This is a genomic window from Cohnella cholangitidis, assembly GCF_014107495.1.
GTDB lineage: Bacteria > Bacillota > Bacilli > Paenibacillales > Paenibacillaceae > Cohnella > Cohnella cholangitidis.
The window spans coordinates 5,908,415-5,965,878 of record NZ_CP041969.1; the positions used below are offsets into that span (position 1 = coordinate 5,908,415).

Genomic DNA, 57,464 nt, shown 5'->3' on the forward strand with positions numbered 1-57,464 from the left:
GTCCCCGTTTTGACTTCGAGAAACAGAAGGTTAGATCAATGCCGGCAACCTTTATTAAATACATCCCATTCACCTTTGACGAGATGGACAAAAAACCGGATATGTGCCGAAGGACATTGTACGAGCTTTATGGTCGGTATGGCGCTAATGCGAAGGGGGCGACTTATCATTCGCTCTCGCTATACGAGCGGGAAGTGATAAGATATGCCATATACTTGTGCCGACCTATACGTATGGCGGATATTCGTGATTGTTTGCAGAAGAATCAAGATACTTGTCGCATCATTATTCGTCAGCTAATAGAAAAAAGGTTCATGAGACCACGATACGATGGATTGAAACGCAACCACGAATACGTTCTAGAGGAAGATGCATACAAGATTCTATATTAGAGATCACATAGCACTAGCCAATCGTGTTAAATCACCCAAAGTAGCGGAATGAACAGAAATAACACTAGCCAGTCGTGTTAAATCGCCGAAAGTAGCAGAATTTACAGATTAACACGAGTCAGTCGTGTTAAATCGCTAAAGAAGCTGATTGAACAGAAATAACACGAGCAATTCGTGTTAATCGGCTAGTTTCCAATGACTGGTAAGCAGAGTGGGGAATCCAGGTAGAGGAAGGACGGGATATGCTTTTTCCAATTTGTGTGTTGACGGAAGAAGAGGCGGAGTGCTATATTAGATGAATATTACGCATCGCGGAACGGTCGGCCACAGGGACGACAACTTACGCGGATGCGAGCCGAGTAGAGATGAGATGAGCGGAGTTGCCGTATCCTTCGTGCAGATGATCTGCATTGTGATAGAGGCCTAACTTAACTTATCGAATTACGCGCATCTCTGCGGAGCAGAGGTGCTTTTTTAATGGCATAATCCCGCATATGAGTTTGGAACCACGACGATAAAACGAGATCAACATCATACACGGACCGACATCGAAGCGCATTAGATCGTCTACAAAGGAGAGATGTACGATGGACCAGCAAGAGCTCCAGGGAATCAAGCAAATGGCAGAACAATATAACGTCATACCGGTGGTTCGGAGACTGCTCGCGGATACGGAAACTCCGATTCGGGTGTTCCAGCATCTGAGCCGCGATAAGCGCGCGTTCTTGCTTGAAAGCGTAGAGGGCGGCGTGAAATGGGCTAGATATTCTTTTATCGGGACGGATCCGTTTCTCGTATTGAAACTGAAAAAAAACGAGCTCACTCTCGAGCAGAACGGCAAGTCGGAGTCCCACGCGACGACCGAGCCGCTGCAGCTATTGCGAGACAAGCTTCGTTCCTACCGCAGCCCGGCGCTGCCTGAGCTTCCTCCTTTTACCGGGGGGGCGATCGGATTTTTCGGTTACGATCTGTTGCAATACTACGAGAAGAAGCTTCCTCCGCACAAGAAAGACGATTTGAATATGGATGACATGCAGTTCATGTTCTGCGACTTGGTCATCGTATTCGATCATTTCAAGCAGCAGGTGCTCGTCATTGGCAACGTGCATATTCCGGAAGACGCGAATGAGGCTAATATCGAAGCAGCTTATCGGGAGACGTTGAACGCCATCGACGATACGATCCGCAGAATCCAGCAGCCGATTCCGGTTCAACCGTCCAGAGGCGCGCCGCCGCAAGATCCGGAGCTCGGAGAAATATCCTCTAACTTGACCAAACAACAATTCATAGACAACGTCAACCAAGCGAAGGAGTACATTCGCGCGGGCGATATTTTCCAAGTCGTGCTGTCCCAGCGTTTCCATATCGAAACCGATGTAGATCCGCTTCATGTGTACCGAGTGCTGAGAACGATGAATCCGTCGCCGTATATGTACGTGCTTAAATTGGACGACGAGGTTGTCGTAGGCACGTCGCCTGAGCTTTTGGTCAAAGTCGATAACGGCAAAGTCGAGACTCGTCCGATCGCCGGGACCAGGCCAAGGGGGAAAACGCCGGAGGAAGATCTGGCGCTCGAGAAGGAATTGCTGGCCGACAAAAAGGAGCGCGCGGAGCACGTCATGCTAGTGGATCTTGGCCGGAACGATATAGGTCGGGTGTCCACTTACGGATCCGTTAAATGCGATAGCTACATGGAAATCGAACGTTACTCGCACGTCATGCACATCGTGTCGAACGTGACCGGCCAACTGCGTCCGGATAAAGACTTCTACGACGCGTTCCTAAGTTGCCTTCCGGCGGGAACGGTATCGGGAGCTCCGAAGCTACGGGCGATGGAGATTATTGCCGAATTGGAAAACGAGGCAAGGGGCGCCTACGCGGGCGCGATCGGTTACCTCGGTTTTTCGGGCAATCTGAATACGTGCATTACGATTAGGACGATTATTTTCAAGCATGGCAAAGCGTACGTGCAAGCCGGCGCGGGAATCGTCTGGGATTCCGTACCGGAGAACGAATACGAAGAAACGGTGAACAAGGCCAAAGGGATGCTTAAAGCGATTCGCGCCGCGGAAGCGGCTTTCCCTCCGGCAGGCTCCGTTAAGCGTAGCTCGTCCGACTTTTCGGCCGTTTTAGCAGGAGACCGCCGTACGAATTTGGATTATGATTAAGGGGAAGGGGAATCAAGCGATATGAGCGACACCCTCACGATAAGCTTGCCTCAAGCATTGGCCAAACTTACGAGCAGCATCGATCTTACGCGCGACGAAGCATACGGCGTTATGTCGACGATCATGAAAGGCGAGGCGACTCCCGCCCAGATCGGCGCAACAGCCATCGCCCTCCGAATGAAAGGGGAGACGGTTGACGAAATCACGGGTTTCGCGGAAGCGATGCGCGCGTTCTCCAACCACGTCGTCACGGAAAATCATGATCTGCTCGATACGTGCGGCACGGGCGGTTCCGGCATCCATAAGTTCAATATCTCGACGGCTTCGGCTATTATTTCCGCGGCCGCGGGCGTACGGGTAGCCAAACACGGCAATCGGGCGATGTCCGGCAAGGCCGGAAGCGCGGACGTGCTGGAAGCGCTTGGCGTTAACATTAATCTTACGGCCGAACAGGCCGCGGTTTGCCTCGAGCGTACGGACATTTGCTTTATGTTCGCCCAGCTCTACCATCCGGCATTGAAGCATGCCGCGGCTCCTAGGCGAGAACTGGGAATCCGGACGATTTTTAACATGCTCGGACCTTTGACGAATCCGGCGAACGCGGATCTTCAACTAATCGGCCTATACGACCGTACGCGCACGGATACCGTTGCGGAAGTGTTATCGCGGCTTGGCTTGAAGAGAGCGATGGTCGTAGGCAGCCACGACGGGTTGGACGAAATCAGTCTGTCCGCGCCAACGCGAGTATCCGAACTTAAGAACGGGGAAGTCGTTACTTACGACATCACTCCCGAGTCGCTCGGCTTGACGACCGTGTCCCTGGGAGCGGTGCAAGGCGGAAACGCGGAGGAGAACGCGCAGATCATACGCAGAGTTCTTGGCGGAGAGAAGAGCGCGTACCGAGACGTCGTGCTCGCGAACGCGGGAGCCTGCATTTACGTCGCGGGCCGCGCGGATTCCTTGCATGAAGGCGTCGCAATCGCCGCGCAAACGATAGATTCCGGCGCTGCCGCGGATAAACTGCAGCATTGGATTACAACGACGGGAGAAGTGAGCCATGTTTCTTGATCGCATCGTCGCCACCAAGAAGGAAGAGGTAACGGCGCTTAAACAAACTTTATCCATTAACGAAGCCGAGAAGACGATCGCGGACCTACAGCCGTGCCGCGGCTTCGAGCAAGCCTTGATCGGACGCAACCGTCCCGTCGGCCTGATCGCGGAAGTGAAGAAGGCGAGTCCGTCCAAAGGGCTCATCCGCCCGGACTTCCATCCGGTCAGCTTGGCGCAAGCGTACGAACAAGCGGGCACGGATTGTATTTCCGTGCTGACGGATACCGATTATTTTCAAGGCAGCAACGAATATTTGAAGCAAATACGCGAGCAAGTCAAAGTGCCTCTATTGCGCAAGGATTTCACGATCGATGAACGCCAAATTTACGAAGCTCGGTTGATCGGCGCGGACGCGATTCTCCTCATCGCCGCGATTTTGACGAAAAGCCAGATTTCATCGTTCTATACGCTCGCGCGCGACCTGGGGTTGGACGTGCTGGTCGAGGTCCACAACCGCCCGGAGCTGGAAACGGTGCTCGAGATCGGCAAGGCATCGCTAATCGGCGTAAACAATCGCGACCTGAAAACGTTCGTGACGGATCTGAATGTGACCGAGCAACTGATCGGCCTTATGCCGAAAGATGTCGTGGCGGTAAGCGAGAGCGCGATCTCGACGACGGATGACATCGCATTCGTTCGCCAAGCCGGGGCGCAAGCCGTGTTAGTCGGCGAGCATTTCATGCGTCAAGCTAACGTTCAAGACGCGGTTCATGATTTGCTTGGTCCCGTGACGAAAGAAGGCGCACGATAATGGCGAATTCCGTGTCCGGGTCCTCCATGGTGAAAATATGCGGAATTAAGCAAGAAGACACGTTAATCGGGATGAGCGGCCTCTCGGTTGAATACATTGGCTTCGTTTTCGCGAAGAGCCGGAGACAAGTATCTCCGGAGCGCGCCGCCGAGCTTCTCGCGGTCGCGCGGCAGACTCCGATGGCTAACGGAAAACCTCCCCGTGCCGTAGGCGTATTCGTAGATCCGACTATGGAACAGTTAGCGGAGACGTTGTCCATCGTACCGCTGGATGTCGTTCAGTTGCACGGGGACGAGACTCCGGAATTTTGTCGCCGGGCGGGAGAACGGTTCGAGGTCGAGGTATGGCGGGCGCTGCCCGTGACCGAAGAAGACGGGGATCCGATCGAAGGTCCCGCGAGGCTCGATGCTTACCGGGGTGCGGTGTCGACTATTCTGCTCGATACCGCCGGCGGCGGTACGGGGAAAGCTTTCCGTTGGGAAGTTATCCCTGCCTATCAGGAGGCGGCGCTCCGAAACGGGTTGCAGCTATTCATTGCCGGCGGATTAAGCCCCGATAACGCGGATCAATTAATTAAAACCTATCATCCGGTCGGCGTAGATATCTCCAGCGGCGTGGAGACGGACGGGGTGAAGGATCAGCATAAAATCGCCGCATTCGTAGAAAGGGTGAAAAGCTCATGAGTCAAGTAGTACCTGATCAACACGGACGCTTTGGTCCTTTCGGCGGGAAATACGTCCCGGAAACGTTGATGAACGCGTTAATCGAGCTCGAGGAAGCATACCTGAAATATAAGGACGACCCGGAATTCCTAGAGGAAGTCCGTTATTTGCTAAAGCAATATTCCGGACGTCCGACTCCGCTCTATTACGCGGAAAGACTGTCCCAGCATTTGGGCGGCGCCAAAATTTACCTCAAACGCGAGGATCTCAACCATACGGGCGCGCACAAAATCAACAATACGATCGGACAAGCCGTGCTTGCGAAGCGTATGGGCAAGAAAAAAGTGATCGCGGAAACCGGAGCGGGGCAGCACGGGGTTGCCTCGGCGACGGTAGCGGCGCTGATGGGGTTGGAATGCAAAGTGTTCATGGGGGAAGAGGATACGAAGCGCCAGCAGCTCAACGTATTCCGCATGAAGCTGCTCGGTTCCGAGGTCATCCCGGTCACGTCGGGAACCCGTACGTTGAAGGACGCCTGCAACGAAACGCTTCGTTACTGGGTTAGCCACGTCGACGATACGTACTACATTCTCGGTTCGGTTACGGGCCCGCATCCGTATCCGATGATGGTTCGCGATTTCCAACGAATTATCGGCTTGGAAGCGAGAGAGCAAATTCAAGAAGCCGAAGGGCGTCTGCCGGACGTCGTCGTGGCTGCCGTTGGCGGAGGCAGCAACGCGATCGGTATTTTCCATCCGTTCATCGGGGATACGGGCGTGCGCTTGGTCGGCGTCGAAGCCGCCGGAAGAGGGGTAGAGACGGAGGAGCATGCCGCGACCATGACGAAAGGGCGTCCGGGTGTCTTCCAAGGCTCCATGAGCTACGTGCTTCAGGACGAAGGCGGACAAGTGTTGCCTGCCCACTCGATATCCGCGGGGCTTGACTACCCGGGGATCGGCCCCGAGCATGCCTACTTAAAAGACATTAAACGCGCGGAGTACGTGCCGATTACGGATCAAGAAGCGTTGGATGCCCTCGGAATGCTGTCCCGAATGGAAGGGATTATTCCGGCGCTGGAATCCGCGCATGCCATCGCGCAAGTGCTGAAGATTGCTCCGACGATGAAGAAGGACGAAATCATCGTGGTTAGTCTGTCGGGACGCGGGGATAAAGACGTGGAATCCATTATGTCTTATCTGGCTGAAGAGGAGGGGCAGCAACGATGAGCACGACACTAGCACCTAACGCGATCGATACCGTGTTCGCGGAACTGAAAGCCAAAGGCGAAACGGCTCTCATCCCGTTCATGACGATGGGCGATCCCGACTTGGAAACGTCGGTCGATCTCGTGCAAGCCGCAGAAGCCGCGGGCGCGCATATGATCGAGCTCGGCGTTCCTTATTCCGATCCGCTGGCGGACGGGCCTGTCATTCAACGCGCCTCCGAGCGCGCGCTTAAGAACAAGATTAGCCTTACCGATTGCATGGCGGTCGCTTCCAAAGCGAGAGACAGAGGCGTTAAAATGCCTTTTATCTTGTTCAGCTATTTCAATCCGGCGCTTCAATTGGGCTTGGAACGATTTTTCGACTTGCTGAAGCAACACGGCTTTAGCGGGGTCATTATCCCCGATCTGCCTCTAGAGGAAGATTCGGAGACGCGGGCGCTCGCGGAAGCGAACGGCATTCATCTGATCCCGTTGGTCGCGCCGACATCCGAAGCTCGAGTGGAACGGATAGCCGCTAACGCCAAAGGCTTCGTCTATTGCGTTTCCTCGTTAGGGGTGACCGGCGTGCGATCCACTTTCCATGATGGGATCGACGCTTTCCTCGGCACCGTACGCAGAGCGGCTTCCGTACCGATCTGCGTAGGTTTCGGAATTTCTTCCCGCGAGCACGCGGAACGATTTGCCGGACAATGCGACGGGGTTATCGTCGGAAGCGCGATCGTGCGCCAAGTGGAAGAAGCTTTGCCACTGCTTAGCTCCTCCGTTTCTTCGGAACGCGAACAAGGCATTCAAGCCGTTCAGCGTTTTATAGCGGGATTAAAGCCTCGCAAGCCGTCTGCCTAAGAGACTTTCTTCCTAATTCATCTTAATGCTGTACAGTGACGCGTTGATGTGTCACAATAGAATACACATATCCATACGGAGCGAATAAGTTCCGCCTTCGGGCGGAGCGCTTAACGCTCCGTTTGTCGTATCACAGGAGGGAATTATATGCAACCGAAACCGAATATTGTTCATTTGCCCGTATACCAACCCGGCAAGCCCGTAGAAGACGTTAAACGGGAGCTTGGCTTAACCGAAGTCATTAAGCTGGCCTCCAACGAGAATCCGTTCGGCAGCTCTCCGAAAGCGAAGGAAGCCATCGCTCGCGAGATGGAGAATATTAGCATATATCCGGACGGCGCGGCAGTCGAGCTGACGAATGCCATTGCCAAACGCTTTGGCGTGAACACCGATCAAGTGATTTTCGGCGCTGGCTCCGACGAAATCATTCTTATGATCGCCCGCGCGTTCCTCGTTCCCGGGGACGAGACGATCATGGCAGACCAGACGTTCCCGCAGTACAAACATAACGTGCAAATCGAGAACGCTACGATCATCGAGGTTCCGCTTAAAGATGGAACGCATGATCTTAAGGCGATGGGCGAGCGCGTGACGGACAAAACGAAAGTCGTCTGGGTGTGCAACCCGAATAACCCGACCGGAACGATCAACACCGCGGACGAAGTTGAACAATTCCTGTCGGAAATACCAAGCCATGTTCTCGTCGTATTGGACGAAGCTTATTGCGAGTATATCGACGATCCGTCGTTTCCGGACGGTTTGAAGCTGCTGGCTAAATACCCGAATGTTATCCTGCTGAGGACGTTCTCGAAAATTTACGGCTTGGCATCTCTGCGCATCGGTTACGGAATCGGCCGTCCGGACGTGATCCGCAGCATCAATCAGGTCAGGGAGCCGTTCAATACGTCAAGATTCGGCCAAGCGGCCGCGTTGGCCGCTTTGCAGGACGACGAATTCATCGCTTTCTGCCGCGAAGAGAACAAGAAAGGCTTAGCTTACTTTAATCGCTCCTTCGCGGAGTTGGGGCTGCAAGCATTCCCGGCTTACGGCAATTTCATCATGGTGGACGTGAAGAGATCCGGGCAGGAAGTGTTCGACGCGCTGCTGCGCAAGGGCGTTATCGTAAGGGCGGGCCATAAGCTGTATCCGACTTATGTTCGCATCACGGTCGGAAGCCAAGAGCAGAACGAAAAAGTCATCGCCGCGCTGACGACCGTGCTGCAAGAACTCGCGGTAAAGGTGTGAAGGCATGAGCGGAGAGTTTAGCGACTTTAAACCATTCAACGAATCAAATCCGATTAAAATCGCCATATTCGGAGTCGGCCTTATCGGAGGCTCCTTGGCGTTATGTTTCAAAGGCAAACCCGGCGTCGAGGTGGTAGGACATTCCGTCAACCAGTCGTCAACGGAGAAGTACGTAGCCCGCGGGGTCGTGGACTGGGCAACGACTTCTATCGCGGAAGCGGCTAAGGACGCGGACTTCTTGTTCCTATGCGTGCCCGTAGGGCGCCTGGAGGAGTACGTAGACGAGCTTTCCCGATTGCCGCTCAAACCGGGATGCATTATTACGGACGTGGGCAGCACGAAAGCGTCCGTCGTCCATCATGCGGATAAGCTCGCGCTGCAAGGGGCCGTATTTATCGGCGGTCATCCGATGGCGGGCTCGGAGCGTTCGGGGGTGGAGGCGGCAAGCCTTCATTTGCTGGAAAATGCTTTCTACGTGCTCACGCCTATGGAAAGGACGCCTGTAGAGTACGTAGAGAAGCTGGAGCGATTGCTGAAATGGACGCGGGCCCACGTCGTGAAGACGGATGCCGTTCAGCATGACGTCATCGTGGGAGCGATTAGCCACCTGCCCCACCTGATTGCCGTAGCCCTCGTCAACCAAATAGCCGGATACAACGAGCAGAACGAATTGTACCGCAGATTGGCGGCGGGCGGATTCCGGGATATTACCCGAATCGCTTCGAGCGATCCTCTCATTTGGCGGGACATTCTGCTCAGCAATAGAGAAGTCGTGCTAAAGCTCGTGAAAGATTGGCAAGCGGAGATGGACCGGTTCGCGAAATTGTTGGAGGATGAGGACGGCGAAGGGATCGAGGAGCAGTTCCGCCTTTCCGGCCGGTTCCGCAGCCAGCTACCCGAGCGTCGCAAAGGGATGATTACTTCCCTGTACGAATGTTACGTCGACGTTCCCGACCATCCGGGCATCATCGGCAAGATCGCTACCGAGCTAGGCCAAGCCCAAATCAACTTAAGCAACCTGCAGATCATCGAGAGCAGGGAGGACGTTCCGGGAATATTGAGATTGTCTTTCCAGCAGTCCGAAGATTTGGACAAAGCGACGGCTTTATTGAAATCATTGCAATATGCTGTTCATATGTGAGAAAGATGGGGAGGCGCGCCAATGGCGTGCCTCTCTCTTGCATATTTAATGCCTAGTGAGGATAAGGATGGTTGTAAACGCTTTAAAATAAAATGTAAACGCTTATTGACAAAATGAAAACGGATACATATAATAAAAGTACAGTATGGTTTCTCTCCACTCCTATCCAATACTTGCACAATGTGCGACCACCCTTCGGGGTGGATTTTTTTTGTCTATGTGCCGATACGGACAAATATAACGATTAAAATGACAATACCCAATAAAAATTGAATAATATTTGAGAAATTTTTAAGCTCCAAAAGCCCATTCCTGTGATACAATAGCATATAGCATTTGTAAAATACTGGGCTTCCAAGCGAAGATGGAATCCAACACCGCAAGGGATTGTAGGAAAACGTTTTATTGCGTCCGGTTTTCAGCAATGTCCAATGGAGTTAATCTTCCTGAATTCGCTATAAAAAACAATGCGCCTTTGAGCGCAACTTTTTCGTTTTTGGCCGGTACAATTAAGTAGTCTGCCGGCTGCGAACGTTCACCCTGACATGGGGGGAGGGTCGCGGATATGATGACCGATTCCCAATTAATACGGGAAATCAAAGACGGAAACGTAGAATTGTATTCTACGCTTATGGGACGATATCAGAAGAAGATTCTGTCCTTCGTATACCATATGCTGAAAAGCGCCAAACTGGAAATATTGGCCGAGGATATGAGCTCCGAAACCTTTTATAAAGCTTACCGCAGTTTGCATTCCTTTAGGGAAGTAGACGCGTCCTTTTCTACTTGGTTATATACGATTGCACGTAATACGGTTCTCAGTGAATTGCGTAAACAGAAAGCGGCGCATCTTTCACTCGACGACTCCACATACATACCAGCCGCCCCTCCAGAAGAGGCACCCGAGCAGCGTCTGCTGCGCAACGAGAAGGTTTCCATGGTGAGAGACGCCATCAACAGCTTGCCCGAGAAACAGCGTTCCGCGCTTATTCTAAGGGAGTACGATGGAATGGACTACCAAGAGATCGCTAACATATTAGGACAGACGGTCAGTTCCGTCAAATCGTTGTTATTCCGGGCCAGGGCCAGTGTGAAAACACAATTGGAATCGTACTTTACCGAACCGGCCATGATGAAGGAGTACGAGGAGATGAAGCTGCGATGAAATGCGAAGAAGCAGTAGAATGGTTTGGAATCTATCGGGATTTGCCCGGCGATTCCGCGGACAGGATTGCCGTCGATCTGCACGTTCAGAGCTGCAGCGAATGCGCGGAAGAATTTCGCATGTGGGAAGAAAGCGCGGAGCTCATTCATGAACTGCCGTTCAATGAAGCGGATACGGACAACGAACGCGTCGCTTCGGCATGGCTGAACCAGAATGTAATGAATCGCATATATGCCGAACAGAAGTGGTATATGCCGACCGTGCGTCGGACGTATTCTTTTTCATTCGGCTTTAGAAGGAAAATAGCGCTAGTCCTTGCGGCTATGTTCACGCTATTCGTTTGCGGTTTTCTGTATACGGTATTTAGTCCCGACGGAGGCGTCAGCAACAAGAGATCGGGAGCCGATGCCTTTGCGGTTAGCCATCAATACGGTGACAGCATTCACCTCGACGTTCCCGTCGCCAGCCTAAGCGATCCGATTATGCTTAACGTCTCGCCCGCCATGCCTGAATATTGGGTTGCCCTCTCCATTGTCGGCATGGTTATGACGTTGCTTATCCTGAATTGGTTTTCCCGGGTTCGCTCATGACGTTGGCGACTCGTATAGGATGGGTGCGGCATGGGATTACGGAATGGAATCAACTGGGCAAAATCCAAGGCGTAACCGATATCCCATTAAGCGCGGAAGGTTTGCGACAGGCGCGTTTGCTTGCCGATAGGCTGATCAATGAAGAATTGAAGTGGACCGGCATTTACACCAGCGATCTGCAGCGCGCGAGGCAGACGGCTCAAATCTTGGCAGAACGATTAGAGCTTCCGTTAGTCGTGGACCCAAGAATAAGAGAGCGTTCTTTCGGCGCCGCCGAAGGAACGACGGAACCGGAGCGTTTGGCCCGTTGGGGAGCCGAATGGCGCCGTCTCGTTCCCGATCAGGAATCCGATGAACAGATTCGCGTCCGCGGACATGAATTCGTTAACGAGTTCGCTAGAAAGCATGAGGGAGAAGCTTGGCTTATCGTCACGCACGGCAGCTTTCTCGCTAGAATGCTACAATCTCTGTGCGGGGATTTGGATAACGCGCATTTACTTAATATGTCGTTAACGGTTCTAGAGCGGCAACAAGCAGGTTGGGAGCTGTTGCTTCATAATTGCACGAGGCATCTGTCCGATGCGGAGATCAAGACCACCCCTTAAAGATCCGGGATACGTTCCCGGATCTTTACTATTTTCGCGCAGCAATCGGAACAAAAAACGGCTAACGTTTAAGACCGGCTTCCCGCGCCCATACTGTACAATAAATCCTCCATAAAGCGGGGTGTGCCGATGAATTTAGCCGACATGCTCGTGTATGCGGACATTGCCGAATTGACGACCATTGCCGAAACGTACGAATGCACCTGCAGCAGCCACTCTAAGAACGAATTGATTCAGTCTATTCTTTCGACCTTGCAACGGCGGGAAGTCTTGGAATCCAGGGTGAGCGAAATGACGGGAAACGACTTGCGTTTCTTGAATTCTCTTCTGTTCGAGAACCGGTCGGCTTACAGCTTGGAAGAGTTGAAGGCGAGAGCCCTAAGCGGAGATTCCAAGGCTAACGAGACTTCGTCTTCGACCGGCGGCAATCTCGCCCCGATGAAAGCCGAAACCCGCGTCCGTAAAGGGAAGAACGCGGCACCTGTACCGCCTCCAAGTCCGGATGAGTCCGCTAGGCATTCCATCTCGAGATTCAAGAGATTCGGATGGTTGTTCAACGGTTTCTCGCAACAGACCCGCTTGTTGTATCAAGTGCCGGAAGACGTGAAGCTGCGATTGCGCGACGCGCTTGAAAAGCGATATCGCTCATCGCTGGTCGTGGTCGACGAGCCGGCGGCTTATCGGGACGAGAGGAGTTTGTTCGCGGAAGACATCGTTCATTTTCTTCGATTCGTACGGGATAACGAGCTGCCATTAACTTCGGAAGGGGTTATGTATAAGCGGCAGATTCAGCAAGCTTTAGAGCTTTTATCCGTGCATGAGGAGCTCCCTTCCAGAGGGGGGTGGAGGTTTGGCTACGGCCGTAGATTCCGCGACTATCCCGACAGGTTCTCTCTTCTGTATGACTTCGTATTCTACGAAGGTTATATCGCGGAACAATCGGACCGACTCATGCTGAGCGAAGAAGGCCGCAACATAGCAGATGGTTTTGCCAAGCCCGACCCGACTAAACTGTATCGATTCTGGCTTCGCCTGTATAAGGGAGCCATTCCCAACTTGAATACGCTGACGCAGTGGATTATGCGATTGTCGGCAGATTGGGTGACCGTGGATTCGATCTATGAGATTTTGCAGCCGATCGTTCGTTCCTATTATTACGACACCCAGAAAGATGTTCTCGAACGACGGGTATTGGTCATGCTTATGCATCTAGGCGTGATCCGATGGGGCGAGACGGCTGAAGGGAACAGCGTAGTGATCATGACCCCGCAAGGAAAACTGCTTGTCTCCGGAAATACGCTCGCTTTCGAAGATGCGATAAATCTAGGGAAACCGCCGGTTTAAGGCGTTTTATCGCCGATTGCCATAAACTCCAATAATCGATGCACGGTTGAACGATAGGCAAGGGCACATTGATCGGCAGGGGGGCTATCGTCTTGAACGGGGCTGAAAACGATGAATATGCTTTAGTGGGAGGCCGGTGCGCTCATTACAGTTAGATCAGTTTACGCTTAGGATCTCCAGCATAGGTTATCCGGCAATTAACGGAGGAAATCTCGCGGCGAATGCGGCGAACGGCAGACGGTTACGTAAGCAAAGGCGAGAAATAAAGGAATCCTTAAGAGGGGTCCTAACGCCGGATTTCGGAGGTGCAACGAATGGACAACATGAAAGTCGCCTATGAGACGATGCTGGGATTGGCGGCAGAAATGGTCCTGGACGAAGCGCTGCGCAATTACCGGACGGAGAAGCTCTATCATGCGATCGATGATGCGCTTGCGCAAGGAGATGTAGAATCGTTTCGGCGTTTGACGGATGAATTAAAAACGATGCAGCGCTAGAGGCCGCGGACGTTTCCCTCTTCGAAGGTTATGATCCGAAGTTCTATGGTGACCCGGTCGGAAGAGACCGGGTTTTTTGCATGTTAAGAAAGCGCCGCTGCGTTAGAAATGACGCTTTAATTGTTTATCGTTTTGGAGTACGATAATGAAGCGATGGAAGAGATTTATAGGAACCTAGCGAAAGGAAGTTAGACAAGCATGCCACAAATCGATTTACCTTTAGAGAAGCTATTCGCTTATGAAGGGATCAGTCCGAAGCCGGCGGATTTCGATGAGTACTGGGAGAGAGCTATCGCCGAGATGAGAAGCGTCGACCCTCAGATCGAGCTGGTGCCCGCGCAGTTTCAGGTTCCATTCGCGGAATGTTTCCATCTTTTTTTTACAGGAGTGCGGGGAGCGCGAATACACGCTAAGTACATACGGCCCAAAGAAGGGAAAAAACCTCATCCGGCTATTCTTCAATTTCACGGCTTATCGATGGATTCGGGGGATTGGCAAGACAAAGTCGCATATGCCGCTCTCGGAGTGAGCGTGATCTCCATGGATTGCCGCGGACAAGGCGGACTATCGGAAGATGTCGGAGCAGTTAAAGGCAATACGCTTCGCGGACATATTATTCGCGGCATCGACAATCATCCGGATGATTTGTTGTATCGCCATATGTTCCTGGACGCGGCCCAATTGGCGGGTATCGTCATGGAGATGCCGGAAGTCGATCCGGCTAGAGTAGCGGCCATCGGCATCTCCCAAGGCGGCGGACTGACGCTAGCTTGCGGTGCGCTAGAGCCCCGCATAGCGAAGCTTGCTCCCGTTTATCCGTTCCTAAGCGATTATTTACGGGTATGGGAGATGGATCTGGACGTTGGCGCGTATGAGGACCTTAGAACTTACTTCCGTAAATTCGATCCGCAGCACAAGCGGAAGAACGAAGTGTTCGAGAAGCTCGGCTATATCGACGTGCAGCACCTGGCTCCTAGGATTAAAGGCGAGGTCATGATGGCAACCGGTTTAATGGATACCGTAACTCCGCCTTCCACTCAATTCGCGGCATATAACAAAATCGCTTCGCCGAAGCGCGTCGAGATTTATCCCGATTTCGCTCACGAGTGGTTACCCGGTTTCGCGGATATGACGATGACGTTCATCGCCGAATGGTTGTAAAGAAGTACAAGGAGAGTGCGCGCATTATGAAATTCAGCGAAATCGATGAAAATAGCTGGCCGGAACTGCAGCCATACTTAGATACGTGCCTTATTCCGATATCCGGCCTGACGGGGGAGGAAACCCCGTGGGAAGCAACGGAGAAGGTCGCGCGCGCAGGACAATGGCTGGCGCCTTTGGAGCAAGCTTTTCGCGGGCGGACGGTGACGATGCCCGCTTATCATTATGAAGCGGGCGAAGCAGAGGACGCGGATAGAATCAATCGGTTGATCGGCCAATGGAGGGGAATCGGCTTTCGTTTCGTCGTCGTAGTTAGCGGACAGGCTACATTAGCGGGCGAACGGCTGAATGCGGATCTAGTCATTCAACCGGGTCCGGGGGAAGAAGAGCCGAACGCCGAGAGGATCAGCAAGTCCGTGGCGGCGCTCTGGCGTAAGCCCCAGGCTTAACGGAACCATCAATAATCCGTAAATCCGCCGGAACTACGCATAAGCTTAGATATAAAGAGTAAACAATAGGCAGACACGACCCACGGTGAAATGTGACAATTTGAGAACATTTTAGTTGTGCGATTCCCGTCGAGGAAGGAAAGTCTCGACCCTATTCTTGACGCTCCATAGCGCGTGGGCTATTATAGTTATGTCCTTGTGAACAAAATGTTAAGTCCGTATCGGACGCGAGATTGGTGTGGCAAAGGGGGTAGAACGAATGGACCACAATAAGCAGCAAGAAACCACGCACAAACCGGTTAAGCGCAAAGAAATGTCAAGACGTCAATTTTTGTCTTACACGCTTGGCGGAGCAGGAGCCTTCATGGCCGGCGGGGCCATTTTACCAATGATCCGCTTTGCCGTAGATCCTATATTGCAGAAGAAAGAAAAGGCCGGCTTCGTTAAAGTCATCGAAGAGAGCAAGGTGACGAACGAGCCAACCGAAGTGAAGTTCAAAATTCACCAGGTTGACGGCTGGTACGAAAGCGACCCGAAGCTTGCGGCATGGATCACGAAAGGCGACGACGGCAAAATTTTCGCGCTTTCGCCCGTATGTAAGCATCTCGGCTGCATGGTAAGCTGGGGCGGAGCGGAAACACCGAACGAGTATCACTGCCCATGCCATGGCGCACGTTATACGAAAGACGGCAAACACATCGTAGTAGCTCCTAAGTCGCTCGATGAGTATGAAGTCAAAATAGAAAACGGTTGGGTTTATCTTGGACCGATAGAGCCGAATAGTCGCGCATAGAAGGAGGGCGTTTCGTTCCATGTTCAAAAACATGTACAACTGGATCGATGAACGTCTTGATATTACGCCGATGTGGAGAGATATCGCCGATCACGAGGTGCCTGAGCACGTTAACCCGGCGCATCACTTCTCCGCTTTTGTTTATTGCTTCGGCGGATTGACGTTCTTCATCACCGTCATACAAATCCTCTCGGGGATGTTCTTGACGATGTATTACGTCCCAGACATAATCAACGCCTATTACAGCGTTGATTATCTGCAGCATCAAGTCGCTTTCGGAGCGATCGTGCGCGGAATGCATCACTGGGGAGCAAGCTTGGTTATCGTAATGATGTTCCTACATACTCTTCGCGTGTTTTTCACCGGGTCTTACAAAGCGCCTCGTGAGATGAACTGGGTAGTCGGAATGTTGATTTTCTTCGTCATGTTGGGTCTTGGATTCACGGGTTACCTGCTTCCTTGGGACAACAAAGCGTATTACGCGACGAAGGTCGGTTTGGAAATTGCGGGTGCCGTACCATTCCTCGGTGAGTACATCAAGGAACTAATGAACGGCGGAACGATCGTCGGCGCGCAAACGCTGACGCGGTTCTTCGCGATCCACGTGTTCTTCTTGCCTGGAGCGTTGTTGGCATTGCTTGCGGGACACTTCTTTATGATTCGAAAACAGGGCATTTCCGGGCCGCTGTAAGAGAGGGGAGTGACTAGCGATGGCACATAAACATGATCCGAACGAAAAAATTGTATTTATCGGCGATTCTCGCGTGCGCAAACGCGATTACTCGAATGTGACGCCTCCGGATTACACCTCTTTCCCCGGCAAGTCGGAAGCGTTTATTCCGAACTTCTTGCTGAAGGAATGGATGGTCGGAGTCGTCGTTTTGATCGGGTTCTTGACTCTGGTCATAGCCGAACCGGCACCGCTCGGATATCCGGCGGATCCGCTTAACAGCGCGTTCATTCCGATGCCGGACTGGTACTTCTTGTTCCTGTACCAGCTACTGAAATATCCGTACGCTTCGGGAGATTTTATCGTACTAGGGGTACTAGGGTTATCCGGTATTCCATTTATCGCATTGTTGCTCGCTCCGTTCCTGGATACGGGCAAAGAGCGTCGCTTTTATCGCCGTCCGATCGCTTCCTCGCTAATGATCGTATCATTAGTGGCCGTAGCCTACCTGACTTGGGTATCTTGGGACCACTACCAGCATGAGCTGGAAGCAAACGGCCAAACGCCTGAGCATATCGAACGGGAAATCAAAGCGGAAGAAGCCGTCGAGAAAGGCTTGCCGCGTCCGGTACCGGGCAAAGAAAAGATTCCTGCTATGGTAGCAGCGGATGATCCGGCATTCACCGAAACGATGACTCAAGCGCAATGTATCGCATGCCACGGCGCTGAGCTCGAAGGCGGCGGCGCTCCGGCGCTTCGCGGAATCGGCGACGTGCTTAGCAAGGAAGAGCTTGTCGAGATCGTTACGAACGGTAAGAACAATGGGGCAATGCCATCGTTCAAGGATAGCTTATCGGCGGAGCAAATCGACCAAATCGCGACATGGCTTTCCAGTCAAAAAGCAGGAGCGGCGGAGTAATCCGCGCCCTGCTGTAAACCTGACCGTAAATGGTCAGGTTTTTTTAATAAAGGTACGACTTGGAAAGGAGTAGTCGACATGAGTTGGCTGAAATGGCTGCTTTCGCGCAGCGTACTGCTTCATCCGACGACCTTGTGGTTGATGATGCTCATCTACATACCGGGAACGATCTACGGATATTATTGGTACAAAGGCCAATTGGAGAGCACTTGGGAGAACAATCCGCATTGGCAAATTCCGTTCGTTCCGGATAGTCCGACCGCATCTTTGTTCTTCGCGCTTGCCGTGCTCTGGTTGTGGATTTCGCCGGGACGTTCGCGGCGGGGCTGGGTCAACGGGGTTCGAGGAGTCGTGGAGACATTGGGCGTCGTAACGTCGGTCAAATACGGAATTTGGGCAACGGCGGTCATCTTCGCCGGACAAGCTCAGGGAGACGTCTTGCAATGGGATCATTGGATGCTAATTATCGGCCATACGGCGATGGCGATCGTAGCCTTGCTCTATGCGAGATTCTTCACTTTCGGCGGCTTGGCGCTGTTAGCGGCAGCCGCATGGACTTTCTTGAACGACACGGTGGATTATACGTTCGGCGTATACCCGTATTTGCCGACTCAATTGGATGACGATTTGTTCTATGTCGGCCTATTTACGTTTATATTAACGGCGCTTAGCGTCTTATCCGCGGCAATCGCGAAATTCGCCTTCGTTACCCGCGACAGTAACTGAATAGGTGATGTCGTTCTAAACGCGGACAACCTCTCATATCCATGGGGTAGGAGGGGATGTCCGTGTTTTCGTTCAAGACTAAAGTTCGCCGAGGCTATAGGCTTCGCTTGACATGGATCGTCGTAACGTGTCTGCTTGCGCCGTTAGCGTTCGCACCGGCGCCCGTTTGGGGCAGCACCAAGGTTGCGGGAAGCGGCTCGGGCTCGCCTGCCATAGATAAGTTCCTAGCGGCTTCGGAAGCGTTGTATCAAGCCGTGAATAAAGGCAACCTGGAAGCAGCTCTTGGCGGATTAGAGGAGATCGAACTCCGATTCCGCAATCTTCCGATGAAAGCAATCGGGACTGCCGAGGGCATACATGCCCTAGCAAACAGCATTACCGAGTTGAAACGTACGTCGGCAGCGCTTCGTCCCGATGAACGGAAATGGAAGTCCGGAGCGGCAGCTCTTAGATTGGCTGCCGATGCGTTGGCACATCCGGATAAACCGATCTGGCACCAATACCGGGCGGTAATAGAGGACGATATCGTAAAAATCCATAAAGCTATGCCGCAGGCAACATCCGTTACCTCTCCGGTCTCTAGCAGCGTTCGAGCTGCCTTCGATCAACTGACGGAGCATTACCGCTTGATCCGCACGGCGGCTATGCTTCAATCCGAACCTTGGAAAGTCGAGCGCAGCGATTCCGTCGTGCGTTATGCGGGTCGTATCTATGATGCGGATTCTCCCTCGGCTGAATTGCTGCTCGGAACGATCCCGCCGTTGCGGGAGGCTTTGAACGGTTTGTTTCCCGGCAAAGAAGCGTCGACAGCTATTGTGCCTCCGGTCAACGTAGTTCCCCCGTCTTGGGGTTGGTCGGCCATGATGGGTTCTTTTATCGTCACCATTCTTACATGGGTCGGTTGGAGACGTTACAAGGTCGACGAGTATGCGGGCAAAGACCGACGGACATCGGCTAAACGGGAGGATGCCGCGCAAAAATGGCTGAATAAGTGGAAAAACAATCCGTAAGGAACTCGCTTAGTTACTCGTCGCGGAAACCTTCCCCTAAGACGTCATGCACATCGTTTATTACAATAAAAGCCCTCCGGTCATGTTGACGGACGAGGCTTTTTAATTTGCGTATTTCGAAGCGGCTGACGACGCAATAGACAATGGTTTTATTTTCGCCCGAGTAAGCCCCGATCGCCGGCATCAGCGTTACGCCGCGATCAAGCTCAAGAGTGATGACTTTGGCGAGTTTGTCCGGAGCTTGGCACAGAATCGTGAACGCTTTTGCCGAATAGGCCCCCTCTTGGATGAAATCGATGATTTTCGAGGCGATAAATACGCTGACGAGCGTATAAAGAACTTTTTCTTTCGGAATAAAGAGAAGGGACACGCCAAGGATAAGCACATCCAAGGACAGAATAATCTGTCCCATGCTCCAGCCTCTCGCTCTGTGCAATATTCTTGCAACGATGTCTACCCCTCCCGTCGTTCCTCCCGCGCGAAAGACGAGACCCAGCCCGATTCCAAGCGTCACTCCCGCATACAGCACGACAAGGATGAAATCTTGCTCCGACTTGAACGGGGTAAGCCATCCGCGAGCAACGAGCGTCTCAGCAATCCAAAGGAAGAAGGATAACAGCACCGTGCCCGCAAAGGTATAGATCATCGCGCCTTTGCCAAGCTGGCGCCAACCGAGTATGAATAACGGAAGGTTGATGAGCAGGGAGCTTAACCAGACGGGGAAGTCTAATGCATAATTAAGGAGAACGGCGACTCCGGTTACTCCTCCTTCCATAAGGAGGTTGGGAATGATGAAATATTGCAAACCGAAAGCATATAAGGCTGTGCCTGCGAGAAGTAAGCTCCAAGATCTGATGCTGCTCCATAGGTTAGATCGACTCATAGGACAATACCTCCAAAATTGCATTTGTTTTCGTATACGTCTTACGCTAACATAGGAGAGAAACCTTCACGAAAGGATATGGACGATGGGAGAGTCACGCATAGCCGATCTAGCGTTAACGGAAAGGACGCTGGCCGACATCCAACGCGACGTGGATGCTTACATTTCGCAATTCAAAGAAGGATACTTTTCGCCGCTGTCCATGCTCGCCCGAATGTCGGAAGAAGTAGGGGAATTAGCCCGCGAAGTGAATCACCGATTCGGCGAGAAGCCGAAGAAGAGGGATGAAGCCGACAATTCCATCGAGCTGGAGCTTGGCGATATTTTATTTATTGTGACCTGTTTCGCGAATTCATTAGGGATCGATTTAACGGAAGCTCATCGCAAGGTGATGCATAAATTCAATACCCGCGACGCCGACAGGTGGACGAAGAAGCACACCGATAATCCCTAGTTTTCATATGCTGAACTATCCCCTCATGGAAAGGAGGATGGTCGGCATGGACGGGGAAGAGTGCCTCCGGCAGGCATATGAAGCCATCTTTGAAGGGGATTTCGAGTCGGCGGTGCACTGGTTCGGGCAAGCGATTGCGATCGAACCGGATAATGCGGCGTATTATTATAGCGGGTCCATTACTTGCGCAAGAAGCGGCAAGCTTTCGATGGCGATGGCATATGCCCTGAAAGCCGTCGAGCTGAGTCCGGATGATCAGGCCTATCGTCTTAATCTTCGGATGATCGTGTCCCGGCAGAAAATTGCCGAAGCCAGACATTATCTATCTATGGTATCGCCGGACGTCGAGAAGAGCGTCTCGCTGCTGAAGGAGGCCGCGAATCTCGATCCGCTGTCGGCGGAAGCGCGATTTATGCTAGGGGCGCTCTATCGGTTGCAGAGGGATTACAAGCTTGCCATCGAATCCTTACGGGATGCGCTTCAACTGGAACCGCAACACGAGGAAGCCAAACGCATGCTGCATGAAGTCCGCTCCGAGAGGAGACGCCTTCTTAAACAACAATATTCACATTATCATTCGAAAAGGAATAGGTGATCGCATGTCGCAGAAAATTACCGTAGCCGTAGCAGGAGCAACCGGTCGCATGGGCCGCGAAGTCGTCAGAATGGTATTGGAAGATCCGGAGCTGGAATTGGTCGCGGCCATAGCTACGTCATCGGGTCCTATTGACGCCGGCACGCTTGTCGGAAAGCCTAATACCGGCGTCATCGTTTCCCCCGTGTTAGCGGATGCGTTGTCGTCTACCCGGCCTGACGTGCTTGTAGACTTCACGAATCCTAAATCCGCGATGCCGAATACGGAAACGGCGCTGGCATACGGCGTTCGTCCCGTAATAGGAACGACGGGCTTTACTCCGGAGCAGATAGCCGATCTGGACAAGCAATGCCGCGAGCTCGGCATCGGCGGTCTCATCGCGCCTAACTTCTCGATCGGGGCGATCCTGATGATGAAGTTCTCGGCGATGGCTGCAAAGTATTTTCCCCATGTGGAAATCATTGAATACCACGGCGACCAAAAATTAGACGCCCCTTCGGGAACTTCCGTTAAGACGGCGGAGTGGATATCGGAAGCGCGGCAAGAGCTGCGTCAAGGCAATCCGAACGAGGAAGAGCTTATCGAAGGCGCAAGAGGCGGCTATTATAACGGTTTCCGCATACATAGCGTTAGGTTGCCTGGAGTATTCGCACAGCAAGAGGTGGTGTTCGGAGCATTCGGCCAAACTTTGAAAATCCGTCACGATTCCTACGATCGTGCAGGGTATATGCCCGGCGTAAACACGGCGATCAAGAAGATCATGAACGTGACCGGCATGGTATACGGTTTCGAGCATTTCTTGGATTAGCATACGACGAGAGGATGACCAACGATGATAGATATCGCACTTATCGCGCATGACCGCAAAAAAGACGAAATGGTTAATTTTGCGATCGCATACGAGCATGTATTGCAACATCACCGCTTATACGCCACGGGTACGACGGGCACGCGAATTATGGAGAACACCTCGCTGCAGGTACATAGATTCATGTCGGGACCGCTTGGCGGGGACCAGCAAATCGGAGCGAGAGTCGCGGAAAATACGATGGACCTTATTTTATTTTTCAGGGATCCGTTAATGGCGCAGCCTCATGAGCCGGACATTATCGCGCTGTTGCGGTTATGCGACGTTCAAGGCATTCCGGTCGCGACGAACGTCGCCACGGGCGAATTGCTCGTGAAGGCGCTGGAGCGCGGAGACTTCGCTTGGCGCGAGCTTGTACATAAATATAAGCCTGGACTAGAAGGATGACGGCGAGATGAACGTGAACGGGCAAGATCAATTGGATATTCTCATATTCGCAGCGCACCCCGACGACGCGGAGATCGGCATGGGCGGAACGATCGCCAAACATGCGGGAGCAGGCCTAAAGGTCGGCATCGTCGATCTTACGTACGCCGAAATGTCTTCCAACGGCAACGTCGACACTCGTCAAAGGGAAGCCGCAGAAGCCTCCGCCGTGCTCGGTTTGGCCGTTCGCGACAACTTAGGCTTGCCCGACAGAGGCTTGGCCGTTAGCTCCGAGCAGACGGATAAATTGGTTGCATGTATTCGTAAATACCGGCCTCGACTCGTATTCGCTCCCTATTTCTTGGATCGGCATCCCGACCATATTACGTGCAGCCGAATGGCAGAAGAAGCGGTATTCAACGCGAAACTCAGAAGATATATGCCTGAGCTGCCGCTTGGACGATAGAGCAGTTATTTTTCTATTTTATTAACGACGCGCATACTCCGCAGCTGTTAACGGACATAAGCGACGTTCACGAGACGAAAATGAATGCTTTGAGAGCATACCGCTCGCAATTTATGCCGGAGAGCGGCGGAGACGATTGGGTAGAGACGCCACTTACCGGAGCTTATCTGGACAATATCGTGGCAAGAGACCGTCTGCTTGGACAAGCTAAGAAATACGGGTACGCGGAAGGCTTTATCGCCAAGGGGCCGATTTCGCTCGATCGCTTCTAATGGCGAATCCTAGGGGAATATATTAACGTAAGGCGCAACAAGATGGGAGGGATTGTCATGAACCGTCCGCTTAAAATCGGCATCACTTGCTACCCTTCGCTTGGAGGCTCGGGCGTAGTCGCGACGGAACTCGGCAAGCTGCTGGCGGAGAAAGGCCACGAAATACATTTTATTACGCATAGCATGCCGTTCAGGTTAGGCAAATTTCGCCGCAACATCTTCTATCACGAGGTGGAAGTGTCGGATTATTACGTGTTTCGTTATCCGCCGTACGATTTGTCGTTAGCCAGCAAAATGAATCAAGTCGCAAGGCTGCAGAAGCTCGACTTGCTTCACGTACATTACGCCGTGCCTCATGCGATCTGCGCGATTCTGGCGAAGCAGATGGCAGGAGACGATCTTAAGGTCGTTACGACGCTGCATGGAACGGATATCACCGTATTGGCGCAGGATGAGACGCTAAAAGATATCATTCGGTTAGGCATTCGCCAGAGCGACGCGGTAACCGCGGTAAGCCGCGATTTGATTAAAGAAACGCGCGAGCTGTTAGATATACAAGAACCAATCGATTTAACCTACAATTTCGTGGACAAACGAATCTATTATCCGCGCGAGTGCACGGATTTGCGCCGAGATTACGCCGATCCTCACGAAAAAGTATTGATGCATATTTCAAATTTCAGGCCCGTTAAACGTACGGCCGACGTCGTCGATATTTTCGCCAAAGTTAACGAAAAAACCCCTTCAAAGCTGCTGCTCGTAGGGGAGGGGCCCGATTTGCCGAAAATACAGACGAAAATCCAAGCGATGGGTCTTGCGGAACGCGTTCGCTTTTTGGGAAAACAGGACGATGTGGCGCAGGTCATCTCCATAGCGGACTTATTGCTGCTCCCTTCGGAGAAAGAAAGCTTCGGGCTCGTCGCTTTGGAGGCGATGGCATGCGGAGTGCCTACGATCGGATCCGTGGCCGGCGGCATTCCCGAGCTGGTGCAGCACGGGAAGACCGGATTCCTGTCGGCAATCGGCAATACCGGTGAAATGGCGGATAACGCGTTGAAGTTGTTGTCGAACGAGAAGTTGTACGCGGATTTCCGGGAAGCGTGCATCCAGCGGGCTCATAACGTCTTCTGCGACAAGCTGATTACCGCGCAATACGAGGAAATCTATTATCGCGTGCTCGGTATGCCTCTTCCGGCCCAAGTACCTGTCTGCAACGTTTAAGATGCGGATCGCGCAAGCGGCCGCGTAACCGGAGGAACGAGAGCATGTTAGAAACGCAAGACGATTCGTTATGGGCCGAGGGGCTGGAAATCGTCCGTCGCATCGAGGCGGGCGGCTATCAAGCCTACATGGTCGGAGGCTGCGTGAGAGACCGGTTGATCGGTAGGCCGATTCGCGATATCGATATCGCGACCTCCGCGACCCAGAACAAGTGATGGCCTTGTTTTCGAGAACTTTGCCTACCGGAATCAAGCATGGCACGGTAACCGTCATGGAAGGCGACCGCCCTTTCGAGGTGACGACTTTCCGCCGGGAATCCGGCTATTCCGATTCCCGCAGGCCGGACGAAGTCGCGTTCGTGCTTGACGTTCGCGAAGATTTGGCTAGGCGGGACTTTACGTTTAACGCGATGGCCATCGGCTCCGACGGCATAGTCGTAGACCCTTTCGGCGGGCAGGACGCTTTGCGCGCCGGGGTCGTGGCATGCGTCGGAGAGCCGTCGGAACGCTTCGGCGAGGATGCGCTGAGGATGCTTCGGGCGATCCGCTTCGCGGCCGAGTTCGATTTCGATTTGCTGCCCGAAGTATGGCAGGCAGTCGTATCGCATCGGGAAAACCTGAAGCATGTTGCGATAGAACGGGTTGCGGCGGAATGGGATAAGATGATGGCGGGATGCGGTCCGGATCAAGCTTGTCATTATTTATTCAAAAGCGGTCTTCTCGAGCATGCGATAGAGCCGTTGCCCGAAGCTTTCAAGGCGGCAGCGGAGAGATATCGGTTCAACAGGCTCTCTTGGGAATGGGATCGGTGGGGCATGGCCTACTCCGATGAAGCGACGATGGGTAACCTTTCGCAGCTTCCCGCGATTTCCGATCCGGATTTACGGTGGGCCGCTTTGCTTACGGGAATGGCTTTGAGCGAGAAGGATTGCGCGGAGTTATTCCGTACGTTGCGCATTAGCGGCAGACGGTCAACGCGGATCGCGGGAATCGTAGGCATGAGCGAGCAGTTAAACGAATATGACGATCATTCGTTCCGGGAGGGCTGGACCCTCGCCGTTCTGCAACGCGGCCGCACGCTTTCCGAGGACTGGATCGAGATGAACGAGGCATGCGGCAATGGATCCGCGGCCGATTGCATGGATTGGCTGGAACAATTGCCGGTAACCTCGATCTCGGATTTGAACGTTCGCGGAGACGAAATGACGCGCGCGTTAGGCAGGCGGCCGGGACCGTGGATTACGGAAATGCTTCAACGATTGCTGGAGGCGGTGGCTTTCGGAATCGTTCCGAACGACAAAAGCGCACTGCTCTCGGTAGCGGCCAAAGAGAGCGCGGAAAGCAGGGAAGAGGAAAGATGAGCAACGATAGCTTGTTAAGTCTATTAGAGGCCGAGGCAGGCGAATACGTCTCCGGCGAGGAGATCAGCCGCAAGCTTAACGTCAGCCGGACGGCCATATGGAAGCAGGTACGCAAGCTGGAAGCTAAGGGGTACCATATCGAAGCCGTCCCCCGTCTCGGTTATCGCTTGACCGGGAAACCTTCGCGGTTGTCGATCCAAGAACTGCTGCCTAAGCTCAAGACAAATCTGTTCGGACGGCAATTGCATGTTCTTGACGTCGTGCCTTCGACTCAAGATGAGCTACGTCGGTTAGCGGAGCAAGGGGCGCCAGAGGGTACGCTCGTTATCGCCGAACAACAAACGAACGGAAGAGGCAGAATGGGGCGCCATTGGGTATCCCCTGCCGGCAAAGGGGTATGGATGAGCTTGCTGCTTCGTCCTCCTGTGCCTTTGCAATTAACGCCGCAATTGACTTTGCTGGCGGCGGTTGCGTTGAGCAGGGCGATCTCCCGCGAAGTCCCGGTCGAAATCGGAATCAAATGGCCTAACGACCTTCTTGTCGGCGGCAAAAAAATAAGCGGAATTTTGCTGGAATCGGCAGCGGAAGACGAGAGACTGCGGTATGTCGTCGTCGGGCTCGGAATATCCGTTAATCTGGAAGAGGAAGACTATCCTCCCGAGTTGTTGGAGAAGGCAATCTCGCTCAAGATGTCGTCGGGTAACGCGGTCAATCGCAGCGAGTTGATCGCAACCATACTCGAGGAATTCGAGCGTCTCTACGGTTTGTATTTAGAGCAAGGGTTCGCGCCGATCCGTTCGCTATGGGAGGCGCATTCCGTCACGTTGAACAACGAGACGTTGCTCTATACGCCGCAAGGTTCCGTTAAAGGAATACCGAGAGAGTTGGATGAGACGGGCGGTTTAAAAGTCGAGTTGCCGGACGGAACCTATCGAACGATCTATTCGGCGGAAATCGGGGAAGCTAAGGTTGGCGGTTCGTAGACGGCGAACCCGAATTCTGTTATAATCTGTGTGCGAGGTGGTATTGCCGGATTGGTGAACCGCACTTGCCCCAATGCGTAATACATGTTAACGAAGAATGCAATGCAATCGAATACCGTCAAATGATTCGCGGCGGATTCTGCTCTGAGCCGAAAGGACCGAGACAGAAGGACGTGAAGGACGTTCTATGTTGAATGGAGACCTTTTTTGCTCATGGGCAAATTAGGTTTTTTTTGTTGTTATATCCTGTAACTTATAGGAGGATGTTCCCCATGAAACAAGCATTGACCCTTCCGCGGCTTAAAGCGATGAAAGCCCAAAACAAGCCGATCGCGATGTTGACGGCTTACGATTATCCATCGGCGATGCTCGCGGAGGAAGCCGGCGTCGATATGATCCTGGTCGGCGATTCGTTAGGCAACGTGGTGCTCGGATACGATACGACGGTTCCCGTTAAGCTGGAAGACATGATCTATCATTCTCGCGCCGTCGTACGGGGAGCGCCGGGAACGATGGTCGTGACGGATATGCCTTTCGCTACGTACCGGCTCGGACCGGAAGCCACGCTGCGAAATGCGGCTCGGCTGATGCAGGAAGGCGGCGCGCACGCGGTCAAGCTTGAAGGCGGAGCGGAGTTGGCCGAGGAAATCAGGCTGCTCACGTCCGCGGGAATTCCCGTTCTCGGACACATCGGATTAACGCCTCAGTCGGTACATCAGATCGGCGGCTATCGGGTACAGGGCAAGAGCAGCGAAGAGGCGGAGAAGATGCTGCAGGACGCCAAGCGCTCGAGCAAGCCGGAGCATTCGGCATCGTGCTGGAACTCGTTACGGAGGAGCTGGCGGCGGCCGTGACGCATTCGATCGGCATTCCGACGATCGGGATCGGCGCCGGCAGAGGCTGCGACGGCCAAGTGCTCGTGTTTCACGATATCCTGCGTTTCGGTTCGGGAATCCGCGACAAAAAATGGTAAAGACCTACGCGAATATCGGAGATACGATCCGTTCCGCGATTACCCAATACGTAGACGACGTAAAAACGAAGGCATTTCCCGAAGAAAAGCATTCCTTTCCGTTAAACCAATCCTCTACGCATAGCGCTATGAACAAATTGTATGGAGGAGAAGGAAAATGACCCCTAAGATTATACGGACCATAGCCGAATTGAGAGAGGAAATCGCCGCCCGCAAATCGGCGATGACGGGTAACCCGACGGTCGGATTCGTGCCGACGATGGGTTATCTGCATGATGGCCATGCGAGCTTGCTGCGCCAATCTTCATCGGACAATGGCTTAACCGTATTAAGCATATTCGTCAATCCGACCCAATTCGGGCCCGGCGAAGATCTGGACAAATACCCGCGCGACGAGCAACGCGATTTGAACGTTGCGGCACGATCCGGCGCCGATCTCGTCTTTATTCCTTCCGTAGAGGAAATGTATCCTCGCAGGCGGGCAACAAGCGTCACCGTCTCGGACGTAACCGAACGGTTGTGCGGAGCGAGCCGACCCGGCCATTTTGACGGAGTCGCTTTGGTCGTTACGAAGCTGTTTAATATCGTGCAGCCGGATCGCGCATATTTTGGAATGAAGGATGCCCAACAGATCGCCGTCATTGCCACGATGGTGAGGGATCTGAACATTCCCGTCGAAATCGTTCCTTGTCCGATCGTACGCGAGCAGGATGGATTGGCGCTTAGCTCGAGGAACGTCTATTTGGCACCGGAGGAAAGAAAACAAGCGCTAGTTCTATCCCAATCGTTATCTAGGGTCACGGAATGGATTCGCGGAGGCATGACGCCGCAACAGACCATTCAACGCCTTCAAGAGGAAATTCGGCGCGCTCCGCTCGCGGATATTGATTACGTGGACGTTCTGAAGTATCCTGATCTAGTCCCTGCGGAAGCGGATCGGCCGCTCAGCGAGGCGGATGGTCGCTTGTTAATCGCGGTAGCCGTACGATTCGGAAAAACTCGTCTTATCGATAATAGGCTGATTAATCCAGCGGAAGTAGGTGCAGATATATGTTTCGCCAAATGATGAAAGCCAAAATACACCGCGCAACGGTAACGGAAGCGAATTTGAATTACGTCGGCAGCGTGACCATCGACCAGGATTTACTTGAATTGGTCGATATTTTGCCCGATGAGAAAGTTCAGATCGTCAACAATAATAACGGAGCGCGCTTCGAGACATACGCTATCCCGGGACGCGCGGTTCGGGCGTTATTTGCTTGAACGGCGCAGCCGCAAGGCTCGTGCAACCGGGAGATCAAGTCATCATCATCAATTACGGTCTCATGAGCGATGAAGAAGCACGTCGGCACCATCCAAGGGTAGCGATTATGGATGAGCGCAATCAAGTTGTCAAATTGTTGGCGGAAGAACCGCATTCGACCGTTTTGTAACACGTATGAAACCCTAGCCGGAGACGCAGAATGAGCAGTACAGTTTCACTGCGAAGCTGGTGCTTACGAGGCCGATTGTTTACACAATCGTGTAGGGGGACGATTTTATGATTCGACAATGGTTCGCGACGATGAACGATATGCTCGACGACCTTATCGTGCGCTATCCGCACGCGTCCGGGGAAGAAAAAAACGACCTTAAGCAACAATTGGACATGCTCAAATCGTTAAGTGATGATATTATTGAGTCATGGTTACAGTTCGAAGACAAGATGGGTTTATTCCGGGATATCCAGCAACAGACTTCATCCATCGCTCCCGAACCGCATAAATTTCTGGCATCGTTCGTTAAAGGGCAAGGTTACTTCAAGCTTCACATGTTCAAGCATGCTTCGGATCAATTGGAAGACGCCGTTGCTTCTTATCCGGACTTCGTGTGCGCGCGATTGTTCTTGGCTATGTCGCGGATGCACCTCAAGCAGTGGAACGAAGCGCAAAGGCATTTTCAATTGATTGCGGCTATAGCGGAAGAAAGCAGATTACGGGCGATCGCGTATAATGCGCTTGGTTGCATACAAGCTATCTACGCTCACTTGGAGCAAGCTCAATGTTACTTTCATAAAGCGTTGGAAGCCGATCCCGCTTTCATGGATCCCAAAATGAACCTGGAGTCGGTACAGCAAGGAAACGGTCAACTACAGCTTCAATTCGGCAGCGCGGAGTTACAAACGTTAGTTCAAGTGTAATCCGCCTTACGGAAGGAAAGGAAGTCGGGAATGAAATTTGCCGTGCTCGATTTTGAAACAACGGGCATGTCGTCCGATAAAGATGAAATCATACAAACGGGACTCGCGCTTATCGACGAAGCGGGTGCCGTTTGTTCCACGTATGCAAGCTTTGTGCGGCCGAGCAAACCGGTTCCCGCGGAAATCACGCGCCTGACCGGGATACGAGACGATGACGTTAAGGAATCGCCGGAGCTTGAAGATGTGCTAAACGATATTGTCCCTATGTTGCAGAATGTTATACTTGTCGGCCATAACATAGAATTCGATGCGCATTTCCTCCAGGCTGCCTTAGACAAGTGCGGCTATTTACCGTTCACGGGCAGAATGCTGGATACGGTGGAGCTGGCCAAACTGCTCTATCCGACGCTGCCTTCGTTCTCTTTGACTTCGCTTACCCAATCCCTGAACATCGAGCATGAGCGTCCCCATCAGGCGGATAGCGACGCTCTTGCGACAGCCGAGTTGTTTCTACTATGCTTGAATAAGCTTCGCAAACTTCCCCTTTTCACCTTGCAAAGGTTAAGCGCTATGTTTGATCCCGATCGTAACGATCTAGGCTGGCTTATCGCGGATGCATTGTCGTGGCGGGAGACGCAACCGATGCTATCGGAGGACGGAATTCACCATTTCCGCCAATTCGCCATGAACGTGGGGGATTGGGGAGAAGAGTCGGCGATGAACAGCCCCGATGTAGAGAGCGAAGCGTCGGAACTGCTTAAAGATATGGATTTCGAGCATTACTTAACGGCGGTTCAAGACAATTTGAAGACGATGTTTCCTGCTTATGAAACAAGGGAAGGGCAGGACATCATGTTTCAGCAAGTATTCGGCGCACTGCGAGACGATTCGCATCTGTTAGTAGAAGCCGGTACCGGAACAGGCAAATCGTTAGGATACTTACTTCCTTCTCTCTATTACGGTTTGAAGGAAAACAAAAAGGTCGTCGTAAGCACGCACACGATTCAGCTGCAAGAGCAGTTGCGGGAACGCGACTTGCCCTTGCTGCACAATGCGATACCGGTTCCTTTTCGCGCTTCCGTGTTCAAAGGGCGAAGCAACTACCTCTGCTTGAGGAAGTTCGAGAACCGGCAGCAAATTCCCGAATATGCCATGAGCAGGGAAGAAGCGGTTACTCGCGGAGGCATGACGGTATGGCTTGGGGAAACGACTAGAGGCGAATCCGAAGAGCTGAACGTCGGGGGACGCAATAAAGACGAATGGGATGCGGTTTCCAGCGACGCGGCATCCTGTCTGAACCGTGCCTGCCCTTGGTTCAGAAGATGCTTCTATCATCGCGCGCGGCAAGAAGCGGGCAAATCGGATTTGATTATTACGAACCACGCTCTATTGTTTACGGATTTGCGCGCGGAGCATAGACTTCTGCCCTCCTACGACCGATTGGTCGTAGACGAAGCCCACCATCTTGAAGAGGTGGCCAGCCACCATCTCGGACAGAAGACGGGACATTCCTCTCTGGCAGTCCCCCTGCAGCGAATCTGGAAGGACGCGAGAACGGGATTGCTCCCTCAGCTCATCGGCTCGGTTGCGGCCATGGGAACCGGTCATTCGAGCGCGTGGGCGGAGAAGCTGGACGTTCTCGTTCCTACGGTTCAGGAGATCCGGGAAGCATGGGAACGATGGATGGAGGCGTTGTATCAACTGCTAGCCGCCAACGCGGCCGCCGATGAAACGGGTAATCTCACTTTGAGGCTTAAGCCGAACGATTTGCCCGAATCTTGGGATAGCTTATCCGTTGATGGCAACAACGTCATCCAGCTCTTATCGGATCTCATTCGGCCTCTGGAGAAATTAACGGCGGAGATTCGGGAAGAGGCGGACGAGCTCAGCCTGCAAGGGATGCTGACCGATTTAAGCGGCGTAGTGAAAGATTTGGCGAACGTAAGGGCGGATACGCAATCGTTCGTGACGTTAGGCAAGCCGGAGTTCGTCTATTGGGTAGAAGGGCATTCGCAATACCGGGGGAGATCGGTTTGGATCTACGGAGTGCCTGCGGACGTAAGCGAACTTCTCAGGGAAGGCGTGTTCGAGCGCAAAGCTAGCGTTATAATGACCTCGGCTACGTTAACGATCGACAAATCGTTCCGTTACGTGACGGAACAGCTCGGCCTTGACGAAGCGGACAAAGGCGGACGGCTCAAAACCGCGATGCTGCCATCTCCGTTCCGATATAGGGATCAAGCGCTCGTGCTGATTCCTAGAGATTTTCCCGGCATAAAAGGCAGAGACGGCGAAACGGTATTCTTGAACGCGTTAATCGATTCTTTGCAGGAAACGGCCAAGACCGTCGGCGGTCGGATGCTCGTTCTGTTCACCTCTCACCGAATGCTCAAGACCGTCTACGGGCCGCTCAAAGAACGGCTTGTGGATAGCGGCATTCAAGTGTTGGGCCAAGGAATGGACGGAGGCAGCCGCAGCAGATTAACCCAGCAATTCGTAAAACAGCCCTCGTCCGTCTTGCTCGGGACGAGCAGCTTCTGGGAGGGAATCGACCTTCCGGGAGACGCGCTGACATGCCTTGTGATCGTACGACTTCCCTTCCAACCGCCGAATCATCCGGTTGCCGAAGCGAAGTCGGAGAAATTGCTGTCGGAGAACAAAAACCCGTTCATGAAGCTCTCGCTCCCTCAAGCGGTTATCCGGTTTAAACAAGGCTTCGGTCGGCTCGTGCGAACGGCGACCGATCGCGGAATCGTAATCATATACGACACCAGAGTCATTGACACGAATTACGGTAAATATTTTTTGTATTCCTTACCCGGTCCCAAAATGGAACACCTACCGACTGCGGCGATGTCCGCAAGAATCGATTCCTGGTTAAAGCCCGTTGCCGCTCAAGAAGAGGGAGAGACGCATGAAACCCATTAAAATTTCCGAAGCAGTCGTGAGAAGGCTACCGATTTATTTACGTTTTCTGAACGAGTTAAGCCTGAGCAACATCCAGACCGTTTCCTCCCAAGAGTTAGGAGAGAAGCTGGATCTTAACCCAGCGCAAATTCGCAAAGATCTTGCGTACTTCGGCGAGTTCGGCCGCAAGGGCGTCGGTTATAATGTGGATTATTTGATCGAAAAAATTCGTCAAATTCTCAAATTGGACAAGACGATGAACGTCGCTTTGGTCGGTACCGGTAATTTGGGCCGCGCATTGTGCAATTACAACATGTATATTAAAGACAACATGAAGATCGTTGCCGTGTTCGATGCGGATACGAGCAAAAAAGGGACTCTTATTAACCGATTGACCGTACAACCGATGCAAGAACTTTCGGATTCCGTCAAAAGATTGGACATTTCCGTCGGCATTATTACCGTACCTGCCGCGGAAGCCCAAAACGTCGCGGATCAATTCGTGGCCGCGGGCATTCGCGGGATATTGAATTTCGCCCCGGTCGTGCTTAAGGCGACTCCGGGAGTAAGAATTCATAATGCCGATTTTACCGCGGAGCTTCTCAGCCTTGCTTACTACATGGACAATATAAATGGATCTAAAGAAGGGGACGAAACCCAATGACTCGTATGTTAATCAAAAATGGAATCTTCGTAACTATGGATGAGCAATTGCCGCAATTCAAAGGCTGGATGGCGATCGAAGGCCATTTAATCGCCGGTCTTGGGAAAGGCGAAGCTCCCGATCGGGAAGTACAGTCGGCTACGGAAATCATGGATGGCAACGGGCTATTGTTCATGCCGGGATTAGTCAATACGCACGGTCATGCCGCGATGTCCCTGCTGCGCGGTTTGGCGGACGATATGGTTCTGCAGGATTGGCTGCAAAATCATATGTGGCCGACGGAAGCCAAGTTCACGGGAGACGATGTCTATTGGGGTTCGGCTTTGGCTGCCGCCGAGATGATCAAGAGCGGAACGACGACTTTCGTCGATATGTACGATCATATGCATCGCGTGGCAGAGGTCGTCGAGCAATCCGGGCAGCGTGCTAGCTTAACGAGGGGAGTCATCGGCTTATGTCCGGAAGACGTGCAGAAGGCTAAGCTGGCAGATGCGGTTCAATTCGCCAAAGATTGGCACGGTGCAGCGGACGGCCGCATCAACGTCATGATTTCGCCGCATGCTCCTTACACGTGCCCGCCGGATTATATTTTGAAGTTCGTAGAAGCCGCTCACGAGCTAGATTTGCCTATGCATACGCATATGTCCGAGACTCTCGCGGAAGTGGAGCAAAACGTTAGAGATTACGGATATCGTCCGGTTGAACATTTGGATCGTCTGGGGATGTTTAGCCGCCCGACTCTAGTGGCGCATGCGGTGCACTTGACCGACGAAGAAATCGCGTTGCTGGCCGAACGCAATGTAGCCGTTTCCCATAACCCGGTCAGCAACTTGAAGCTGGCAAGCGGTGTCGCGAGAGTACCCGAATTGCTTAAAGCGGGCGTAACGGTTTCATTAGGAACGGATGGCGCGGCAAGCAACAACAATCTCGATCTGTTCCAAGAGATTTCCATGGCCGCGTTGCTTCACAAAGGCGTATCCGGAGATCCGACGGTAATTCCCGCCGCGGAAGCGCTGCGCATGGGAACCGTATACGGCGCGCAATCCATCGGGTTAGGCGGCGTAACCGGACAATTGAAAGCGGGAATGAAAGCGGATTTCATCGCATTGTCGATCGCAAAACCTCATTTCGTTCCGCAGACGGATTATATTTCTCATTTGGTTTATGCATCCAGAGGCTCGGATGTCGCGCACGTATGGGTAGACGGTAAACAACTATTGAAAGATGGCCAATTGCTGACTTTAGACGAAGAGAAGATTTTGGCCGAAGCGGAACGCTGTTTCCGGAGGTTACGCGGATGAATCTAAGCCGCAGTGAAGGACAACGGAAAACCCCGTCCCTTTCGCTCGGAAGATGGATCGTTATATTGACGGGATTTATCCTATTCGTTATCGTATCGCTGGTCTTGTTCGTACGCTCAGCCGATTCGGAATATCGCGCGGGAGAGAAACAAGCGATTCGCATCGCGAAAGAGCAGGGCGGTCTTAGCGAGATCGCCGACGTTGTAACCCATACGTGGGACGAGACGGTGTGGGTCGTAACCGGTAAAGATTCCGAAGGCGAAACGTGGATGGTCTGGGAACGCCAAGAGGAACTCGTCCGGAAAAAATTAAGTGAGAACATGTCCGAGGAACAGATGCTCGCCAAGTTCTCGCAGGAGCATTCCGGGAGTCCCATTCGAATTATCCCCGGTTGGTTCAAGGGCCAGCCCGCATGGGAAATCCGGTATTGGAGCGAGAAGGAGAAGCAACATCAATCGCTCGATTTCTACTCCTTCGAGGATGGCCATATGCTGAGGACTTACGTATTATCGAGTTAAAGAGTCGCCGAGTATCCCATGAAGGTAAGTGGGAACCGGCGATTTTTTGTTGCTCAATGGAACTTTATGCAAGTTTGCATCGTCGATAAACATGGAGGTGTGCAATGAGTAGAATAGTTCTTTTACTTATCGTTCTTGTCCTATTTTCGACCGCTTGCGGTAATCGGAATTCTCAGCAGGTTCACGAGAGCACCTTATCCGGCTATAAAATGGAGATCGCCGAGGAAGGCAACGTCATTGACGTTCACGGCAATGTTAAGTACCTTCAGCGAATGGATGAGTTTGTTCAACTGGCCGGCAAGCGCGAAGAAGGTTCGATCCGAATCGTTCGTTATACGATCGAAGGAGATCCTATTTTTTATGATTTAACGTTGACCGACGGGCATATTCAATTCCGATATGACAATACGGAGGACAAGTTCGGCAGCGGCAGGGTCAGCGAATATTCCTGCGGCGAGTTGGAACGAACGGAATCCGCTACGCGACTAGGATACGTATTAAAAGGGTGCACAGGCGATAATAAGGAATGGGAAGTTCTTAACGTTTCCTTCGACGTGCATAAGCAGGACCGCTTCGAGTTTATTTTGAAGTACGGAGTGAACCAATCGAACGAAATCAATACGGTAGAAGGAAAACTCGTAAAGGAACTTCATAACGGAGAGACCGCCACCCTTGAACCTTTTCAGCTGAGTGCGGAAGAACGACAGAACATCTATAGGAAAATGGTCATGATGAATTATCTAGGCGATAAGGAATTATCCGCGGCTTGCGACAAGGAACCTCATGAATCCTATTATCTCAAGGTGTTAATCAACGGCGGTAGCCGTGAATACGAATGGTCGGAATGCGATCTAAGCGAGGACGGACTATCGATGACGGGTATCATGACCGTTATTAGAAGCATCGTAGAAAAAGGGAAGGATTACAGAGGCTTGGCTTAATAGACGTGATCGAATTTGCCGGCCGGCATTAACCAACTCATTAAGCCGTTCCCAGCGGCTAAAATCCTCCCAATGCCCGTTCGCATCCTGCTTTCCATCGCCGTCAGGCGTTTTTTTGTTTATTTTCCATCCATCGTCTAACGATTCGTCTATCTATTCCTGATATACTCTTATATGTACCCGGCAGTCGGATCGGAAACATGCGTCGCCGGTTTGACCAATACTGACCAGTCCCAATCGACACACCATTACGAACATCATAGGGGGATCGGCGAAATGAAAAAATTGAAACTCATACCTTTAACGATAACAGCGGCGATTACGGCCGCCATATTATTCGGCGGATGGTTCACGTACCGTCATTACGGAGTCGAGCAACCGCTAGATCGGGTTGCGAATTCGATCGATGGCGTTGAATCCGCTCAAGTGGAGATGTCTAACGGACACGTTAAAGTAAACGTGAAGCTTGCCGCCGACGCCGACTTAGGCGAGGTTTACCGCAAAATCAAAAATGACGGAGCGGGAGAGATCGGAAGCAAACAGCTAGAGCTAGCCGCTACGGCCGCTATATCGCAAGATAACGCTCGTCTGGATAAGGCTTGGAGCTACGCGCTGTTCGACGTGGCGGAAGCGATGGAGAACCGTAAATACTCGGGTATTCGAGATACGATGGCTAAGCTGTCGGAACAATTCGCGGGCGTGACGGTAACGACGGATATGGACGATCAAAACGTTTATATTTCCATGCGGGACGGAGATGCCGCGAAGTTCATCGTATTGCCTCGACAACCTGCGACGTTAGGAGCGTGGCCAAATGCGTAAAATGAGTTCCTTCGGCAAAGAAATGGCTATCGGAGCCATCGTCGTTATGCTTGTGTTTCTAGTGTACGTCGGAATGCCTCCGGCTATTATGATCATGGGATTGTTAATGTTTGGGGCGATATTCCTGTTCGCGCGTACCAGAGGGGGATTAGCGATGGGCACGGCGGGGAAGAAAACGATCGCCCGCAAGCCCGAATTTCTGACCTTCGACGATATCGGAGGCCAAGATCAACCTAAACGCGAGTTAACGGAAGCTTTGGATTTTCTCGTACATCGCGACAAGATTCAGAAGCTCGGAATCCGGCCGTTGAAGGGCATCCTGTTGACGGGACCGCCGGGAACGGGGAAAACGTTGCTTGCCAAGGCGGCGGCGCAATATACCCATTCCGCGTTCATCGCGGCTTCCGGCAGCGAATTCGTAGAGATGTACGTCGGCGTCGGCGCGGGACGAATCCGCGATTTGTTCAAAGAGGCTCGCCAGCAGGCCGTTAAACTTAAGCGTAACAGCGCAATTATCTTTATAGACGAAATTGACGGAATCGGCGGCAAAAGGGACGGAGGTCAACAGCGGGAGTACGATCAGACGCTTAATCAATTGTTAACGGAAATGGATGGTGTACAAGGGGACGAGAACGTACGGGTGCTGCTTATCGCGGCGACTAACCGCAAAGAACTGCTCGACCCGGCGTTGGTGCGCCCGGGACGGTTCGACCGGCATATTCAAGTGGATTTGCCCGACAAATCGGCGAGAGAGCACATTCTGAAGCTTCATGCCCGCAATAAACCGATGTCGGACGAAGCCTCGCTTGGCAAAGTAGCGGACGAGACGTTCGGATTTTCCGGCGCCCAACTCGAGAGCGTCATGAACGAAGCCGCGATTTACGCGATGAGGGACGAATCCGACTTGATTAAGGCGGCCCATCTATCGCAAGCGATCGACAAAGTGATGATGGGGGAACGGATGGACAGGGAAACGACTCGCGAAGAGCGGGAAAGAGTAGCTATCCATGAGCTCGGCCATGCGATCGTGGCAGAGAACGTTCGTCCGGAAAGCGTAGCTCAAGTCTCTTTAACTCCGCGCGGACAAGCGCTCGGTTACGTCCGGCACCACCCGCAGCAGGATCGTTATCTGTACACGCTGGCGGTGTTGGAAGAACAGATCATGATCGCTTTGGGCGGAGCGGTAGCGGAAGAAATTTTCTACGGCGGACGGAGTACGGGCTCTAGAGGCGACTTCGAACAGGCCACGAACATCGTCAGAACGATGATCGAATCAGGCATGTCGGAACTAGGCATCATTCATCCTCAAGCATTGACGCAAGAGCAATGGTCGGAGGAGAATGGTAAAATCCTGAACGATCTGACGGATCGGACCAGAGCTTTGCTCGGAAAGCATAAGCATACTTTCGATCAATTGCTGGATCATCTTATCCGGGAGGAAACCTTATCCGGCAAGCGGCTTCGCGAAATTTTGCAAGAGCAGGCTGCTTGATCGCCTGATGGTGGAACCGATAAAGGGGTGGGGAAGGGGAGGACCCTTCTTCATCCCTTTTTGGGTTTGCTCCGCCTCACGCCGGACCTCATTACATAGGAGGAACTCCCGCGCGCGAAGGGAGCCACTTTATGATTTCTTAAGGTTTTCGAAAGATAGTGGGCAACAAATTTAAGAATAAATATGATAGCATTGAACTTAGTGCCTATTTGAATCGTCTAATGAAATAGAGGTGGCAACAACATTGGATTCCCAGCGAAATTTCGATTTCCTTAAATATATGGTAGAGAGCGATGACAATAAAGGCTTGCTCAACGAATTGATGACGGCCTACGGGAAGGATGTATGGAACTACGCCTACAGTATAACGCGTAAATGGGATTTGGCCGATGATATTACGCAAGAGGTTTTCATTAAAGTGTATCGTAACATGCACGCTTTTCGCAGGGATGCCTCGGTTAAGACCTGGTTATTGACCATTACGCGCAACACCGCCATCGACTTCCAAAGATCGTCGTTTTTCCGCAGGGTAACGCTATCGGATGTGGTGGAGGAGTACGGAGAACGCCATTCCGTCGAACACGACGTCGTGGAAAATTCCGTCGTGAACGACATGTGGAGAATGGTGCTGGAGCTGCCTAAGAAATATAGGGAAGTGATCATCTTATTTGCCCATAATCAATTATCTTTGAAAGAGATCGCCCAAGTGCTAGACGTAACTGAAGGAACCGTGAAATCTCGAATGTTCCATGCCCGGCAAAAACTATCCAAGATGAGGGAGGCGAAGCGCTAGTGGAAGATAAGGATTTATTCGACCAGCTCAAGCGCGGTCCGCTCATTCGCAATGGATTCGACGAGGAATTGCGCCGGAGAATTAACGAAAATCTGGATAAACCGAATCGCAGAGCGATTAGGCCGTTGCTCGTTCGCTGGGGAGCCGTCAGCACGTCTTTCTTGTTGATCGTAGCCGTCGTGATCGGTTTATGGAGCTGGAAGACCTTCACGGGAGACAATGCGAGCAAGGAGACTCTTTCCACGGAACAAGCCTCTGCCAGTCAGCAGGCTTCCCCCGATCGCGAGATCAATCCGATTCCTCACTCCGCCGTCGTGATCGGATTAAGAGCCGACAAGGATCAAAGCGGGATGTCGAGCAGCTCCTATCGGACGATCATGGTCGCGCCAGAGCGGGAGAAGCTGACTTTCATCAGAAGCGGCCAAGGAATATGGATGCCGTACAAGACGAATTTCTGGAAAATCGATGCCGTACCGGACGCGCAGGGCAAAGGAAACGAAACGCTGGAAGCTCTAAAATCGGGAGTCAGGAAAGAGAAAATAAAAGTCGCGAATGAACCTACTCTTGCCCGAACGAACGAGAAATTGTTGTACGCGGGCAACCAATTCGTATCCGTTCTTCAGAACAGCAACGTAAATGAAGACGGAGTACCTGTTGAACAAAGCGATGTTTGGATTAATGAGGTTTCCAACCTTGCCCCGGAAGCGCGAGGCAATCAAGCGAACGCGCTGAAGGCGGGCAATTTTACCTTGGCCCAAGCTCTTGGCGCGAATGCCGCCGAGCCGCCGAATGTCGATCAATGGGTGATCGCTCGGGATGCCGGCAACTGGGTAGCCAAACAACCCGCGGGTAATAACGGTTTGACCACCGTTCGGGACATCCAAAGCTGGCCCGCGCTTTCCGTTCAATTAACGAAGGCGATCGTGAAAGACGACCCGTTAGCGTTGAGCTGGGATGAAGTGCGGAGTTTGGAGCCGAGAGCGATAGATGCCTATACGTCGCAAGACGAAGATATCGCCGTCATCGTCACCGATAGCAGCATCAAATTGATCCCTTACCAATTACCCGAGGAGGAAATGAAAGATTCGACCGTAACGGTGTCGCTCCGTGCCAATGAATCCGTTGTCATGGTTCAATGGGCAACCCAGGAAAAATACGTCGAGAGCTGGAAACTACTATTCGATAAATGGTTCGAGGCTTCGGCAGAATAGCTCGGTTTGTGTTAAGATGAGAGTACCCGATCGATTTCCGCAGTGTGATTTTTCTCAATGCGGAGGGGGGATTCTCATCTTATTCTTTATTTTAACGGCATTCGCCGTGTTACTTGGCCTGGAGGGACATACTTCATGTTTAAAATCGTTGGCGTCGTGGGCGCGGGAACAATGGGACAGAGTATTGCGGAAATGCTTGCGGTTAAAGGATTGGACGTTCATCTGGTGGAGAAAACGCCCGAGAAGCTTCAACAAGCGAGGGAGATGCTGGAACAAAGCCTGGATAGGCAGATGGAACGTTGGGCTATTACGGCCGCTGAGAAAAAATTGACGTTAAATCGGATACATATGGAAACTTCCTTGCAGTTTTTGGCGGATTGCGAGCTTGTAATCGAGACGATAAGCGAGGACTTGGAAAGCAAGAAGGAAGTGTTTCGCGAGTTGGACGCAATCGTGGCTAACGACACCGTGCTGGCCAGCAACACATCGACATTAAGCTTAACGGAGTTGGCTGGCGTAAGCCGATATCCGGAACGCGTTATCGGTATGCACTTCGTCTATCCGGCTTTGCGGATAGACGTCGTGGAAATTATTCGCGGGTTGCAGACTTCGGACGAAACGTTCACGAAAACGAAAAAATTTATCGACGACAATCTTGAGAAAAAGGGCGTCATGGTATATGAATCCCCCGGGTTCGTTACGACGAGGCTGGTCTGCCTGCTCATCAACGAAGCGCTCCATCTGTTGGAGGAAGGAGTCGCTTCGACGGAAGATATCGACGATGCGATGAGATTGGGGTACCGTTTCGAGGCAGGACCGCTTGAGATGGCCGACCGATTCGGGCTGGATTCCGTTCTTGCCGCGCTGGATCGAATGTTCCGCGAATACGGGGAGCTGAAATATCGGCCGTCTTTCCTGCTGAAGAAAAAAGTTCGCGCGGGGCAACTAGGCATCAAGAGCGGGATAGGTTTCTTCAAGTACGACAAGGATGGTGAACGAATCTTATGAATATACTCGTTATTAACGCGGGGAGTTCCTCGCTTAAATACCAGCTCTACAATATGAAGACCGAGGACGTATTAGCCAAGGGAAGAGTGGAGCGGATCGGAATGGATTCGTCCATCTTGACCCACGAGGTCGATCACCAACCGGAAGTCCGGGAAGTGAGCGAAATATTGGACCATACGACCGCTATCAAGAAGGTATTGGATATGCTGACGCACAAGAAGTTCGGCGTCCTGCGAAACATTCAGGATATTCAAGCCGTCGGTCATCGGGTCGTGCACGGAGGCGAGACGTTTAGCCGCTCCGTTCTGGTCGATCAGAACGTCAAGCTCGAAATACGAAAGCTGTTCGATCTGGCTCCGCTGCACAATCCTGCTCACATGATGGGTATCGCCGCGGTAGAAGCGAACTTGCCCGACGTACCGCAAGCCGTCGTCTTCGATACGGCGTTCCATCAGACGATGCCGCCCAGCTCGTTTATGTACGCGATTCCGACCGTGTTATACCGAAAACACAAGATCCGCAGATACGGCTTTCATGGCACGTCGCATGATTACGTGAGTAAAAGCGCGGCGGAATTCCTTGAGCGTCCTCTTGAAGAGTTAAAATTGATTACGTGCCACATCGGCAACGGAGCGAGCTGTGCGGCTATTCTCAATGGAAAGTCGTTCGACACGAGCATGGGAATGACTCCGCTTGAGGGGCTAATGATGGGGACGCGAAGCGGCGATCTCGATCCGGCCGTCGTGCCGTTCACGATCAACAAAGAAGAACTCACGCTGAACGAAGTGAATTCCATGCTGAATAAACATAGCGGGTTACTCGCAATTTCGGGGATCAGCAGCGATATGCGCGAGATCGTGGAGTCCATGAACGAAGGCAACGAGAAAGCAAAGCTGGCTTTCGAGATGTACGCTTACCGGATTCGCAAATATATCGGAGCCTATATCGCCGCGATGGATGGCGTAGATGCGATCATTTTTACGGCGGGCGTTGGAGAAAATTCGGATGCGCTCCGCAAAGAAGTGTGCAAAGGGCTGACGTTCTTCGGCGTACGGTTAGAAGAGCAACGAAACGCGGTTAGATCGTCGCAACCTCGAAGGATTACTACGGACGATTCCGTAGTAAGCGTCTTGGTCGTCCCTACGAACGAGGAGTTATTGATCGCTAGAGATACTTACCAGCTTGTACTTGAACGTCCGGCGGATGAAGCGGAATCTCCATAAGAGGTTCTCGAACGTTAGATTGACTTTACCCGTAATGGTGTCATAAGGAGTGAATCCGGGTTATGAACGACCGTAACGCATTGGCAAGGGGAATGGCCGAAGCTTATATGGATGGTGCCGTCAGCATCCCCTACGCTCTGTTGCGCACTTATCGGGCTCTGAGGCTTAGCGATACCGAGGGGATGCTGCTGTTGCATCTGATCGCTTATCGCCAGCTCGAACAGAATGATTTTCCGACGATCGAACAGCTTCAGGAGCGGCTTGGTTGTTCTCCCGCGCTTGTCGGGCAAACGCTGCAAAAGCTCATGAAGCAAGGTTTGGTGACGATAGACGAAGTGTTCGACCCGCAGTCGGGCGTTCAGTCCGAAAAGTACAATTTGTCCGGGCTGTTCCGCAAAATCGGCGAACTGCTCGCCGACGGCGAGCTTCCGCTTCACGGTTCGAACGTAGCAACGCCGAACGATACGGGGACGGGGGAAACCGCACGCCGCGAGCCGCCTGAGCCATCCAACGTTGCGCCGTTCGCGAACAAGACGGGCAATTCCAATCTTTTCGTACTGTTCGAGCAAGAGTTCGGACGTCCGCTAACGCCGACGGAATACGAAATCATGAACGGTTGGCTGGATCAGGATCAATATCCCGACGAGCTTATTCGTTTCGCGCTGAAAGAATCCGTGTTTGCCGGAAAGCTCCATTTTCGGTACATTGACCGCATCCTTTTGGAGTGGAGCCGCAATCGCGTGACGAACGTAGAGGAAGCCCGTCTTCACGCCCAGAAGTTTCGCACGGGGCGATAAGGGATGTCGGATATGCCGATTAACGCTTAACAAAGCAGAAAAACTCCGCTTCCGAACTTGTAACGAACAAGTTAGGAGGCGGAGTTTTATTCTATATAACGACTATTTGCCGTACTTCAGCAGTTGCCAGCGATACACGTATTCGAAAAGGAATTCGAAAGCTTCCAGATGCCGTTTGGCTTCGAATGCGTCGCGTCCCCAAGCGTAGATTCCATGCTTGCGCAACAGAATGCCGGGAATCCGGTCGACCATGCGCTCCGAAATTTCCGGAACGATCCGCGGAACATCCGCGAAGTTGGACAGGATCGGAATGTCGATGACCGCTTCTTCTTCCCAGATATTCAAGCCTTTGATAAGCTCGACGCCTTCTACGGGGACGGCACGGCGCTCCCAGAACATTTCCGATACAAGGCTGTTGAAGACGGAATGGATGTGGAAAATGGCGCCGCAACCGGTCAGCCGGTAGATCTCGTTATGAATGACCGTTTCCGCGGATGGCTTAAGCGTAGTCGATTCGCAAGGTTTGCCGTTCTGATCGACGAAGATGAAATCCTCGGGAGTCGATTTGGATTTATCTTTGCCGCTTGCCGTTACGGCGAAATAAAACCGTTCCGGCGAGTAAGGGCCGACTCTCATGGAAAGGTTGCCGCTAGTGCCCGGAAAGAAGCCGCGCGATGCGAAATCCGCTTTGACGGCGGAAAGCTCGCCGATCACCCGTTGTTTTTCTTCTGTCGTAATAGCCGCGAAACTCATTCGGATCGGCCTCCTTGTTCAAGGTGTCGGATGATGTCGTGGAACGTATCGAACGGGATGTGCGGAAGGCCGAGCTCTTGGCATTTGTCCGTTAAGTGGGAACGGGAGTACACAAGATCGACGAGCTTCGCGCCGGCGAAATCGGTAACGCTGTCGCCGATTAAGATCCGGTAATATCGGTCGGTCGGGAAACGCCGAATCACCGCCGTCTTGCACATGCCGCAACCGCCGTGATCGCATTCCTCGTCGCAGGAGTGCGGCCAAGTAATCGTAATGTTTTCGCCGCTAAAGTCGCTGCCGTTGCAATAGATGTGATCAGCCGGAATTCCGAACGGTTCAAGCAACGGATAGATGAAAAAATCGATGCCGCCGCTCGTGACGTAGAAAGGGACGTCGTTTCGTTTGCACCAGTCCAGCAACTCCGGGAATCCGGCACGAATACCGGCGTTATTGAGGATATAGGACGTCACTTCCTCTTTCATCGAGGAAGGAAACAGTTGGAACATTTCGCCGACGCCTTGTTGGATGGATTTGGTCTCGCTCAATATGTCTTTGACGATATTTTCCCAGCCTGGCGGGTTAAAATGTTTCATGACAGCGACGATGTTGTCGCTTAGCGTGATCGTGCCGTCAAAATCGCAAAACAGTACGGGTTGGCGAGGAAACCGTGGTGTCGTGTCGCTCAAGATGTACGTACCCCCCAGCGTTCTATGGCAACGCGTAATTCTTCATGATGAACAGCGTACTGTTCTAGGGTTGAACCGGACAATACGGCATCTACCGCTTGACGGAATGCGCGTCCGCCCGCAGCCGAACCGCCTGGATGGCCGTGCACGCCGCCTCCGGCGTTCACGACGACTTCCGGTCCGAAGTCTCCCATGATGAGAGGGACCAAACCGGGATGTATCCCGGCCGAAGGTACCGGGAATGCGGTTTTCTGCGGCAGCGAAGGCGTTAATAAGGCTTCCATTACCGCTAAGTTCTCCGCTTTAGGCATGACGACGGAGCCATATGGCGAAGGGAACAAGGAAAGATCCGCTCCGGCTATTCTCATCAGCTTGCCAAGCAATAGAGGAGCCGATATGCCATGGTGCCGGGAAGGATAGAATGCTCCTGCCATGGCCGGGTGCGCTGCGATCGGCACGTTAATGTCCGGGTCCGCCGCGAGCTCCGCCAAAGCATCGAACCCGTAGGCGAGCACGTTGAACAGCAAGCCGTTCGCTCCCGCGGCGATCGCGCGCTTGGCATTGTCTTTCAGTTGGAAGGTAGAACCGGTCAAATTCGTGAAATAGAGCAGCTTTTGTCCGGTTGTTAGCTCAGCTTCGCGTGCGGCGCTAATACAAGCCTCGACCCGTTTCTCCAGAGGAGTCAGCGGGTTCTCGAATAAGATTTCGTCGTCCTTGATGAGATCGACTCCGCCGAGCGCCTGTTGAAGAAACTGTTCGCGAAGGTTGGCAAGGTCGTGCCCGATGACGGATTTGAAAATACTCATGACGAGGGGGCGATCGTGAACGCCAAGCAAATCGCGAACGCCTTGGACGCCGAATTTCGGACCCGGGAAGGCGCTCAGGAAATCGGCGGAAGGTTCGATATCGATCAGTTTGATCTTGCCGTCCATGGACAGCTTGCCGAACGCTGTTACTAGGAAAGCAGGGATGTCCCGGCTGAAGTTAACGTTGGGATAAGCGATCGTAATATCGGCGTATCGCTCGCCGGGCTGAGCGTCTTCCGGTTCATGCGCATTTACGGACACGACCTGTCCCAGATGCTTCTGCATTTGCTCCTTGGCCGCTTCGGGAAGCTCGGTCCAGCTGCCGACGGTCAGTCCGACCGCGATGCCTTGCGCTTTCTTATGGAAATCGGCTTTGTCGTCATATAGACGATATGTGGCGTTGCTATAAGAATTGCTCACTCTGATCTTACCTTCTTTCTGTTGTTGAGCTATGAACGGCCGATATTGAGATCATTAATCTTTGACAGCTTCGGCGCGAATGGCGTCGCCCATCTCGCGAGCTCTTTCCGCGCAGCGAACGATCGCTTTATTCAAGCCTTCTTGGAAAGCGAATCGGTCTAACGTTTCGATGGCCGCTTGGGTCGTTCCGTTAGGCGAAGTGACTTTGCGTCTTAACTCGCCGGGATTCTCGCCGGTCGAGAACACCATTTCCGCGGCGCCGCGAACGGTTTGGACGGTAAGCTCCCTGGCTGCCTCCGGCGTCAGGCCAAGTTGCACTCCGGCATCGATCATCGCTTCCATCAAATAATAAACGTAAGCAGGGCCGCTTCCGGAAACGCCGTTAACGGCTTCGATTAACGGCTCCTCAACGACGGCGGACAAGCCGACTGCGTTAAACATCGTTAAAGCAAGATTCCGTTGTTCGTCGTTGACGGAATCGGAGAAGCTGATTCCGGTTGCGCCAAGGCCGATCGTGCTGGACGTATTAGGCATCGTGCGTACGACGGGTTGCTCGCGTTCCAGTAGCTGATGAATCGTTGAGATAGATAAACCCGCGATTACCGAAACGATAAGCTGATCCGGACGCAGCAGCGGCTTTAATGTTTTGATGGCGTTAGCCGCATCTTTAGGCTTCATCCCGAGCAGGACTACGTCGGCATTGTTCAATGCCGAATTTTTGAGCTCGTCCGTCGTGGCCGGAACGACGCCGTACTGTTGTTGAAGCTGAAGAAGGCGATCGGCGTTCTGGCGATTCATTACGGTAATGTTCTTAGGATCGGCCAATTTCGCTTCTACGAGACCGCGCAAAATCGCCTCGGCCATGGAACCGGCGCCATAGAAACAAAGAGTATGATTGCCTAGCGAAGAGGTGTTTGAATCCGACATGCGCAGTTCACTCCTAAGATCTGATTTGACCCGAGCCAGTTACCCGGTATTTGGTTGAAGTTAGCGCAGGAAGTCCCATAGGACCGCGTGCATGCAGCTTCTGCGTGCTGATGCCGATTTCCGCGCCGAAACCGAATTCGAATCCGTCGGTGAAACGGGTGGAGGCGTTGTGATAGACAGCCGCGGCATCGACTTCCTGCAGGAAGCGCTCCGCGTTGGTCGCGTCGGCCGTAACGATACATTCCGAATGCTGCGTACCGAACCGCCGAATATGATTCAATGCCTCGTCTAAATCTTTTACAACTTTAATGTTCAAGATGTAATCGTTATATTCCGTGGCGTAGTTCTCGTCGTTCGCCGAATTGATCCATGGGACAAGATCGCGGGCGGCGTCGCAGCCTCTGAGCTCGACGTCGATGCCGCGGAACTTCTCCGCCAAGGCGTTCAAATGCTTACGAGCGAAATTCTCGTGAAGCAATAACGTTTCCATCGAATTGCACACGGAAGGGCGCTGGGCTTTGGCATTGACCGCGATAGACTCCGCCATTCCGTAATCGCCGCTTTCGTCGACGAAAGTGTGACAGATGCCGGCGCCAGTCTCGATGACGGGTACCGTCGCGTTCTGAACGACGTTCTGAATGAGGGAAGCGCCGCCCCTGGGAATGATAACGTCCAATAATCCGTTGAGCTTAAGCATCTCGTCGACGGAGCTGCGGTTGGAATCCTCGATCAGTTGCAACGCATCCGCAGGAATGGAAGACTGCGATAAAGCTTCCCGCAAAACGGAAATGATAGCCCGATTGGACGACAGCGCAGCCGACCCTCCGCGAAGCACGACGGCATTGCCGGTTTTGAGGCAGAGCGACGCCGCGTCTACGGTGACGTTAGGCCGAGCCTCATAAATCATCCCGATGACGCCAAGCGGCACGCGTCTTTTCTCGATATACAAGCCGTTAGGACGGGTATCGGTATCCAATACTTCCCCGACCGGATCCGGTAATTCCACGATCTGTTTAACCGCGTCTGAAATATCTTTAAGTCGGGCGGGAGTCAGCTTAAGCCTATCCAGCAGGGAAGAGGAGGTGCCTTGTTCCCGTCCGCGTTCCAAGTCTTCTGCATTGGCGGCCAAGATTTGATCTTGTTTGTCGATTAGCGCTTCCGCCATGAACAGCAAAGCTTCGTTTTTCTCTGCCGTCGTTAGTCTATTGAGTACCGTGGCGGCTTGCTTGGCCGCGCTGGATTTCGTTCTCACTTCACTCATGGGAAGTAACCTCCTTAATGATCGCTGTCGTCACCCATTCATCTCGGTGAATGACTTCTATTCGCGAAACGTCGATGCGTTTCAGCGCTTCTTCGCTGGACATTCCGGCTACGGCCGTAATTTGCCAAGCTGCATAGTGGGTAACTCCCCGGCCGAGAATCCGGCCCTCCGAGTTAACGACTTCGACGACTTCGCCGGGATGGAATTCTCCGTTAACGGATAGAATGCCGGCGGGCAGCAAGCTGCGTCCTTTGTTGAGCAAGGCTTCCTCCGCGCCGGCATCGACGATGATCCTGCCTTGGGGAACGGATAGGAATCCGACCCAATGCTTCTTGGCGGACATGGAATGCAGCGAAGAGGCGAAATAGGTGCCTTTGCCCGTTCCGTCCACGGCCGCCCGAAGGTCGCCCGGTTCGGCTACGCGACCGACGAAGAGAGGAACGCCGCCTTGCATGGCGATGCTCGCCGCGTCTATTTTGGAGCGCATGCCGCCGGTTCCGACGGACGACCCGGCGCCGCCGGCGATTCGATACAATTCGTCGGACAGAACTTCGACCCGTTCGATCCGAACCGCATCGGGCACCTTGCGCGGATCGCCCGTGTAGACGCCGTCCATATCGGTTAGAATATAAAGCCCGTCAGCCTTGACGAGATTGGCGACTAACGCGGATAGAGAGTCGTTCTCGCCGAATTTGATTTCGTCGACCGCGACGGTGTCGTTCTCGTTAATGATGGGGATCGCCTGTTGCTTGAGCAACTCGTCGATCGTCCTTGTCGCGTTCTGGGCCCGGCTACGGTTGCTGAAATCCGGACGGGTAAGCAGAATTTGCGCCGCGGTTATTCCGCTGGAGTTAAGCGCTTCTTGATAAGCTTGCATTAATAACGCTTGGCCAACTGCCGCCGCCGCTTGTTTCTCGTGAACGAGCTTAGGTCTGGCCGCATATCCGAGGCGGCGAAAACCGGCCGCGATCGCTCCCGAAGTGACAAGCAGCACTTGGTGCCCGGACGAATGCAGCGAAGCGAGTTCATCCGCGAAAAAACGCACCTGCTCCCGGTTCAGACCGCCTTCTTCGGAGGTGAGAGAGCTGCTTCCGATTTTGACTACGATACGTTTACCCATAAGTTCAACCCCTTATCAAACCATAAAAAAACCCCCGTCCAAATAAAGGACGGGAGTTTGACTTCCGCGGTACCACCTTCATTGACGGCGCCTGTTAACAGAGGCATCCGTCCTCTCAAGATCCTGATAACAGCAGGGACTGTACGGCTCGTCACCGTCCGCTCGGGGATGGGGGAAGCGGGGGACAAGGTAAATTCTCTCAGCCTGGAAATTTACTCTCTGGACGTGTCCGATTCCGTTTCGTTTCCCGTCAATGCGTTCATATGGAGGCGTCGAGATCCTCTCGGCGCCAAAGTAATTTAAGAATACCATGCGTGATAGGGCTTGTAAAGGAACGAAGGGTTAATCCGGCACGTTTAGAACAGCCCCAATTTGCCGATTCTCGCGGCGACTTCGCGCAAGCGGTCTTCCGTAGTCAATAAGCCCAAACGGACGTAACCTTCTCCGTTCGTCCCGAATCCGGAACCCGGCGCGACGACGACATCCGCTTGTTCTAGCAAAAGATCGGCGAACGACATCGAGGTATGTCCTTCCGGTACCGGAAGCCAGCAGAAGAAGGAACCGGCCGGCTTCGTTGCTTTCCATCCGATCTCTTCGAGCGCCCCGTACAGAGCGTTGCGTCTGCTTTCATAAGTCGCGACTAAATCGCGAACCGATTGTTGCGAACCTGACAACGCTTCCGCTGCCGCTTCTTGGATACCTCCGAATAAGCTGCAATACATATGGTCTTGAATCAGGTTGATCAGCTCGATGATTTCGGGGTTTCCTAGGGCGAAGCCTACGCGCCATCCGGCCATGTTGTAGCTTTTGGATAACGTATAAAATTCGACTCCGACTTCTTTGGCTCCGGGCGTCTCCAAGAAACTGATCGGCCGCTGGCCGTCAAACCCGATCGTGCCGTAAGCGAAGTCGCTGGCCACGACAATTCCGCGTTGCTTGGCGAAAGCTACGGTTTGTTCGTAAAACTCGGGAGTAGCGATCGCCGCCGTCGGGTTGTTCGGATAATTAAGGAACATCAGCTTGGCGCGATCGAGCTCTTCGGCGGTCAGGGCCGAGTAATCCGGCAGAAACGCATTTTCTTCCTTCAGCGGCATGAACGCCATCTCGGCTCCCGCGAGCGCTACTCCCGACCAATAATCGGGATATCCGGGATCGGGGATGAGACATACGTCTCCCGGATTAAGCAAACATTGGCTAATCTCGATAAGCCCGGATTTGCCTCCGAAGAGGACGGCTACCTCCGTCTCCGGGTTGAGCTCGACGCCGTAATCTTCCTTGTACCGCTTCGCGACGGCTTCTTTAAGGAAAGGAAATCCGCGGAAAGGCGGATATTTATGATATTTGGGGTTCTCCGCCGCGTTTTTCAGACGTTCTACGATCGCCGGGGGCGTCGGAAGATCGGGATTCCCTTGTCCGAGATTGATTACGTCGCGGCCGGTTGCCGCGCGTGCGTTGGCTTTCGCGACCAATGCGGCGAAAAATTGCTCGGGCAACGTCTGAAGTCGCTTAGCGGGAGTAATGTGAAAGGCCATGCTGAATCGTCACGCTCCGTCATGCATATAGTGAGAGTTCGGAAAGGCGGGTTAAAGCTGACTGTCTGAACCATCTTACAAAATAGGATAGGATGAATGTAGCACAATGAAACCCGCACGGCAACGGATGAAGCGGTCATTTTGCAAATATTCGGGGTTAAGGGGTAGGAATTGTGAATGGTATGAGTGATATTGCCGTTATGAGCGGAATGAAGTACGATGGATAACAATAGAGAGACGTCATTCGTTATTATTGGATTGCGTCGAAAGATAGACTACTGGATCGTAGGAGTGATCGGCCATGACAACCCCGTTGAGATTAGCGCTTATTCAAATGAATATAGAAGCCGGAAACCCGGATGCCAACTTTGCGAAAATGGAAGCGAAGTTAGAGGCGGCGGCGACATTCGAACCGAAGCCGGATCTGATTATCCTTCCCGAGATGTGGAACACCGGATACGCGTTAACGGAAATCGTCGCGCTAGCGGATCCTGACGGATCCCGTACGAAAGCCGTAATTTCGGAGTTTTGCCGAAAACATAACGTAAACGTGCTAGCGGGTTCCATCGCCCAATTGCGAGGGGATGCGGTGACGAACACTATTCACGTATTCGATCGAAACGGCGGGATCATTGCGGAGTATAGCAAAATCCACCTTTTCCAGCTCATGAACGAACATTTGCATTTGGAAGCGGGCGACGCGCCGGGAAATTTTGAACTGGAAGGAACTTCGGCGGCCGCGATGATCTGCTACGACATTCGTTTCCCTGAGCTTGCCCGCAAGCTTGCGCTCGGCGGTGCCAAAATTTTGTTCGTGCCGGCGGAATGGCCTCATCCTCGCTTGCACCATTGGAGAACGCTTCTGCAGGCGCGCGCGATCGAAAATCAAATGTACGTTGTGTCCTGCAACACGGTCGGAGAGAGCGGAGGCGCGAACTTCTTCGGGCATTCGATGGTCATCGATCCTTGGGGAGAAGTGATCGCGGAAGCTTCGGAAGAAGAGACGATTCTAACGGCGGAAGTCGACCTTGAGCTCGTTGACGAAGTACGCGGCCGGATCCCCGTTTTCGCCGATCGCAGGCCGTCTATCTATGAGTAATGGGGCTATCTGTGAACGATAATCGGAATCGGTATTCGGGAATGAGTAATAGTTAGTGTTGGAATAGCGGTGCTGAGCACCGCTATCAGATCGTCGAGAAACCCACGTCTTTTTAGACATTGGGTTTCTTTTTTTATTTAGGTGCCTGGAAGAAGGGGGATCTGGGGAGATTATTACCCCATTTCCCTCCTGTCCAGATGGAGGGCAATCTTCTTCATATTCTGTACAGCAGCAGTCATAAGCGCTTGCTCGGTCACATTTCGCAGTCCTCGCAAACGGCAATAGCGAAACCCGTGGAGCTCTTTGGCGTCCGCAAAGCTTCGCTCAATCGTTTCTTTTCGTTTGCGGTATAGCTTCTTGCCCGACTTGCTCAGTCGGTTAAGTCGCACGCGCTCTTTGCTCTCTTCCCACACGTGCCGAGTCACGACTTTTCGGCGGTTCTGTGACCGGGTACACTTGTTTAACATCGGACATGACGCGCATTGCTGCGGATCAGAAGCATAGTGTCGGTAACCATGTCGGTCTGTCGTTTTGTACGGTAACTCCTGCTTTTGCGGACAAATATAAAGATCTCGCTCGGCATCATACTTAAATTCATGTTTGTGGTACAGGCCTTGTGTAGGATGGAATCTGCGGTGAGCAATAACGCCAAAGATTTTCCGCGTGTCCAACCCCTTACAGATCGGTGCTGTGAGGTAACCTGAATCCAATGCTACTGCTTCTACCTGAAAACCGAATCTTTCGCGTTGACGGTCCAATCGTTCGAGATAGGGCATCGAATCATGTACGTTACCTGGCGTGACAAAGACATCGGTAATGAGATTGTACTTCATATCAACCGTGCGGTGGTCCAGATAAAAGAAGCCTTCCGGCTTGCCGTCGCGAACCATATACCCGCTATCGGGATCGGTGGTACTAACCTTCACTTCCTTGTCTTCGTTCACCTCCTCTCTAGGTTTCAGGGCTTTTTTCCATGCGCCTTCCGATCAGCTTCAACAGCGGCGTTCAGCTCGTCCACATACGCCTTCGTATTTTGCTGCACTTGTTCTTTGGTGTACTTATGTTTATTGGCGCTGGACTTGATGTGAGTCGAGTCGGAAATAAGGACTCTTCCGCCGACCATCCGGTGTGAGATCGCTTGTAAGACGATTTCATCAAAGATATCTTGAAATACAGTTGTATCCTTAAACCGTGTTCTTCTATTCCAGCTAATCGTCGTATGATCCGGCACGCGGTCAGTCAATCCGAGGCCGAGGAACCAGCGATAAGCAAGATTAGTCTGGATTTCTCGCTCCAACTGCCGTTCGGACCGAATGCCATAGAAGTAGCCCAGAAAAATCATCTTAAAGAGTACGACCGGATCAACAGCGGGACGACCATTGTCTTCGCAATAAAGTGGGCGTACCTTATCATCGATGAAAGAGAAGTCGATATATTTATCGATCTTTCGAAGCATGTGATCGGCGGGAACAAGATCTTCGATGGAAACAAATTCATAGTTCTGTTGTTTATCGCGATTAGAACGAAGCATGGAAACACCATCCGTTCGGTATAGTTAAATCTATTATACCAAATTAACGCGGTGTCGTATTAAACTATTTAGACATAATAAAAGCTGTCGAGACTTTCTCGACAGCCTGATAGCGGTGCTGAGCACCGCTATTTTGTTTGAGGAAGGGCAGAGAGCCGGAATAATGGTGCTGAGTGCCGTTATTTGGCTGGAATAGTGTGAGAGAGTCGGAATAACGGTGCTGAGTGCCGTTAATTGGCTGGAATTGTGTGAAAGAGTCTGAATAACGGTGCTGAGCACCGCTATTTGGCTGGAATTGCGTGAAAGAGTCTGAATAACGGTGCTGAGCACCGCTATTTGGCTGGAATTGTGTGAAAGAGTCCGAATAACGGTGCTGAGTACCGTTGTTTGGATGAAAATTGAAGGTGTTGTCCCAAATGAATCAACCAGTAACTCCACGAGGCGATACTATTCTTTTGAAACAAGAGTAATGACCACAAATAGTACCGCTAGACGGCACAATTCCGCCCAAACTAACAAATCCACCGCCAATAGTACCGCGTCACGGTACTAAACTGCCGAAACTAACAAATCCATCGCCAATAGTACAGCGTCACGGTACTAAGCTGCCCAGACTAACAGATCCACCGCCAATTGTACCGCTAGCCGGCGCTATTCTGCCTAAACTAACATCCCCACCACTGTACTCCCCCGTACCTGAACCGCAGTATCTACGCTACCGCTACTCCCGCTATTTACTGATTTTCTCCAACGTATCGCGGAAAGTCGCGATGAACGCCTCGGCCGCATTGGACAAATATCTTCCTTTGCGGTAGGCGATGACAAGCGTACGGGTCGGTTTTCCTTCCAACTGCAAGTAGACGGGAGCCCGGCCTTGCCAGTCGTGACGAGTAACCATTTTGGGAAGGAAGGCGATTCCCATGCCGGCGGCGACTAGCGACTGAACCGTTTCGATATTTCCGCTTTCGAAGACAACGCGCGGATCAAATCCGGCGGATTGGCACAGATCATGCGCGATCGCCCGGAAGCCCTGGCCTTTTTTCAAGAGGACGAAAGGCTCGTCGCGCAGCATCGATACCGGGATGACCGTATCCTTGTACTCCGGCTCGCTAAGCGGATGGTCCGGCGGGACGGCGAGGCAGATTCCTTCTTCGAGAATCGGGATGTAAGCTAAGGATGGCTCAATAAGCGGCAACGACAGCAGGCTGACGTCGGTTCCGCCGCTAGCGGTCAGTTGCTCTAGCCGTTTCGTCGATTCTTCGATCAGCACGATCTCGATATTCGGGTACGCCTCGCGGAAAACGGGAAGGACGTGCGGCAGAATATGGGAGCCGGTCATCGGCAAGCTGCCCACGACCAAACGCCCTTTGCGCATGTCGGCGATATCTTCCATTTCCCTGCGAAGCTGGTCGGCCATGTCGACGATTTGCTGCGCTTTGTCCACGAACACGGAGCCCGCGTAGGTCAACTCGACGGAATTCGTGCTTCTTTTGAACAAGAGGACGCCCAATTCTTTCTCTAACTTGGATAGTTGCTGGCTTAGAGATGGCTGGGCAATATGCAGCTTCTCGGCCGCGCGCGAGAAGTTTTTCTCGGCCGCGATCTGTATCGTGTAGAGCAGCTGGCGAAATTCCATTTAAGCAACTCCTCTTCATAGACTGGAACTATTAACCTTATAGATATTATATCATGAATTTATTGATGAGTACGGGGATTTGCCCACGAGTTGCCCACAGAGGATCATATATCGCGGAGGAGAGGTGAGAGGAGGTTTTCTAGTCGATCGACGTTTGCTTTGCGGCGCGCTTCGGTGACGTGCAGATAAATCTGTTTGGTTACTCTGTCTGATGCATGACCTAATTGAGCTTGAATGTCTGGTAGCGGCATACCGGCTTCTGCGCAAAGGCTCGCATACGTATGCCTGAGCTTATGGGGTGTAATACTTGTAGGAAGCCCAGCTCGAGTGAGTGCGGCACGCAGCCCGTTTCCAAGTTCCTTAGACATAAGCGGCCAGCCTGGAAACTTTTTGTACCCGACAAAGACATGCAATTTGCCTTGATAAAAATCTACACCCTTTGAAAGCTTGAACGCTTTTACATCGGTGATTTGAGAGTCGATAACGTCAATGACGGATTTGGACACATCTACTTGTCTTAGTTTTGAATTTTTTGGCGTTCCAAGATGATGCCCAGCATACCCTTTATGCGTATTGAGTGTGGCTGCGATAAAAATTTTAAAGTTGCGTTTGTCTATTCGATCTGGATCTAGTGCGCACAACTCGCCGACTCGTAGTCCGGAATACGACAGCACATAAACTGCTCGAAAAAGCTGTCTTATAGCAAACGCCTCGGCAGGTGTTTGCGCTTCCGATTCCATCAATTTAATCGTTCGAAGTAACAATGCCAGCTGCTCTTTTTCTAGGTACTCCGGTAATTCCTCTCCCTGACTGGAGATCAATTGCTCGACAGTTAGCTGATGCTTGGGCACCTCGATCTTTTCTGCGATATTAACTGTAAGTAAGCCGTGTTTCACGGCTAAGTCCCACAACAGCTTTGCAGACGAATGATACATTGCGATTGTATTGTCACTCAAGTTTTTTTCATCGCGCAGGTAAAGCAAATACTTTTGATAATCATAGACTGTTATGTCTTTTAACTTTTTCCCTTTAAAGAAAGTTCGTGCACGACTCAAATTAGTTGTATGCGATGCGATAGTTTTGGATTTTAGGTTCTTAGATTTAGCGTATAACGCTAACCCTTTGACAGACCAGTCCTCAAAAGTTACATGCGACGGGTCGACAAAGGTCCCTTTAATAAGCTCAGCCTCGATCAGTATTCCTGCTTGATATGCCTCTAAAGGCGTAGGGTATTGTTTTGTGTCTTTCTGTTTGCGCCCCAAAGTACCATCAGACTTAACAATTGGAATCTCGTATCGGTAGGTAAAGCCCTTACCGCGTTTACGTACTTTTGGGTACTCCGATTCGTCAACCTTCCTTGGCATAAATTTCATTCACCCCAAACATATGTTCTATTTTGGTGTATGATTAACCGCCTCGCAGCGGGAAAGCGCAAGTTTAAATGCTATACGGTTCGTAGACTTGCAATGGGTCAAATATGATTAAATAGTCATTGTAATAGACTGCTATTCCATGGCGATCCTTAAGGCGATCTATCGCTTCCTGCAGGAAGTCTTCGGTTACCCCAAGGTACTCTGAAAGTTCAAAGCGACCCTCAATCCTCGCATGGTATGCATCAACTAATCTGCTTAGCGGTAATAAGTAATCATGTCCCCATTCGCGAGCTCGCCGTTCTTGTTTGCGATTCTCAATTCGAGTCTGGTCGAGTATGTCACCAACAGTTTTATTATGATGTCCTAATTCTTCTCCTAGAGCACAAGCCGTAGCCGCCCGGGTAGGAAGACCTTTATTCAGCCAGATAAGACCGTCCCCGTATAATCCAGACATGGTAATAGGCATATCGATATACTGAACAGTAACATCTTTTTGATGGGCATATTCTAGAAGTTTGTCCAATAACAAAGGGGCTTCACTCCTTTGGACGTTGAGA

57 protein-coding genes and 5 pseudogenes (2 of these 62 running past the window's edge) are annotated in these 57,464 nt (G+C 52.3%); 49 read left to right on the forward strand and 13 right to left on the reverse strand.

Translation table 11 applies throughout. The features are described from left to right. The 23 genes and pseudogenes from FPL14_RS27005 to FPL14_RS27105 form a co-directional block, all read left to right on the forward strand. Positions 1-392: the 3' portion of a hypothetical protein gene (locus FPL14_RS27005; protein ID WP_182300621.1), read on the forward strand. It extends 232 nt beyond the left edge of the window; 392 of the gene's 624 nt are visible here — the last part of the coding sequence; its start codon lies off the left edge, out of view; the stop codon is at positions 390-392. Positions 393-687: 295 nt separating this feature from the next. After that, positions 688-819, forward strand: coding sequence for a hypothetical protein (locus FPL14_RS30420; RefSeq protein ID WP_267875391.1), 132 nt, complete (start codon positions 688-690; stop codon positions 817-819). 160 nt (positions 820-979) lie between these two features. After that, positions 980-2,560: an anthranilate synthase component I gene (gene trpE, locus FPL14_RS27010; RefSeq protein WP_182300622.1), complete on the forward strand. Its 1,581-nt coding sequence runs from the start codon at positions 980-982 to the stop codon at positions 2,558-2,560. Positions 2,561-2,581: 21 nt separating this feature from the next. Next, entirely contained in the window at positions 2,582-3,628 is a 1,047-nt protein-coding gene (gene trpD, locus FPL14_RS27015; protein WP_182300623.1) for an anthranilate phosphoribosyltransferase, read from the forward strand. Continuing rightward, a complete protein-coding gene (gene trpC, locus FPL14_RS27020) occupies positions 3,618-4,421 on the forward strand; it encodes an indole-3-glycerol phosphate synthase TrpC (RefSeq protein ID WP_182300624.1) in 804 nt (267 codons plus the stop codon). The genes trpD and trpC overlap by 11 nt, the downstream gene beginning before the upstream one ends. After that, a complete protein-coding gene (locus tag FPL14_RS27025) occupies positions 4,421-5,104 on the forward strand; it encodes a phosphoribosylanthranilate isomerase (RefSeq protein WP_182300625.1) in 684 nt (227 codons plus the stop codon). Before trpC ends, FPL14_RS27025 begins: the two co-directional genes overlap by 1 nt. Continuing rightward, positions 5,101-6,309 carry a tryptophan synthase subunit beta gene (gene trpB / locus FPL14_RS27030; protein WP_182300626.1) on the forward strand — a complete coding sequence of 403 codons (1,209 nt, stop codon included), beginning with the start codon at positions 5,101-5,103 and terminating at the stop codon, positions 6,307-6,309. Before FPL14_RS27025 ends, trpB begins: the two co-directional genes overlap by 4 nt. Next, positions 6,306-7,151, forward strand: coding sequence for a tryptophan synthase subunit alpha (gene trpA, locus FPL14_RS27035; RefSeq protein ID WP_182300627.1), 846 nt, complete (start codon positions 6,306-6,308; stop codon positions 7,149-7,151). The genes trpB and trpA overlap by 4 nt, the downstream gene beginning before the upstream one ends. Before the next feature lie 147 nt (positions 7,152-7,298). After that, entirely contained in the window at positions 7,299-8,396 is a 1,098-nt protein-coding gene (gene hisC, locus FPL14_RS27040; protein WP_182300628.1) for a histidinol-phosphate transaminase, read from the forward strand. 4 nt (positions 8,397-8,400) lie between these two features. Then, positions 8,401-9,537 (forward strand): prephenate dehydrogenase, encoded by a 1,137-nt coding sequence (locus FPL14_RS27045; RefSeq protein ID WP_182300629.1) that lies wholly within the window; start codon positions 8,401-8,403, stop codon positions 9,535-9,537. Positions 9,538-10,105: 568 nt separating this feature from the next. After that, positions 10,106-10,702: an RNA polymerase sigma factor gene (locus FPL14_RS27050; protein ID WP_182304187.1), complete on the forward strand. Its 597-nt coding sequence runs from the start codon at positions 10,106-10,108 to the stop codon at positions 10,700-10,702. Then, positions 10,699-11,292 (forward strand): anti-sigma factor family protein, encoded by a 594-nt coding sequence (locus tag FPL14_RS27055; RefSeq protein WP_182300630.1) that lies wholly within the window; start codon positions 10,699-10,701, stop codon positions 11,290-11,292. Before FPL14_RS27050 ends, FPL14_RS27055 begins: the two co-directional genes overlap by 4 nt. Further along, entirely contained in the window at positions 11,289-11,897 is a 609-nt protein-coding gene (locus FPL14_RS27060) for a histidine phosphatase family protein (RefSeq protein ID WP_182300631.1), read from the forward strand. Before FPL14_RS27055 ends, FPL14_RS27060 begins: the two co-directional genes overlap by 4 nt. A 129-nt stretch (positions 11,898-12,026) precedes the next feature. Further along, positions 12,027-13,241, forward strand: coding sequence for a hypothetical protein (locus FPL14_RS27065; RefSeq protein ID WP_182300632.1), 1,215 nt, complete (start codon positions 12,027-12,029; stop codon positions 13,239-13,241). Between the two features lie 53 nt (positions 13,242-13,294). Beyond that, positions 13,295-13,507 (forward strand): annotated as a pseudogene (locus FPL14_RS30875) (gamma carbonic anhydrase family protein); the annotation flags it as partial. Between the two features lie 48 nt (positions 13,508-13,555). Next, the gene (locus FPL14_RS27070) at positions 13,556-13,738 is read left to right on the forward strand and encodes an IDEAL domain-containing protein (protein WP_182300633.1); all 183 of its coding nucleotides are present in this window, start codon (positions 13,556-13,558) and stop codon (positions 13,736-13,738) included. Positions 13,739-13,936: 198 nt separating this feature from the next. Further along, positions 13,937-14,899, forward strand: a complete 963-nt coding sequence (locus tag FPL14_RS27075; protein ID WP_182300634.1) for an alpha/beta fold hydrolase — start codon at positions 13,937-13,939, stop codon at positions 14,897-14,899. A gap of 26 nt (positions 14,900-14,925) precedes the next feature. Beyond that, on the forward strand, positions 14,926-15,348 hold the full coding sequence (locus FPL14_RS27080) for a DUF2487 family protein (RefSeq protein WP_182300635.1): 423 nt from the start codon (positions 14,926-14,928) through the stop codon (positions 15,346-15,348). A gap of 259 nt (positions 15,349-15,607) precedes the next feature. Beyond that, the gene (locus FPL14_RS27085; RefSeq protein ID WP_182300636.1) at positions 15,608-16,141 is read left to right on the forward strand and encodes a Rieske (2Fe-2S) protein; all 534 of its coding nucleotides are present in this window, start codon (positions 15,608-15,610) and stop codon (positions 16,139-16,141) included. Positions 16,142-16,160: 19 nt separating this feature from the next. Then, positions 16,161-16,832, forward strand: coding sequence for a menaquinol-cytochrome c reductase cytochrome b subunit (gene qcrB, locus FPL14_RS27090; RefSeq protein WP_169278742.1), 672 nt, complete (start codon positions 16,161-16,163; stop codon positions 16,830-16,832). 19 nt (positions 16,833-16,851) lie between these two features. Then, positions 16,852-17,730, forward strand: a complete 879-nt coding sequence (locus tag FPL14_RS27095; protein ID WP_182300637.1) for a menaquinol-cytochrome c reductase cytochrome b/c subunit — start codon at positions 16,852-16,854, stop codon at positions 17,728-17,730. A gap of 78 nt (positions 17,731-17,808) precedes the next feature. Next, positions 17,809-18,456 (forward strand): DUF1405 domain-containing protein, encoded by a 648-nt coding sequence (locus FPL14_RS27100; RefSeq protein WP_182300638.1) that lies wholly within the window; start codon positions 17,809-17,811, stop codon positions 18,454-18,456. A gap of 62 nt (positions 18,457-18,518) precedes the next feature. Beyond that, positions 18,519-19,466, forward strand: coding sequence for a sporulation protein YpjB (locus FPL14_RS27105; RefSeq protein WP_182300639.1), 948 nt, complete (start codon positions 18,519-18,521; stop codon positions 19,464-19,466). Positions 19,467-19,479: 13 nt separating this feature from the next. On the opposite strand, the gene FPL14_RS27110 is transcribed toward FPL14_RS27105, so the two are convergent. Beyond that, on the reverse strand, positions 19,480-20,349 hold the full coding sequence (locus tag FPL14_RS27110) for a YitT family protein (protein ID WP_182300640.1): 870 nt from the start codon (positions 20,347-20,349) through the stop codon (positions 19,480-19,482). A gap of 85 nt (positions 20,350-20,434) precedes the next feature. On the opposite strand from FPL14_RS27110, the gene FPL14_RS27115 reads away from it, so the two are divergent. The 25 genes and pseudogenes from FPL14_RS27115 to FPL14_RS27235 all read left to right on the forward strand — a co-directional run bounded on the left by FPL14_RS27115 (position 20,435) and on the right by FPL14_RS27235 (position 43,763). Continuing rightward, positions 20,435-20,803, forward strand: coding sequence for a nucleotide pyrophosphohydrolase (locus tag FPL14_RS27115; protein ID WP_182300641.1), 369 nt, complete (start codon positions 20,435-20,437; stop codon positions 20,801-20,803). A 46-nt stretch (positions 20,804-20,849) separates the two neighbouring features. Next, positions 20,850-21,398 (forward strand): tetratricopeptide repeat protein, encoded by a 549-nt coding sequence (locus tag FPL14_RS27120; RefSeq protein ID WP_182300642.1) that lies wholly within the window; start codon positions 20,850-20,852, stop codon positions 21,396-21,398. 4 nt (positions 21,399-21,402) lie between these two features. Next, a complete protein-coding gene (gene dapB, locus FPL14_RS27125; protein ID WP_182300643.1) occupies positions 21,403-22,206 on the forward strand; it encodes a 4-hydroxy-tetrahydrodipicolinate reductase in 804 nt (267 codons plus the stop codon). Between the two features lie 24 nt (positions 22,207-22,230). After that, on the forward strand, positions 22,231-22,653 hold the full coding sequence (locus FPL14_RS27130; RefSeq protein ID WP_182300644.1) for a methylglyoxal synthase: 423 nt from the start codon (positions 22,231-22,233) through the stop codon (positions 22,651-22,653). A gap of 7 nt (positions 22,654-22,660) precedes the next feature. Beyond that, positions 22,661-23,370: pseudogene (bshB1, locus tag FPL14_RS27135) on the forward strand (bacillithiol biosynthesis deacetylase BshB1). A gap of 57 nt (positions 23,371-23,427) precedes the next feature. Next, positions 23,428-24,591, forward strand: a complete 1,164-nt coding sequence (bshA, locus tag FPL14_RS27140) for an N-acetyl-alpha-D-glucosaminyl L-malate synthase BshA (protein WP_182300645.1) — start codon at positions 23,428-23,430, stop codon at positions 24,589-24,591. Positions 24,592-24,719: 128 nt separating this feature from the next. Next, positions 24,720-25,012 (forward strand): annotated as a pseudogene (locus FPL14_RS30880) (CCA tRNA nucleotidyltransferase); the annotation flags it as partial. A 108-nt stretch (positions 25,013-25,120) separates the two neighbouring features. Continuing rightward, on the forward strand, positions 25,121-25,951 hold the full coding sequence (locus tag FPL14_RS30885; protein WP_407644685.1) for a tRNA nucleotidyltransferase/poly(A) polymerase-related protein: 831 nt from the start codon (positions 25,121-25,123) through the stop codon (positions 25,949-25,951). Beyond that, positions 25,948-26,934 carry a biotin--[acetyl-CoA-carboxylase] ligase gene (locus FPL14_RS27155; RefSeq protein WP_182300648.1) on the forward strand — a complete coding sequence of 329 codons (987 nt, stop codon included), beginning with the start codon at positions 25,948-25,950 and terminating at the stop codon, positions 26,932-26,934. The genes FPL14_RS30885 and FPL14_RS27155 overlap by 4 nt, the downstream gene beginning before the upstream one ends. Before the next feature lie 272 nt (positions 26,935-27,206). After that, positions 27,207-28,068, forward strand: a pseudogene (gene panB, locus FPL14_RS27160) (3-methyl-2-oxobutanoate hydroxymethyltransferase). Further along, complete coding sequence (panC, locus tag FPL14_RS27165) at positions 28,065-28,973, forward strand: pantoate--beta-alanine ligase (RefSeq protein WP_182300649.1); 909 nt, start codon at positions 28,065-28,067, stop codon at positions 28,971-28,973. Before panB ends, panC begins: the two are co-directional and overlap by 4 nt. After that, a pseudogene (panD, locus tag FPL14_RS27170) lies at positions 28,958-29,340 on the forward strand (aspartate 1-decarboxylase). Before panC ends, panD begins: the two are co-directional and overlap by 16 nt. Before the next feature lie 107 nt (positions 29,341-29,447). Beyond that, a complete protein-coding gene (locus FPL14_RS27175) occupies positions 29,448-30,086 on the forward strand; it encodes a hypothetical protein (RefSeq protein WP_182300650.1) in 639 nt (212 codons plus the stop codon). Between the two features lie 30 nt (positions 30,087-30,116). Beyond that, positions 30,117-33,014, forward strand: a complete 2,898-nt coding sequence (dinG, locus tag FPL14_RS27180; protein ID WP_182300651.1) for an ATP-dependent DNA helicase DinG — start codon at positions 30,117-30,119, stop codon at positions 33,012-33,014. Then, complete coding sequence (locus FPL14_RS27185; RefSeq protein WP_182300652.1) at positions 33,001-33,657, forward strand: redox-sensing transcriptional repressor Rex; 657 nt, start codon at positions 33,001-33,003, stop codon at positions 33,655-33,657. Before dinG ends, FPL14_RS27185 begins: the two co-directional genes overlap by 14 nt. Then, positions 33,654-34,958 carry an amidohydrolase gene (locus FPL14_RS27190; RefSeq protein ID WP_182300653.1) on the forward strand — a complete coding sequence of 435 codons (1,305 nt, stop codon included), beginning with the start codon at positions 33,654-33,656 and terminating at the stop codon, positions 34,956-34,958. Before FPL14_RS27185 ends, FPL14_RS27190 begins: the two co-directional genes overlap by 4 nt. Next, the gene (locus FPL14_RS27195) at positions 34,955-35,476 is read left to right on the forward strand and encodes a cell wall elongation regulator TseB-like domain-containing protein (protein ID WP_182300654.1); all 522 of its coding nucleotides are present in this window, start codon (positions 34,955-34,957) and stop codon (positions 35,474-35,476) included. The genes FPL14_RS27190 and FPL14_RS27195 overlap by 4 nt, the downstream gene beginning before the upstream one ends. A gap of 104 nt (positions 35,477-35,580) precedes the next feature. Then, positions 35,581-36,417, forward strand: a complete 837-nt coding sequence (locus FPL14_RS27200) for a DUF4362 domain-containing protein (RefSeq protein WP_182300655.1) — start codon at positions 35,581-35,583, stop codon at positions 36,415-36,417. A gap of 276 nt (positions 36,418-36,693) precedes the next feature. Continuing rightward, positions 36,694-37,239, forward strand: a complete 546-nt coding sequence (locus FPL14_RS27205) for a hypothetical protein (RefSeq protein ID WP_182300656.1) — start codon at positions 36,694-36,696, stop codon at positions 37,237-37,239. Position 37,240: 1 nt separating this feature from the next. Then, on the forward strand, positions 37,241-38,731 hold the full coding sequence (locus tag FPL14_RS27210; RefSeq protein WP_182304188.1) for an AAA family ATPase: 1,491 nt from the start codon (positions 37,241-37,243) through the stop codon (positions 38,729-38,731). Positions 38,732-38,975: 244 nt separating this feature from the next. Then, positions 38,976-39,524, forward strand: a complete 549-nt coding sequence (locus FPL14_RS27215; RefSeq protein ID WP_229263689.1) for an RNA polymerase sigma factor — start codon at positions 38,976-38,978, stop codon at positions 39,522-39,524. Further along, on the forward strand, positions 39,524-40,735 hold the full coding sequence (locus tag FPL14_RS27220; RefSeq protein ID WP_182300657.1) for a hypothetical protein: 1,212 nt from the start codon (positions 39,524-39,526) through the stop codon (positions 40,733-40,735). Before FPL14_RS27215 ends, FPL14_RS27220 begins: the two co-directional genes overlap by 1 nt. A gap of 135 nt (positions 40,736-40,870) precedes the next feature. Next, entirely contained in the window at positions 40,871-41,743 is an 873-nt protein-coding gene (locus tag FPL14_RS27225) for a 3-hydroxyacyl-CoA dehydrogenase family protein (protein WP_182300658.1), read from the forward strand. Continuing rightward, positions 41,740-42,966, forward strand: coding sequence for an acetate kinase (locus tag FPL14_RS27230; protein WP_182300659.1), 1,227 nt, complete (start codon positions 41,740-41,742; stop codon positions 42,964-42,966). The genes FPL14_RS27225 and FPL14_RS27230 overlap by 4 nt, the downstream gene beginning before the upstream one ends. Positions 42,967-43,028: 62 nt before the next feature. Then, positions 43,029-43,763, forward strand: a complete 735-nt coding sequence (locus tag FPL14_RS27235; RefSeq protein ID WP_182300660.1) for a DnaD domain-containing protein — start codon at positions 43,029-43,031, stop codon at positions 43,761-43,763. A 102-nt stretch (positions 43,764-43,865) separates the two neighbouring features. On the opposite strand, the gene mtnB is transcribed toward FPL14_RS27235, so the two are convergent. The 7 genes from mtnB to FPL14_RS27270 form a co-directional block, all read right to left on the reverse strand. Continuing rightward, complete coding sequence (gene mtnB, locus FPL14_RS27240; protein ID WP_182300661.1) at positions 43,866-44,516, reverse strand: methylthioribulose 1-phosphate dehydratase; 651 nt, start codon at positions 44,514-44,516, stop codon at positions 43,866-43,868. Then, complete coding sequence (locus tag FPL14_RS27245; protein ID WP_182300662.1) at positions 44,513-45,202, reverse strand: 2-hydroxy-3-keto-5-methylthiopentenyl-1-phosphate phosphatase; 690 nt, start codon at positions 45,200-45,202, stop codon at positions 44,513-44,515. Before FPL14_RS27245 ends, mtnB begins: the two co-directional genes overlap by 4 nt. Continuing rightward, positions 45,199-46,428 (reverse strand): 2,3-diketo-5-methylthiopentyl-1-phosphate enolase, encoded by a 1,230-nt coding sequence (locus tag FPL14_RS27250; RefSeq protein ID WP_229263690.1) that lies wholly within the window; start codon positions 46,426-46,428, stop codon positions 45,199-45,201. Before FPL14_RS27250 ends, FPL14_RS27245 begins: the two co-directional genes overlap by 4 nt. Positions 46,429-46,482: 54 nt before the next feature. After that, a complete protein-coding gene (gene proC / locus FPL14_RS27255; protein WP_182300663.1) occupies positions 46,483-47,355 on the reverse strand; it encodes a pyrroline-5-carboxylate reductase in 873 nt (290 codons plus the stop codon). A 13-nt stretch (positions 47,356-47,368) separates the two neighbouring features. Further along, on the reverse strand, positions 47,369-48,616 hold the full coding sequence (locus tag FPL14_RS27260) for a glutamate-5-semialdehyde dehydrogenase (RefSeq protein ID WP_182300664.1): 1,248 nt from the start codon (positions 48,614-48,616) through the stop codon (positions 47,369-47,371). Then, positions 48,609-49,736, reverse strand: a complete 1,128-nt coding sequence (proB, locus tag FPL14_RS27265) for a glutamate 5-kinase (protein ID WP_182300665.1) — start codon at positions 49,734-49,736, stop codon at positions 48,609-48,611. Before proB ends, FPL14_RS27260 begins: the two co-directional genes overlap by 8 nt. A gap of 356 nt (positions 49,737-50,092) precedes the next feature. After that, positions 50,093-51,268 (reverse strand): pyridoxal phosphate-dependent aminotransferase, encoded by a 1,176-nt coding sequence (locus FPL14_RS27270; protein ID WP_182300666.1) that lies wholly within the window; start codon positions 51,266-51,268, stop codon positions 50,093-50,095. Positions 51,269-51,569: 301 nt separating this feature from the next. On the opposite strand from FPL14_RS27270, the gene FPL14_RS27275 reads away from it, so the two are divergent. Then, positions 51,570-52,367 (forward strand): carbon-nitrogen family hydrolase, encoded by a 798-nt coding sequence (locus tag FPL14_RS27275; RefSeq protein ID WP_182300667.1) that lies wholly within the window; start codon positions 51,570-51,572, stop codon positions 52,365-52,367. Positions 52,368-52,540: 173 nt separating this feature from the next. Here FPL14_RS27275 and FPL14_RS27280 read toward each other — a convergent pair. From FPL14_RS27280 to FPL14_RS27300, 5 genes are all read right to left on the reverse strand, one after another. After that, positions 52,541-53,898 (reverse strand): IS1182 family transposase gene (locus tag FPL14_RS27280; RefSeq protein ID WP_182299310.1). Its coding sequence is split into 2 segments (ribosomal slippage): positions 52,541-53,328 and positions 53,328-53,898, totalling 1,359 coding nucleotides; the frame shifts between segments, so codons are not numbered across the junction. Positions 53,899-54,628: 730 nt separating this feature from the next. Then, complete coding sequence (locus FPL14_RS27285; protein WP_182300668.1) at positions 54,629-55,534, reverse strand: LysR family transcriptional regulator; 906 nt, start codon at positions 55,532-55,534, stop codon at positions 54,629-54,631. A 104-nt stretch (positions 55,535-55,638) separates the two neighbouring features. Then, positions 55,639-56,898 carry a tyrosine-type recombinase/integrase gene (locus tag FPL14_RS27290; RefSeq protein WP_182300669.1) on the reverse strand — a complete coding sequence of 420 codons (1,260 nt, stop codon included), beginning with the start codon at positions 56,896-56,898 and terminating at the stop codon, positions 55,639-55,641. Between the two features lie 73 nt (positions 56,899-56,971). Then, positions 56,972-57,436 (reverse strand): ImmA/IrrE family metallo-endopeptidase, encoded by a 465-nt coding sequence (locus FPL14_RS27295; RefSeq protein WP_182300670.1) that lies wholly within the window; start codon positions 57,434-57,436, stop codon positions 56,972-56,974. Between the two features lie 7 nt (positions 57,437-57,443). Then, on the reverse strand, positions 57,444-57,464 hold the final stretch of the coding sequence (locus tag FPL14_RS27300; protein ID WP_182300671.1) for a helix-turn-helix transcriptional regulator. 321 nt of this gene lie beyond the right edge of the window; only the last 21 of its 342 coding nucleotides appear in the window; its start codon lies off the right edge, out of view; it ends in the stop codon at positions 57,444-57,446.

Bases quoted from the DNA above. Each gene is read 5' to 3' on its own strand.
- trpE (WP_182300622.1), top strand. From the start codon at position 980: ATGGACCAGCAAGAGCTCCAGGGAATCAAGCAAATGGCAGAACAATAT.
- FPL14_RS27190 (WP_182300653.1), top strand. From the start codon at position 33,654: ATGACTCGTATGTTAATCAAAAATGGAATCTTCGTAACTATGGATGAG.
- FPL14_RS30420 (WP_267875391.1), top strand. From the start codon at position 688: ATGAATATTACGCATCGCGGAACGGTCGGCCACAGGGACGACAACTTA.
- FPL14_RS27275 (WP_182300667.1), top strand. From the start codon at position 51,570: ATGACAACCCCGTTGAGATTAGCGCTTATTCAAATGAATATAGAAGCC.
- FPL14_RS27075 (WP_182300634.1), top strand. From the start codon at position 13,937: ATGCCACAAATCGATTTACCTTTAGAGAAGCTATTCGCTTATGAAGGG.
- FPL14_RS27110 (WP_182300640.1), bottom strand. From the start codon at position 20,349: ATGAGTCGATCTAACCTATGGAGCAGCATCAGATCTTGGAGCTTACTT.
- mtnB (WP_182300661.1), bottom strand. From the start codon at position 44,516: ATGAGTTTCGCGGCTATTACGACAGAAGAAAAACAACGGGTGATCGGC.
- FPL14_RS27025 (WP_182300625.1), top strand. From the start codon at position 4,421: ATGGCGAATTCCGTGTCCGGGTCCTCCATGGTGAAAATATGCGGAATT.
- FPL14_RS27270 (WP_182300666.1), bottom strand. From the start codon at position 51,268: ATGGCCTTTCACATTACTCCCGCTAAGCGACTTCAGACGTTGCCCGAG.
- FPL14_RS27045 (WP_182300629.1), top strand. From the start codon at position 8,401: ATGAGCGGAGAGTTTAGCGACTTTAAACCATTCAACGAATCAAATCCG.
- hisC (WP_182300628.1), top strand. From the start codon at position 7,299: ATGCAACCGAAACCGAATATTGTTCATTTGCCCGTATACCAACCCGGC.
- FPL14_RS27285 (WP_182300668.1), bottom strand. From the start codon at position 55,534: ATGGAATTTCGCCAGCTGCTCTACACGATACAGATCGCGGCCGAGAAA.
- FPL14_RS27050 (WP_182304187.1), top strand. From the start codon at position 10,106: ATGACCGATTCCCAATTAATACGGGAAATCAAAGACGGAAACGTAGAA.
- FPL14_RS27195 (WP_182300654.1), top strand. From the start codon at position 34,955: ATGAATCTAAGCCGCAGTGAAGGACAACGGAAAACCCCGTCCCTTTCG.
- trpA (WP_182300627.1), top strand. From the start codon at position 6,306: ATGAGCACGACACTAGCACCTAACGCGATCGATACCGTGTTCGCGGAA.
- FPL14_RS27120 (WP_182300642.1), top strand. From the start codon at position 20,850: ATGGACGGGGAAGAGTGCCTCCGGCAGGCATATGAAGCCATCTTTGAA.
- FPL14_RS27205 (WP_182300656.1), top strand. From the start codon at position 36,694: ATGAAAAAATTGAAACTCATACCTTTAACGATAACAGCGGCGATTACG.
- FPL14_RS27210 (WP_182304188.1), top strand. From the start codon at position 37,241: ATGAGTTCCTTCGGCAAAGAAATGGCTATCGGAGCCATCGTCGTTATG.
- FPL14_RS27115 (WP_182300641.1), top strand. From the start codon at position 20,435: ATGGGAGAGTCACGCATAGCCGATCTAGCGTTAACGGAAAGGACGCTG.
- FPL14_RS27175 (WP_182300650.1), top strand. From the start codon at position 29,448: ATGATTCGACAATGGTTCGCGACGATGAACGATATGCTCGACGACCTT.
- FPL14_RS27095 (WP_182300637.1), top strand. From the start codon at position 16,852: ATGGCACATAAACATGATCCGAACGAAAAAATTGTATTTATCGGCGAT.
- panC (WP_182300649.1), top strand. From the start codon at position 28,065: ATGACCCCTAAGATTATACGGACCATAGCCGAATTGAGAGAGGAAATC.
- dinG (WP_182300651.1), top strand. From the start codon at position 30,117: ATGAAATTTGCCGTGCTCGATTTTGAAACAACGGGCATGTCGTCCGAT.
- FPL14_RS27235 (WP_182300660.1), top strand. From the start codon at position 43,029: ATGAACGACCGTAACGCATTGGCAAGGGGAATGGCCGAAGCTTATATG.
- proC (WP_182300663.1), bottom strand. From the start codon at position 47,355: ATGTCGGATTCAAACACCTCTTCGCTAGGCAATCATACTCTTTGTTTC.
- qcrB (WP_169278742.1), top strand. From the start codon at position 16,161: ATGTTCAAAAACATGTACAACTGGATCGATGAACGTCTTGATATTACG.
- bshA (WP_182300645.1), top strand. From the start codon at position 23,428: ATGAACCGTCCGCTTAAAATCGGCATCACTTGCTACCCTTCGCTTGGA.
- trpC (WP_182300624.1), top strand. From the start codon at position 3,618: ATGTTTCTTGATCGCATCGTCGCCACCAAGAAGGAAGAGGTAACGGCG.
- proB (WP_182300665.1), bottom strand. From the start codon at position 49,736: ATGGGTAAACGTATCGTAGTCAAAATCGGAAGCAGCTCTCTCACCTCC.
- trpB (WP_182300626.1), top strand. From the start codon at position 5,101: ATGAGTCAAGTAGTACCTGATCAACACGGACGCTTTGGTCCTTTCGGC.
- FPL14_RS27225 (WP_182300658.1), top strand. From the start codon at position 40,871: ATGTTTAAAATCGTTGGCGTCGTGGGCGCGGGAACAATGGGACAGAGT.
- FPL14_RS27065 (WP_182300632.1), top strand. From the start codon at position 12,027: ATGAATTTAGCCGACATGCTCGTGTATGCGGACATTGCCGAATTGACG.
- FPL14_RS27260 (WP_182300664.1), bottom strand. From the start codon at position 48,616: ATGAGTGAAGTGAGAACGAAATCCAGCGCGGCCAAGCAAGCCGCCACG.
- FPL14_RS27130 (WP_182300644.1), top strand. From the start codon at position 22,231: ATGATAGATATCGCACTTATCGCGCATGACCGCAAAAAAGACGAAATG.
- FPL14_RS27085 (WP_182300636.1), top strand. From the start codon at position 15,608: ATGGACCACAATAAGCAGCAAGAAACCACGCACAAACCGGTTAAGCGC.
- trpD (WP_182300623.1), top strand. From the start codon at position 2,582: ATGAGCGACACCCTCACGATAAGCTTGCCTCAAGCATTGGCCAAACTT.
- FPL14_RS27055 (WP_182300630.1), top strand. From the start codon at position 10,699: ATGAAATGCGAAGAAGCAGTAGAATGGTTTGGAATCTATCGGGATTTG.
- FPL14_RS27230 (WP_182300659.1), top strand. From the start codon at position 41,740: ATGAATATACTCGTTATTAACGCGGGGAGTTCCTCGCTTAAATACCAG.
- FPL14_RS27185 (WP_182300652.1), top strand. From the start codon at position 33,001: ATGAAACCCATTAAAATTTCCGAAGCAGTCGTGAGAAGGCTACCGATT.
- dapB (WP_182300643.1), top strand. From the start codon at position 21,403: ATGTCGCAGAAAATTACCGTAGCCGTAGCAGGAGCAACCGGTCGCATG.
- FPL14_RS27200 (WP_182300655.1), top strand. From the start codon at position 35,581: ATGAGTAGAATAGTTCTTTTACTTATCGTTCTTGTCCTATTTTCGACC.
- FPL14_RS27060 (WP_182300631.1), top strand. From the start codon at position 11,289: ATGACGTTGGCGACTCGTATAGGATGGGTGCGGCATGGGATTACGGAA.
- FPL14_RS27070 (WP_182300633.1), top strand. From the start codon at position 13,556: ATGGACAACATGAAAGTCGCCTATGAGACGATGCTGGGATTGGCGGCA.
- FPL14_RS27100 (WP_182300638.1), top strand. From the start codon at position 17,809: ATGAGTTGGCTGAAATGGCTGCTTTCGCGCAGCGTACTGCTTCATCCG.
- FPL14_RS27155 (WP_182300648.1), top strand. From the start codon at position 25,948: ATGAGCAACGATAGCTTGTTAAGTCTATTAGAGGCCGAGGCAGGCGAA.
- FPL14_RS30885 (WP_407644685.1), top strand. From the start codon at position 25,121: ATGCTTCGGGCGATCCGCTTCGCGGCCGAGTTCGATTTCGATTTGCTG.
- FPL14_RS27080 (WP_182300635.1), top strand. From the start codon at position 14,926: ATGAAATTCAGCGAAATCGATGAAAATAGCTGGCCGGAACTGCAGCCA.
- FPL14_RS27290 (WP_182300669.1), bottom strand. From the start codon at position 56,898: ATGCCAAGGAAGGTTGACGAATCGGAGTACCCAAAAGTACGTAAACGC.